The organism is Mucilaginibacter pankratovii (genome assembly GCF_014773265.1).
In the GTDB taxonomy this organism is placed as follows: domain Bacteria; phylum Bacteroidota; class Bacteroidia; order Sphingobacteriales; family Sphingobacteriaceae; genus Mucilaginibacter; species Mucilaginibacter pankratovii.
This window is the reverse complement of the sequence record NZ_JACWMY010000014.1, coordinates 57,672-114,125: the sequence shown is the minus strand read 5'-3', so window position 1 is coordinate 114,125 and position 56,454 is coordinate 57,672. Positions and strand designations below refer to the sequence as shown.

The 56,454-nt window shown below is 45.5% G+C and carries 56 protein-coding genes, 3 tRNA genes and 1 riboswitch (2 of these 60 running past the window's edge); of the genes, 24 read left to right on the top strand and 35 right to left on the bottom strand.

The genetic code is table 11. The features are described from left to right. Positions 1-227 carry the 5' portion of a glycosyl hydrolase gene (locus IDJ77_RS23550; protein ID WP_191191437.1) on the bottom strand. It extends 3,028 nt beyond the left edge of the window, so the window shows 227 of its 3,255 coding nt (coding positions 1-227); it begins with the start codon at positions 225-227; the stop codon falls past the left edge of the window. 163 nt (positions 228-390) lie between these two features. Next, a tRNA-Gln gene (locus tag IDJ77_RS23545) sits at positions 391-461 on the bottom strand. A gap of 128 nt (positions 462-589) precedes the next feature. On the opposite strand from IDJ77_RS23545, the gene IDJ77_RS23540 reads away from it, so the two are divergent. The 4 genes from IDJ77_RS23540 to IDJ77_RS23525 are packed head-to-tail and all read left to right on the top strand — an operon-like array spanning position 590 to position 3,378. After that, a complete protein-coding gene (locus IDJ77_RS23540; protein WP_191191436.1) occupies positions 590-1,555 on the top strand; it encodes a hypothetical protein in 966 nt (321 codons plus the stop codon). Next, complete coding sequence (locus IDJ77_RS23535) at positions 1,552-2,127, top strand: nucleotidyltransferase domain-containing protein (RefSeq protein WP_191191435.1); 576 nt, start codon at positions 1,552-1,554, stop codon at positions 2,125-2,127. The genes IDJ77_RS23540 and IDJ77_RS23535 overlap by 4 nt, the downstream gene beginning before the upstream one ends. Then, positions 2,102-2,308, top strand: coding sequence for a hypothetical protein (locus tag IDJ77_RS23530; RefSeq protein WP_191191434.1), 207 nt, complete (start codon positions 2,102-2,104; stop codon positions 2,306-2,308). The genes IDJ77_RS23535 and IDJ77_RS23530 overlap by 26 nt, the downstream gene beginning before the upstream one ends. Further along, entirely contained in the window at positions 2,305-3,378 is a 1,074-nt protein-coding gene (locus IDJ77_RS23525) for a DNA polymerase beta superfamily protein (protein ID WP_191191433.1), read from the top strand. Before IDJ77_RS23530 ends, IDJ77_RS23525 begins: the two co-directional genes overlap by 4 nt. A gap of 7 nt (positions 3,379-3,385) precedes the next feature. Here the strand turns inward: IDJ77_RS23525 and IDJ77_RS23520 are convergent, their stop codons facing one another. Continuing rightward, on the bottom strand, positions 3,386-3,871 hold the full coding sequence (locus IDJ77_RS23520) for a hypothetical protein (protein WP_191191432.1): 486 nt from the start codon (positions 3,869-3,871) through the stop codon (positions 3,386-3,388). A 166-nt stretch (positions 3,872-4,037) separates the two neighbouring features. Further along, a complete protein-coding gene (locus IDJ77_RS23515; RefSeq protein WP_224751211.1) occupies positions 4,038-6,212 on the bottom strand; it encodes a carbohydrate binding family 9 domain-containing protein in 2,175 nt (724 codons plus the stop codon). 205 nt (positions 6,213-6,417) lie between these two features. Between IDJ77_RS23515 and IDJ77_RS23510 the strand changes: the two genes are divergently transcribed. Then, positions 6,418-7,029, top strand: a complete 612-nt coding sequence (locus IDJ77_RS23510) for a class I SAM-dependent methyltransferase (protein WP_191191431.1) — start codon at positions 6,418-6,420, stop codon at positions 7,027-7,029. A 14-nt stretch (positions 7,030-7,043) separates the two neighbouring features. Here IDJ77_RS23510 and IDJ77_RS23505 read toward each other — a convergent pair whose 3' ends face one another. The 6 genes from IDJ77_RS23505 to IDJ77_RS23480 form a co-directional block, all read right to left on the bottom strand. Next, on the bottom strand, positions 7,044-7,526 hold the full coding sequence (locus IDJ77_RS23505) for a GNAT family N-acetyltransferase (protein WP_191191430.1): 483 nt from the start codon (positions 7,524-7,526) through the stop codon (positions 7,044-7,046). Between the two features lie 151 nt (positions 7,527-7,677). Next, the gene (locus IDJ77_RS23500; protein WP_191191429.1) at positions 7,678-8,271 is read right to left on the bottom strand and encodes a GIN domain-containing protein; all 594 of its coding nucleotides are present in this window, start codon (positions 8,269-8,271) and stop codon (positions 7,678-7,680) included. Between the two features lie 528 nt (positions 8,272-8,799). Next, positions 8,800-8,870 (bottom strand) — tRNA-Cys (locus tag IDJ77_RS23495). An 8-nt stretch (positions 8,871-8,878) separates the two neighbouring features. Continuing rightward, a complete protein-coding gene (locus tag IDJ77_RS23490; protein WP_191191428.1) occupies positions 8,879-9,514 on the bottom strand; it encodes a peroxiredoxin in 636 nt (211 codons plus the stop codon). 151 nt (positions 9,515-9,665) lie between these two features. Then, positions 9,666-9,780, bottom strand: a riboswitch (SAM riboswitch). A 254-nt stretch (positions 9,781-10,034) separates the two neighbouring features. Further along, a complete protein-coding gene (locus IDJ77_RS23485) occupies positions 10,035-10,763 on the bottom strand; it encodes a hypothetical protein (RefSeq protein ID WP_191191427.1) in 729 nt (242 codons plus the stop codon). A gap of 7 nt (positions 10,764-10,770) precedes the next feature. Then, positions 10,771-11,844, bottom strand: coding sequence for a glycoside hydrolase 5 family protein (locus IDJ77_RS23480; protein ID WP_191191426.1), 1,074 nt, complete (start codon positions 11,842-11,844; stop codon positions 10,771-10,773). A 485-nt stretch (positions 11,845-12,329) separates the two neighbouring features. Here IDJ77_RS23480 and IDJ77_RS23475 point away from each other — a divergent pair, with 485 nt between their 5' ends. Together IDJ77_RS23475 and IDJ77_RS23470 are read left to right on the top strand one after the other, a co-directional pair. Beyond that, positions 12,330-13,811 (top strand): PAS domain-containing sensor histidine kinase, encoded by a 1,482-nt coding sequence (locus IDJ77_RS23475; protein ID WP_191191425.1) that lies wholly within the window; start codon positions 12,330-12,332, stop codon positions 13,809-13,811. A gap of 14 nt (positions 13,812-13,825) precedes the next feature. Further along, the gene (locus IDJ77_RS23470) at positions 13,826-14,260 is read left to right on the top strand and encodes a response regulator (RefSeq protein WP_191191424.1); all 435 of its coding nucleotides are present in this window, start codon (positions 13,826-13,828) and stop codon (positions 14,258-14,260) included. A 93-nt stretch (positions 14,261-14,353) separates the two neighbouring features. On the opposite strand, the gene IDJ77_RS23465 is transcribed toward IDJ77_RS23470, so the two are convergent. Continuing rightward, positions 14,354-15,334 carry a type I phosphomannose isomerase catalytic subunit gene (locus IDJ77_RS23465; RefSeq protein ID WP_191191423.1) on the bottom strand — a complete coding sequence of 327 codons (981 nt, stop codon included), beginning with the start codon at positions 15,332-15,334 and terminating at the stop codon, positions 14,354-14,356. Positions 15,335-15,487: 153 nt separating this feature from the next. Between IDJ77_RS23465 and IDJ77_RS23460 the strand changes: the two genes are divergently transcribed. Continuing rightward, positions 15,488-16,027: a hypothetical protein gene (locus tag IDJ77_RS23460; protein WP_191191422.1), complete on the top strand. Its 540-nt coding sequence runs from the start codon at positions 15,488-15,490 to the stop codon at positions 16,025-16,027. Positions 16,028-16,106: 79 nt separating this feature from the next. On the opposite strand, the gene IDJ77_RS23455 is transcribed toward IDJ77_RS23460, so the two are convergent. Then, on the bottom strand, positions 16,107-17,336 hold the full coding sequence (locus tag IDJ77_RS23455) for an NADP-dependent isocitrate dehydrogenase (protein ID WP_191191421.1): 1,230 nt from the start codon (positions 17,334-17,336) through the stop codon (positions 16,107-16,109). 297 nt (positions 17,337-17,633) lie between these two features. Here IDJ77_RS23455 and IDJ77_RS23450 point away from each other — a divergent pair, with 297 nt between their 5' ends. Together IDJ77_RS23450 and IDJ77_RS23445 are read left to right on the top strand one after the other, a co-directional pair. Then, entirely contained in the window at positions 17,634-18,347 is a 714-nt protein-coding gene (locus IDJ77_RS23450) for a hypothetical protein (protein WP_191191420.1), read from the top strand. Between the two features lie 69 nt (positions 18,348-18,416). Beyond that, positions 18,417-18,851: a hypothetical protein gene (locus IDJ77_RS23445; protein WP_191191419.1), complete on the top strand. Its 435-nt coding sequence runs from the start codon at positions 18,417-18,419 to the stop codon at positions 18,849-18,851. Positions 18,852-18,976: 125 nt separating this feature from the next. On the opposite strand, the gene IDJ77_RS23440 is transcribed toward IDJ77_RS23445, so the two are convergent. From IDJ77_RS23440 to IDJ77_RS23430, 3 genes are all read right to left on the bottom strand, one after another. Then, on the bottom strand, positions 18,977-20,797 hold the full coding sequence (locus IDJ77_RS23440) for a DNA polymerase III subunit gamma/tau (RefSeq protein WP_191191418.1): 1,821 nt from the start codon (positions 20,795-20,797) through the stop codon (positions 18,977-18,979). A gap of 72 nt (positions 20,798-20,869) precedes the next feature. Further along, the gene (locus IDJ77_RS23435; RefSeq protein WP_191191417.1) at positions 20,870-21,115 is read right to left on the bottom strand and encodes a hypothetical protein; all 246 of its coding nucleotides are present in this window, start codon (positions 21,113-21,115) and stop codon (positions 20,870-20,872) included. Between the two features lie 79 nt (positions 21,116-21,194). Beyond that, the gene (locus tag IDJ77_RS23430; RefSeq protein WP_191191416.1) at positions 21,195-21,803 is read right to left on the bottom strand and encodes a hypothetical protein; all 609 of its coding nucleotides are present in this window, start codon (positions 21,801-21,803) and stop codon (positions 21,195-21,197) included. A gap of 124 nt (positions 21,804-21,927) precedes the next feature. Between IDJ77_RS23430 and rpsF the strand changes: the two genes are divergently transcribed. The 4 genes from rpsF (at position 21,928) to mtgA (ending at position 23,890) form a co-directional block, all read left to right on the top strand. Then, positions 21,928-22,293, top strand: coding sequence for a 30S ribosomal protein S6 (rpsF, locus tag IDJ77_RS23425; RefSeq protein ID WP_191191415.1), 366 nt, complete (start codon positions 21,928-21,930; stop codon positions 22,291-22,293). Further along, complete coding sequence (gene rpsR, locus IDJ77_RS23420) at positions 22,293-22,556, top strand: 30S ribosomal protein S18 (RefSeq protein WP_067054791.1); 264 nt, start codon at positions 22,293-22,295, stop codon at positions 22,554-22,556. Before rpsF ends, rpsR begins: the two co-directional genes overlap by 1 nt. 16 nt (positions 22,557-22,572) lie before the next feature. Further along, the gene (rplI, locus tag IDJ77_RS23415; RefSeq protein WP_128535914.1) at positions 22,573-23,016 is read left to right on the top strand and encodes a 50S ribosomal protein L9; all 444 of its coding nucleotides are present in this window, start codon (positions 22,573-22,575) and stop codon (positions 23,014-23,016) included. A 118-nt stretch (positions 23,017-23,134) separates the two neighbouring features. After that, the gene (gene mtgA / locus IDJ77_RS23410) at positions 23,135-23,890 is read left to right on the top strand and encodes a monofunctional biosynthetic peptidoglycan transglycosylase (protein ID WP_191191414.1); all 756 of its coding nucleotides are present in this window, start codon (positions 23,135-23,137) and stop codon (positions 23,888-23,890) included. Positions 23,891-24,175: 285 nt separating this feature from the next. Here the strand turns inward: mtgA and IDJ77_RS23405 are convergent, their stop codons facing one another. Together IDJ77_RS23405 and IDJ77_RS23400 are read right to left on the bottom strand one after the other, a co-directional pair. Then, positions 24,176-24,802, bottom strand: a complete 627-nt coding sequence (locus tag IDJ77_RS23405; RefSeq protein ID WP_191191413.1) for a DUF1801 domain-containing protein — start codon at positions 24,800-24,802, stop codon at positions 24,176-24,178. 37 nt (positions 24,803-24,839) lie between these two features. Next, entirely contained in the window at positions 24,840-25,130 is a 291-nt protein-coding gene (locus tag IDJ77_RS23400) for a YciI family protein (protein ID WP_191191412.1), read from the bottom strand. 86 nt (positions 25,131-25,216) lie between these two features. Between IDJ77_RS23400 and IDJ77_RS23395 the strand changes: the two genes are divergently transcribed. Then, a complete protein-coding gene (locus IDJ77_RS23395) occupies positions 25,217-26,665 on the top strand; it encodes an NHL domain-containing protein (protein ID WP_191191411.1) in 1,449 nt (482 codons plus the stop codon). Between the two features lie 9 nt (positions 26,666-26,674). Here the strand turns inward: IDJ77_RS23395 and IDJ77_RS23390 are convergent, their stop codons facing one another. Then, a complete protein-coding gene (locus IDJ77_RS23390) occupies positions 26,675-27,160 on the bottom strand; it encodes an ABC transporter ATPase (protein ID WP_191191410.1) in 486 nt (161 codons plus the stop codon). 71 nt (positions 27,161-27,231) lie between these two features. On the opposite strand from IDJ77_RS23390, the gene IDJ77_RS23385 reads away from it, so the two are divergent. Then, positions 27,232-27,693, top strand: coding sequence for a hypothetical protein (locus tag IDJ77_RS23385; RefSeq protein WP_191191409.1), 462 nt, complete (start codon positions 27,232-27,234; stop codon positions 27,691-27,693). A gap of 248 nt (positions 27,694-27,941) precedes the next feature. Here IDJ77_RS23385 and IDJ77_RS23380 read toward each other — a convergent pair whose 3' ends face one another. The 3 genes from IDJ77_RS23380 to IDJ77_RS23370 are packed head-to-tail and all read right to left on the bottom strand — an operon-like array spanning position 27,942 to position 30,586. Then, positions 27,942-28,775 carry a (Fe-S)-binding protein gene (locus IDJ77_RS23380; protein ID WP_191191408.1) on the bottom strand — a complete coding sequence of 278 codons (834 nt, stop codon included), beginning with the start codon at positions 28,773-28,775 and terminating at the stop codon, positions 27,942-27,944. A 51-nt stretch (positions 28,776-28,826) separates the two neighbouring features. Beyond that, entirely contained in the window at positions 28,827-29,264 is a 438-nt protein-coding gene (locus tag IDJ77_RS23375; protein ID WP_191191407.1) for a DUF2750 domain-containing protein, read from the bottom strand. A gap of 23 nt (positions 29,265-29,287) precedes the next feature. Further along, the gene (locus tag IDJ77_RS23370; RefSeq protein WP_191191406.1) at positions 29,288-30,586 is read right to left on the bottom strand and encodes a (Fe-S)-binding protein; all 1,299 of its coding nucleotides are present in this window, start codon (positions 30,584-30,586) and stop codon (positions 29,288-29,290) included. 360 nt (positions 30,587-30,946) lie between these two features. Here IDJ77_RS23370 and IDJ77_RS23365 point away from each other — a divergent pair, with 360 nt between their 5' ends. Continuing rightward, the gene (locus tag IDJ77_RS23365) at positions 30,947-31,696 is read left to right on the top strand and encodes an SDR family NAD(P)-dependent oxidoreductase (RefSeq protein ID WP_191191405.1); all 750 of its coding nucleotides are present in this window, start codon (positions 30,947-30,949) and stop codon (positions 31,694-31,696) included. A gap of 156 nt (positions 31,697-31,852) precedes the next feature. Beyond that, positions 31,853-32,434, top strand: coding sequence for a TetR/AcrR family transcriptional regulator (locus IDJ77_RS23360; protein ID WP_191191404.1), 582 nt, complete (start codon positions 31,853-31,855; stop codon positions 32,432-32,434). A 55-nt stretch (positions 32,435-32,489) separates the two neighbouring features. Here IDJ77_RS23360 and IDJ77_RS23355 read toward each other — a convergent pair whose 3' ends face one another. Continuing rightward, complete coding sequence (locus IDJ77_RS23355) at positions 32,490-34,874, bottom strand: PAS domain S-box protein (RefSeq protein ID WP_191191403.1); 2,385 nt, start codon at positions 34,872-34,874, stop codon at positions 32,490-32,492. 198 nt (positions 34,875-35,072) lie between these two features. Between IDJ77_RS23355 and IDJ77_RS23350 the strand changes: the two genes are divergently transcribed. Together IDJ77_RS23350 and IDJ77_RS23345 are read left to right on the top strand one after the other, a co-directional pair. Continuing rightward, a complete protein-coding gene (locus tag IDJ77_RS23350) occupies positions 35,073-36,638 on the top strand; it encodes a serine hydrolase domain-containing protein (protein WP_191191402.1) in 1,566 nt (521 codons plus the stop codon). Positions 36,639-36,719: 81 nt separating this feature from the next. Then, the gene (locus IDJ77_RS23345) at positions 36,720-36,962 is read left to right on the top strand and encodes a CHC2 zinc finger domain-containing protein (RefSeq protein ID WP_191191401.1); all 243 of its coding nucleotides are present in this window, start codon (positions 36,720-36,722) and stop codon (positions 36,960-36,962) included. A gap of 282 nt (positions 36,963-37,244) precedes the next feature. Here IDJ77_RS23345 and IDJ77_RS23340 read toward each other — a convergent pair whose 3' ends face one another. Together IDJ77_RS23340 and IDJ77_RS23335 are read right to left on the bottom strand one after the other, a co-directional pair. Continuing rightward, entirely contained in the window at positions 37,245-38,270 is a 1,026-nt protein-coding gene (locus tag IDJ77_RS23340) for an NHL repeat-containing protein (protein ID WP_191191400.1), read from the bottom strand. A gap of 375 nt (positions 38,271-38,645) precedes the next feature. After that, positions 38,646-39,869, bottom strand: coding sequence for an alpha/beta hydrolase (locus IDJ77_RS23335; RefSeq protein ID WP_191191399.1), 1,224 nt, complete (start codon positions 39,867-39,869; stop codon positions 38,646-38,648). Positions 39,870-40,232: 363 nt separating this feature from the next. Between IDJ77_RS23335 and IDJ77_RS23330 the strand changes: the two genes are divergently transcribed. Both IDJ77_RS23330 and IDJ77_RS23325 read left to right on the top strand, forming a co-directional pair. Then, entirely contained in the window at positions 40,233-41,045 is an 813-nt protein-coding gene (locus tag IDJ77_RS23330) for a helix-turn-helix domain-containing protein (RefSeq protein ID WP_191191398.1), read from the top strand. Positions 41,046-41,113: 68 nt separating this feature from the next. Then, the gene (locus IDJ77_RS23325) at positions 41,114-41,662 is read left to right on the top strand and encodes a cupin domain-containing protein (protein WP_191191397.1); all 549 of its coding nucleotides are present in this window, start codon (positions 41,114-41,116) and stop codon (positions 41,660-41,662) included. Positions 41,663-41,742: 80 nt separating this feature from the next. On the opposite strand, the gene IDJ77_RS23320 is transcribed toward IDJ77_RS23325, so the two are convergent. The 3 genes from IDJ77_RS23320 to IDJ77_RS23310 all read right to left on the bottom strand — a co-directional run bounded on the left by IDJ77_RS23320 (position 41,743) and on the right by IDJ77_RS23310 (position 45,066). Continuing rightward, positions 41,743-41,818: transfer RNA gene (locus tag IDJ77_RS23320), tRNA-Phe, on the bottom strand. Positions 41,819-42,021: 203 nt separating this feature from the next. Then, a complete protein-coding gene (locus tag IDJ77_RS23315; RefSeq protein WP_191191396.1) occupies positions 42,022-44,268 on the bottom strand; it encodes a glycoside hydrolase family 95 protein in 2,247 nt (748 codons plus the stop codon). A gap of 18 nt (positions 44,269-44,286) precedes the next feature. Next, the gene (locus IDJ77_RS23310) at positions 44,287-45,066 is read right to left on the bottom strand and encodes an SDR family oxidoreductase (protein ID WP_191191395.1); all 780 of its coding nucleotides are present in this window, start codon (positions 45,064-45,066) and stop codon (positions 44,287-44,289) included. 192 nt (positions 45,067-45,258) lie between these two features. On the opposite strand from IDJ77_RS23310, the gene IDJ77_RS23305 reads away from it, so the two are divergent. Then, positions 45,259-46,128: an AraC family transcriptional regulator gene (locus IDJ77_RS23305; RefSeq protein WP_191191394.1), complete on the top strand. Its 870-nt coding sequence runs from the start codon at positions 45,259-45,261 to the stop codon at positions 46,126-46,128. A 313-nt stretch (positions 46,129-46,441) separates the two neighbouring features. Here the strand turns inward: IDJ77_RS23305 and IDJ77_RS23300 are convergent, their stop codons facing one another. From IDJ77_RS23300 to IDJ77_RS23265, 8 genes are all read right to left on the bottom strand, one after another. Further along, positions 46,442-48,418 carry a sialate O-acetylesterase gene (locus IDJ77_RS23300; RefSeq protein ID WP_191191393.1) on the bottom strand — a complete coding sequence of 659 codons (1,977 nt, stop codon included), beginning with the start codon at positions 48,416-48,418 and terminating at the stop codon, positions 46,442-46,444. Positions 48,419-48,499: 81 nt separating this feature from the next. Further along, the gene (locus IDJ77_RS23295) at positions 48,500-48,931 is read right to left on the bottom strand and encodes a hypothetical protein (protein ID WP_191191392.1); all 432 of its coding nucleotides are present in this window, start codon (positions 48,929-48,931) and stop codon (positions 48,500-48,502) included. 19 nt (positions 48,932-48,950) lie between these two features. Continuing rightward, positions 48,951-49,547: a LutC/YkgG family protein gene (locus tag IDJ77_RS23290; RefSeq protein WP_191191391.1), complete on the bottom strand. Its 597-nt coding sequence runs from the start codon at positions 49,545-49,547 to the stop codon at positions 48,951-48,953. An 85-nt stretch (positions 49,548-49,632) separates the two neighbouring features. Next, positions 49,633-50,994 (bottom strand): LutB/LldF family L-lactate oxidation iron-sulfur protein, encoded by a 1,362-nt coding sequence (locus IDJ77_RS23285; protein ID WP_191191390.1) that lies wholly within the window; start codon positions 50,992-50,994, stop codon positions 49,633-49,635. Then, positions 50,991-51,740 (bottom strand): (Fe-S)-binding protein, encoded by a 750-nt coding sequence (locus IDJ77_RS23280; protein ID WP_191191389.1) that lies wholly within the window; start codon positions 51,738-51,740, stop codon positions 50,991-50,993. Before IDJ77_RS23280 ends, IDJ77_RS23285 begins: the two co-directional genes overlap by 4 nt. Positions 51,741-51,790: 50 nt before the next feature. Next, positions 51,791-52,648, bottom strand: a complete 858-nt coding sequence (locus IDJ77_RS23275; protein ID WP_191191388.1) for a fumarylacetoacetate hydrolase family protein — start codon at positions 52,646-52,648, stop codon at positions 51,791-51,793. A 7-nt stretch (positions 52,649-52,655) separates the two neighbouring features. Next, positions 52,656-53,420 carry an SDR family NAD(P)-dependent oxidoreductase gene (locus tag IDJ77_RS23270; protein ID WP_191191387.1) on the bottom strand — a complete coding sequence of 255 codons (765 nt, stop codon included), beginning with the start codon at positions 53,418-53,420 and terminating at the stop codon, positions 52,656-52,658. 15 nt (positions 53,421-53,435) lie between these two features. Then, positions 53,436-55,100 (bottom strand): UxaA family hydrolase, encoded by a 1,665-nt coding sequence (locus IDJ77_RS23265; protein ID WP_191191386.1) that lies wholly within the window; start codon positions 55,098-55,100, stop codon positions 53,436-53,438. A 528-nt stretch (positions 55,101-55,628) separates the two neighbouring features. Here IDJ77_RS23265 and IDJ77_RS23260 point away from each other — a divergent pair. Then, positions 55,629-56,454 carry the 5' portion of an FAD/NAD(P)-binding protein gene (locus IDJ77_RS23260; protein ID WP_191191385.1) on the top strand. The gene runs 884 nt beyond the window's last position, so 826 of the gene's 1,710 nt are visible here — the first part of the coding sequence; it begins with the start codon at positions 55,629-55,631; its stop codon lies beyond the right edge, outside the window.

Genomic DNA, 56,454 nt, shown 5'->3' with positions numbered 1-56,454 from the left:
GCCTCCAGGTCTTTAACTACACCTTCCTTTGAGATATTACCCGAGATCCAATACCAGTAAACACTGGTTTGTACCGAATCGGGAACGGTTATAAAACCGGTTTCGAGAGCTTTGAAATTTGACGAGTGGTACGGAGCGGCAGCAGGACGAGGCGCATTTTGGGCTTTTGATTGGGTTGTAAGCAAACAAAAGGGCAGCAAGTAAAAGCAGATGTGTTTTAACGACATTTAAGTTTATTATTTAAACCGGGCGAAATGGGGTTAATTGGCAATTAACGTGGCTAAGCTACCTAACGGCAACTTGATAACTGTTATGCACTGTATTGGCAGGTAGGCTTACGGAGGGCAAAAAAAAGGACGGGCAATTTATTCAATCGCCCGTCCGTTAATGTTTTCGTGAATGGATTCGAACCACTACTAGCAGAGTCAGAGTCTGAGGTGCTACCGTTACACTACACGAAAATGCGGTAATAGCTTATAAAGCTATGGGGCAAAAGTAATAAAAATTGCAGACTTGGGAAATTGAACGAAAAAAACGACGTTCAAAAGCTGTTTTACGTTTACCGCCATTGTATTATCTTCGCCATTGTATGATGTACACTTACCTCAAAAACAACAAATTCAGAATCCTTACCATACTTGTATTAACTTTTTTGTTGAGCGCATGCGGCGGCGGCAAAAAAAATAAGATCTATACCAGCATACTGAATGACGAATCTGTAAAGCCATCTTTTATGCAAGTGAAGGGCATCCGTTACACCGAAGTGCGCCGCGCCTTTAAAAATGGGCTCTCTTTTAATAACGATGGCTACCAGCTGGAGCCGGAATGGCACCTCTCTTTCCTGTCAGACGATTCGGTGAACATCTATAATCCCAAACGCAAAATGTTTGTGAACGCGCCGATACTGTTCGATCATGATTCGCTGTTTAATGTGGCATGGTCGTGGATGCGCTTGCGTAAATTAAGCCGCGATAGTATCATCTTCCAGGTAATGACGGTGAAGGGGCGCAAACTGATGCGCGACAGCTCGGTGGTATACATGACCCTCTATGCCGACGATTACATCAAAAACAAGCTGCATACCGATGCTGCTACATTGATGAGGCCCCGCCGTGCGGACACATTGTTTATCCAAAAGAAGGCGGCACTGGCTAATAAGGATACCTCTAAAGCCTTCTCCGCCCGCGAGCAGGCTGTGTTAACAAGCAAAACGCCGCTGCTTACCATAAAACAGATAGACGCCATAGCCGAAGACGACAAGCGCGAAGGCATGATACAGGATTATATGCTGCCCGAGTACAAAATCACCATCAAAAAAGCGTACGACGACTTTAAATACTCATTTTCGGTGCGGATAGACGCCGACGGCTCCCTGCATTTCCTGCGCAGCGTGATCTTCGTGTACGAGGAATTTGTGGCTGCATATAACCGGGCCATGCGCGGCATAACCGATGGCTACCTAAAGGCATACCTCAACGTAAAACCCGGCAGCACATTAGGCATACCACATTCCAGCTTTATTATTGTAAATGTAGTGGGGACCAAGAAGGGATGATGCGGGAAACAATAAATCAAAAACTGCTGGAACTGGAGCAGCAGCAAAATATCAGGATACTTTATGCCTGCGAATCGGGCAGCCGGGCCTGGGGCTTTGCATCGCCCGATAGTGATTTTGATGTGCGCTTTATTTACGCGCGCCAACTGAACGACTATCTGAACATCGCCGATATTAAAGATGTTGTTGAATTGCCGGTGAACGAAATTTTAGATATTGGCGGATGGGATCTCCGTAAAGCACTTAAACTTTTCCTGAAATCAAACTCGCCGCTTTACGAATGGCTGCAATCGCCAATTATATATCAGCAGGACGATAGTTTTGCAACCACCTTGCAGGCGTTGATGTCGGCCTATTATTCCCAAAGATCAGGCGCTAACCATTACTTATCAATGGCGTTTAATACCCTGACAAATGACCTGCAAAGCAGCGAGGTAAAAATGAAGCGGTACTTTTACGCGCTTCGCCCTGCTTTGGCTTGCCAGTGGATAATTGAAAAAGGGACGGTGCCGCCCATGGAGTTTGCGCATTTAAGGGTGCTTATTAATGATAGCATTCCAGTCTGCCATTGATGAGTTAATGGAGCGGAAATTAGTTTCTGATGAGAAAACGATGATAAGCCCGGTTATGTTACTGAACGAATGGCTAAGCGATACACTTAGCGCTTGCAAAGCTGCCGTGCCCGAATTGCCTGCTACTAACAAGGGAACCGATGAGCTAAACGCTATCTTTAGAAAACACGTAACTAAATGACCTTTGAGGGATTAAAACAACAGCCCGAATTTTTACTGCTTGATTGCGTTAGCGGCAGCCACGCTTACAACCTGGCAATCGCTACTTCGGACATCGACAAGAAAGGCATTTTTATTTTACCGCAACGGGAGCTATATGGCTTCGGCAACACAGAGCAGGTTGCAAATGCTACTAATGACGAAGTGTATTTTGAGATAGCCCGGTTTTTAGATCTGCTGACCAAAAACAATCCCAATATATTAGAGCTATTAAGCACACCACCGGCCCATGTGCTGTATCGCCACCCGCTGATGGATCTTGTGCGTGCCGAAGATTTCCTATCAAAATTATGCCTTGATACTTTTGCCGGGTATGCGCAAACCCAGATTAAAAAAGCTAAGGGCTTAAATAAAAAGATCAATAAAACATTTGAGCCGGAACGGAAATCAGTACTTGAGTTTTGCTACGTAATAAGCGGAACGGGGAGCATCCCGGTTAGCGAGTGGCTTGCGGCAAACCAATTCGATCAGCAAAATTGCGGACTAACCAGCGTGCCACATTTTAGGGATGGTTACCAGCTTTACCACCAAACACAGCTAAAGGCCGAGGGGAAACTTTACGGGATCATTTCAGGCCCGTCGGCCGAAGATGTGCAATTAAGCCATGTACCAAAAGGTATCGAACCGTTGGCTGTGATGAATTTTAATAAAGACGGCTATTCCGTTTATTGCAAAGAGTACCGCGAATACAAAGAATGGGAAGAAAAGCGCAACGACGCACGGTATAAAAGCACTTTAGTGCACGGGCAAAATTATGATGCTAAAAACATGATGCACACCTTCCGCCTGCTAAACATGGCCAATGAAATAGCATTGTATCGGGAGGTTAATGTGCACAGGCACGATCGCGATTTTCTGCTAAAAATAAGAAACGGTGAGTACACGTTTGAAAGGTTAATGCAAATGGTGGAAGAAAAGACGGAAGAGATAAAAGCGGACTACGCTAAATCATCGCTGCCGGATAGGCCGGATATCAAAAAAGCGGAAAATATTTTGGTGGAGATAAGAGAGACGTTTTATTCTAAACAATAACTGCCGTCTATTTCTTCTTCACCACTTTTACCTTCAACTCCCTTTTCTTCGGCGATACGGCTTTAGTAATGGTAAAACCTTCCACAAGCTGCTTCGGGTCTTTCACTTTACCTAATGAATTTACATAGGCATCAGTAAGCAACTTCTCCATATACCGTTGCGGGAAATCCTCTTTGCTCTTTACCACGTAATACCGGTATTGCACGCCGTTGCCTATCAATATCTTATCCGGGTCCTCTATCTGGCTGCCCCAGTAAAAGCCAAAATGGATGGCCTTATTGGTACGAATGATGGCGATGGTGCAAAATACATGACCCGCCCGCTCCGTTGGCGACCAGCCGAAAGCCAGCGCGTTGTAGTTATCGTAAATAAGTTCGTTACACATGGGGTACCTGTCCCACACAAATTCGCGCAGCCATAGGGCAAGGTCGATAACTTCTTCGCCAAAAGGCTGGAGAAATTTTAACAGATCGGTGGTTTGCTCTTTGCTCATGTGATTTTTATCTTACCGAACACTACTGTATAACAAAAAATCACCCATAAAAAGGTGGCTTTTATGTTAACCCTGTAAAAATACAAATAATTGATTATTAATACTTTATAAAAGTTAACCTTGAATTGTGTTAAGTTGTGTTAACCCTAATTGCCCTCTCATTAAGTTAAATATTCCACCAGTAGGTCCACTTTACGGTCAGCTGCCTGTTTTTAACCATAAACGGCGATGGGATGGAATTATCGCCATAAACAATAAACACGTCCGACGCAGGGCGGTAGCGCCATTGCAGGCGGGTGTTGATATTCATATTGCGGGCCTGCTCGTTGTACTGCACAAAGGTGGTAAAGTACAGGTTATTGGTAAAGGTAACATCGGTACGCGGGCCTATCAGCCAAAAAGAATTACGGCCATAGGGCTGCGGCAGGCGCAGATCGTTATAGGAGGCGTTTACCGCTATATTTACATAAGGCTGAAAGCGGTAGCCCAGCTGGCCGGTAAGGGTGAGCTTTGTGCCGTCGTCATAATATCCCCCGTAGGAAGCTTCTGCAACATAAGTGAATACGCTTTGCGGCTTGGAGATATACTGTACATCGGCCGTGTTCCAATGGCTCTCGAAACCGATGGGCAGGTTGCCTTTGCCAATGTTTGTAGGGTCGTATGGGCGCAGCAGCTTTACATAAGTGTCGCCTCCCGAAAACCATAGCTGGCTGCGGTTGCGGAAGGTAATGATATAGCTGAGGATGCTTTCGTTATCCGTGCGTTTAAAATGTTCATCAAAAAAGTAGTTGGATGATAGCTGTAGCGTATGGATGAGTACCGAACCTGTTTTTGGGAAAAAGTTGTGCAGCAACAGGGGGCTAAGCTTGTTGTAACCACGGCGGGGTACATAGCCTACCTCGGCATTGTAGTTACTGCCCACATATTGCTGCTGCAGGTACAGCGTCCAATATTTACTGAGGTATTGCAGGTGCGCCGCCTGCACATAATCGTGCCCGGTAACGCCGGGGCTGAACGATTTTAAGCCGAGAAATTTACCCGTCCATAAGTTATTGGAGGAGGCCAGGTTGTACTCTACTCCTATGTTGCGGTTATAGCCCGGTGTCGTATTGCCCGGGCTTGGCGCGCTGCCGGTAGCATCCTTGTTAATAAACATGATGCCGATGTTGGAGCGGGAGAACACACGCCTTTGCAGCGTTACCACGCCAAAGTTTTGGCCCGGCAGGTTATTGATGCCCGTTTGCCCGGTTTGTACATCCATTACCCCTACGCGCCAGTCCTTATTGATCTTACCCGTTAAGCGTGTGCCAAAACGAATGGGGGCATTGAGCCCTATCCTGCGCGAAAAGAAGGGGCGGATATCGGCATAACCAAAATTGGCAAACAGGTCGCCGTTCTCTAAAAAGAACTGTCGCTTTTCCGGGAAGAAGAGTTCGAAACGGTTTAGGTTGATCACCTGCTGATCTACATCCACCTGCGAAAAATCGGGGTTAACGGTCAGATCCAGGTTAAGGGATGAAGTGAGCCCTATCTTTACATCCCCGCCGATATCCTTGCGCCAGTCGGTTGGTGTTTTAGTTTGATAGTCTTTAGTAAGTCCTGCCAATGCATAAGGTATAACCGATACGTTACTGCTGGCTACGGGTGGTTCCTCGTCCCAAACCAGCGTACCTGTGTAGGCAAGGGATGCGGTAGGGAACTGCCTTGGCACCGGGGCCCAGCTCGATTTCTCGGTAGATTTAAGATCGTTACGGCTAAAGTTGATGCCCCACTCGCGGATACCTTTTTTATAGCGGATACTCTTAAAGGGAATAGATGCTTCCCACACCCAGCGATCGGGATAGTTTTTTACTTCAGAGGTCCATTTGTTGTCCCAGCTCAGGTCTACTTTGCCGCCCTCATACATGGTGCCATCCCATTGCGCGCCCGCCGCGTTAGCGCCAAAACTAAAGCCATCGGTACGGGCATCAAAGGGATCCATAAAAAGTAAAAAGTTATCGTTCTTTCCAAAGTTAAAGTCGCGCTTTAACGATTCCACCATGTTTTGGCCCGGCAGCCCGCCGTAGCAAATGGCTACCACATATAGGTTGTTATTGTCGTAGGTCATTTTCACCGTGGTTTTCACCTTAGCAAAGCTGGTATCCATGGGTAAAACCAAAAAGAAGTTGGCGGCGGAGTCGGCATGTTCCCAATCAGCTTCATCAACAACGCCATCTATTTTAATAGCGGCCGCGGCACGTTTTATATGGTACTGGTAAGCGGCGTTCTTTTTTTGGGCGAAAGCTGTTAAGCCGGGCAGGCAAAAGCAAAGCAGCAGTAAGGTGAGTTTTCCTGTTGACAATGGGTAAAAAATAATGGTTTTGAATACTTGGCTACGAGAAACAAGTATATAGATATTATTCGGATAAAAATATTCAATGTGTGTTTTGAACACAATTGTTACGCTGGGCTCATCTTCTTCCAATTATAGCGACGGGTTTGAAACCCATCGCTATGGTGTAAATTAACAAACAACAAATTCCACACACAAACCCTACATTTACTTTATGAAAAACAACCTACAGCAGCTTTACGGCAATATTGATATCTACCTTTTCGACCAGTTGTTGAAAGGGCGTTTTGATGGCTGTAAAAAGGTGCTGGATGTGGGCTGCGGCGGCGGGCGCAACATCGTTTATTTCCTCCAAAACTGTCATGATGTTTACGGTATCGACCCAAACCCAAACGCCGTGGCCGAAGTACAGGCCCTGTCCAAAATGCTGGCACCGGCCAACCCGCTAAAAAACTTTGTGAATTGCACCGCCGAAAACATGCCCTTTGAGGATGCGGCCTTCGACCTGGTAATTTGCAGCGCAGTGCTGCATTTTGCCGAAGACAGCAACCACTTTGATGCTATGCTCCGCTCCGCATGGCGCGTACTAAAACCCGGCGGCTACCTATTTACCCGGCTGGCATCAGACATCGGCATAGAGAGCCTGGTTACCCCCTTAGGCAACAGCCGCTACGCCCTGCCCGATGGCAGCGAACGCTTTTTGGTGAACGAGCAGATATTGATAGAATACACCCGCGAACTCAACGGCCAATTGTTCGAACCGATAAAAACCACCAACGTGCAAAATTTAAGATGCATGACCACCTGGTGCCTGCGGAAGAGATAAGGTGCGGCCCGCTTTTATAATGCCCGGTACATGATATAAGTATCTACCAAACCCAGTTGCTGATGCCTGAAACCATTTGGCGTTGTACCGATGACGAAGAAGCCATGCTTTTGCCAAAGTTTAACTGCGGTTGCATTGCTCGATACCACAAAATTAAACTGGATGCCTTTGAAGCCCATTGCTGTTGCCATTTTTATAGAGTGCTGGCATAACAAACTGCCAATGCCTTTTCCCCTAAAGCCAGGGTGCACTATGTAACCGCAATTGCCTATGTGGTTACCCAACCCAATCTGGTTCGGTTTCAAAAAATAGGTTCCTGCCACCTCGGCGTTATCTATTGCTACAAACGTTTCCATTCCGGCGCCCAGCCAGTAGGTCATCATGTCGCTTCTGGTGCTATCGGGCGCAAAGGCATAGGTATCGCCGGGCTTTACCACAGCAGAGAATATTTCCCAAATGGCGTCGTAATGCTCAGGGGCGGCTTTTATTATTTCCATTGCAATACAAAGTTGCTGCATTAACCGGGTTATTCAAATACGCCCTCTTAATTTTTTATTTAATTGCCCTATGGTATCCCACAAAACCGATCGAACAAAAAAAGCCGACTGTAAGCAGCCGGCTTTAAAAAACTTATTTGTTGTATGCTTATTATAAAGCAGTTATTTGTTTGCCTGTTACAGCAATGTTTTTGTTTTCGTAAAGGCGTATTACCGCAAGGTTGTTGCGTGTAACGTTTTGCTCCACTTCCCTGTTCAGGTTAAATTCATCAGCAGTACCTTTAACATCGGCCTTAGCATTGTTAGTTACAAGCAGGGTTAATTTAAAAGCATTTAAGTTCAATTTTGCCTGGGCATTATCGTGCAGATCTACGCTGAACTCAATTTTCGACAGGGTGCCGAACGAATTGATCTGTGCATTATCAAACGCCGATACCGAACGCAGGTCCTTAGCTTTTACCCATATCACCAATTTGTCGGATGTGTAAGACGAGATGCGTAACACACCACCTTTGTTTTGGATAAGTGCGCTTTCTGCATAGTACTTGTTGTAAACTTTTATCACATCAGTTGGTGCATCAGTAACGTAAAGTTCTACGTTGCCATGAACTTCAATTTTGTTGATAGCGCCTACATCCTCTAAGATGGTAAAAGCGTCGTCTTTTATTGTATTTGCGTAAGTTGACTGGAATGATGCTGAAGCAAGGATAACCATTGCGATCAGGATTAGATTTTTAATTTTCATTGTCATATTATTTTAAGGTTGTTTTGCATCAATTGTATTTACCTCTTCAAATACAATTAAATTACAAGGCTTTTGCTCTTTCCTCGGGCAGTGTATATATCCCCTTGTAATTCTCCGCAAAGGTGAGGTTTATTTAAGATAGAAAAATCATCTTAGTGTAAAATGTACACTATTTAAAAATAACGCAAAAATTAGTCCCTTTATTGATTTTTATACTCATTTACAGCTATTTACTACCTGTTAAATTAAGGATTTAGCATTTTTGGGGCGGCAACCAATTTCGACGATGGCCATCACCCCGAATTTTGGCGGCGTAAAATCGCCCGGAGGCAAATATTTTTTTCCGGAAATTTTGGGAAAAACGAGTGGAAAAAACGAAAAGAGAAAAGCGCTTTTGTTTGGTGCTAATTAAGGCAAGATTGCCAACTATCCACATTCATTGCCGCCGGTTTCAACCGACGCCGGACACAAAAAAAGCGACAAGCCCCTCTGCTTGCCGCTTCTGAAAACTAAAATCACCTAAATGAGACGTCGTGGGTAGATTCGAACTACCGTTGAAGGTTTTGCAGACCCATACCTATCCTCTCGGCCACACGACTTTATTTGCCTATTTGTTAGGCTGCGGTGTTAAGCGCAGGTATGGTTTTACCTCTACAAAGCCTTTGGGAAATTTAGCAGGGATGTCTTCCGTTTTAATGGATGGCAACACCACTACCTGTTCGCCGTCTTTCCAGTCGGCCGGGGTGGCTACGCTGTGGTAGGCGGTTAGCTGTAATGAATCTATCACCCTTAATATTTCCTGGAAATTTCTGCCTGTTGACGCCGGGTAGCTGATGATCAGTTTTATTTTCTTATCCGGGCCGATGATGAACAGCGAACGTACAGTAGCCGTAAGCGAGGCGTTGGGGTGAATCATATCATAAGCCTGCGAGATCTCGCGGCTTTCATCGCCGATGATCGGGAACGTAACTTCTACACCCTGGGTTTCGTTAATATCGTTTATCCAGCCCTTGTGCGATTCTACATTATCCGTGCTTAGCGCAACTACCTTTACGTTGCGTTTTTCAAACTCATCTTTTAAAGATGCGGTTTTGCCCAGTTCGGTAGTACATACCGGTGTGTAATCTGCCGGGTGAGAGAAAAGTACGCCCCAGCTGTCGCCCAGGTATTCGTAAAAATCAATTTCTCCCAGTGATGTATTTGCTTTAAAGTTTGGGGCGTCATCGCCAATTCGTAAGCTCATAATTTTTAAAGTTTTGTTTTAATATTTTTTTGAATAGCAATAAATGCCAACGGTTAATTATCATCAAACTTATCCATTAAAAATTCAGAAAAAAGGCGGGCCGGGCAGAAGCAAGAAGATGTTTTGGCAAACATCCATTGTCTTTTAAATCAGCTTATCTGTCCTCGTTAAAACGAAGCAGGAATTAGCACCTTACACCATGCTTAAAGCCGGTACAGGTTGCTAAGACATCATAGGGCCTTTCCCTCTGTCTTTCTGGATAAGTATTTTTAAAGAACGATTACATCACAAAAGTAGATATAAAAACTATAGTTCCTATAGACTTTATTATTTTATTGAAAATTGGCGTTAACAAATTGAAAATCAACTATAAAAAATCACGGAGTTGTTCGTTATCGCGTCATTGCAAGGCACAAAGCAATCTCTAAATTGGACAAGCGGACTTGCACGGCGGCTCTGCTTATCGGGAGATTGCTTCGTACCTCGCAATGACGATAGCATGAGGGTTTTCCCGGAAAATTTACTCAGTAAAATCAACCGTTAAATTGGCAAACTCCCCGTCGGAAGTATTGCCAACCCACAAGCCTATTTTGCCATGGGTAGTGCTGTTTAGCCTTTTAACTGCAAGGCTCGGATTGCTGTGTCCATCTACAAATACAAGTACGTGGGGGCTCTTTACCACTATCTTTACGTGGAACCAGCCGTCAGCCATAGGAGGCAGCCTTATGTCTTTTTCGTATTGTCCGTTGTATTTCTCGCGGAGTATCTCCCAATCAAACTGTGGCAACGATACATATTGCACCGCATGTATCCGCCTTACCGAATCCGGCGCCCTAAAGTTGAAGGGCCTGAAATATACCACATCCATTGTATTTGGCGAGCCAGTGCCGTGAAAAGCAATGCCTACAAAACTGTGCTGCAGTACATCCTTACCTTTTATATCCAGCTCAATTACGCCGTTGGTAAAGTCTACATTTTTTAGCCAGGCTACGCCGTCATTTTCGCGGGCCGATAGTTTAATGCCTTTTTTATCAGCGGCCTCAAACGCGGTGGCTTCCCGGTTCACTACTTCCAGTTCCCCTGCTTTTAGCATCTCCGCAAGGGGATACAGCACCTTTTTTATTGAAGCCTCCCGGGTGGTAAATGTTATGGGCCGTGTCCGCGCCCTCTTCACAGCCTGTGCATAACCGCCATGCGCGCTCAGGATGGCCACCCATAAACCCGCAATAAACAAAAGATTTTTTTTCATCGTGATGTTATTTACCGTTTAATTTTTTGATCAGGTCCACCTCTTCTTGCCTATAAGGTGTGCCGTCCTTACGGAAGATATCATGAAACCATTCCTTCGGCTCGCTGCCATCGGGCATCGGGTTATCCCAGGCGTAAATGGTATTGGTTTTCCCCATTACAAAACCCCAGTTAAGTGCGCCTACGTTTTCTTTCTTCAGCATAGGCATTACGTTGGCAAACTTACTGCCACGGGTACGTGCCATATATTCGGTACAAATAAGCGGCTTGCCGTGCGTTTTCAGTAGTTGGATCGATTTCAGGTGCGAGTTTTCGTCGGTATAATCGTGATAGGTAATTACATCCGAGTTTAGCGCCTGGCAGGCGTTGAGTTTCTCAAAACTCCAGTCCCACAAACCAACAGACACAGGCTGATCTGGGTTTACTTCCCTTGCCCAGCCAAATACTTTGGTAAGCAGGCCCATGGAGGCTTCCTTTTTACCCGAATTACCCGGCTCGTTAAACAGATCCCAAAGCAAAATGCGTTTATCATGTTTAAAGGCGCTCATCACGTCTTTTACGTAAGCTTCCAGTTCGGGGTAAATGCCGGCATCCTTTATCCTGTTCCCGGGGTCCTGCAACCAGCCGGAATTATGGATGCCCACTTTTGGTATAGGCTGCAGGCCAATTTTAGCGTCGGCGTTCCAGCAATCATCAAAAAACACAAACATCGTTTTGATATGGTGTTTATCTGCTATCTTAAGATATCGCTCAACGCGTTGCTTAAACCCTGCTTTATCCTGTTTCCAAGCAAGGCTGTATAAAAACACCCGCATGGTGTTAAAACCAATGCTTTCGGCGTAGCCAAGCTCCCTGTCTATCGTTGCGGCATCAAAGGTGGCGGCCTGCCACATTTCTAACTGGTTAATAGCTGTGCTGGGGATAAAATCACTCCCGCTTATCCATTTATGCTGTGCATACCAGGCATTGGCCTTTGCAGGCGACCAGATTTTACCGGCAGGCGCTTTTTGGGCAAATACATTGGTAGATATAATAACTGCAACTAAAGCAGCTGCAAAAATTTTGTAGTGTATGTTTTTCATGAAAAAATAATTGGCGGGAGTAAATATATAAAATTTGTTTGCGTTGAATACGTTTAGATGACGCAAGGGTGTTAGGTACCGGGCGGTATTACAAATTTCACGGTGCGTTTAATAATTTTAGTTTGTCTATCAACTACATCCAACTTATTAAACCTCTAAAATAATAAGCCCGGATTAGATTTTGTAATAGCACCAATATCCGCTATATAATATTCATAACTATAATTACATTTTACCGTATAAGAGCCTTACATACTTTTTGAAGTTTGGCATTGCAAATGCTATATAGCTTATAATAAGGATAATAAAATTGAAATACTTTAATACTTTCGCATTAAAATAATACATCAATTACAAACCGGGCAAACCCCCGGATGCCAAATATAATTCAACAACTCAAAGTTGTATGAGCTGCAAAATTTATTTTTTGGCATGTTTATTAGCAATGATGTGGTGATAAAAAAGAAGGGGAACAAACGCAGGAAATGAGTTTTTTTGAAGGTCATAACTTTTTTGGCGAAAGCACAGCTCATCTTGCGCGTTTAATAAACAATATTAATACGGGTATTTGGGAATACAATACCACTACCAAAAAGGCTAAGTGGTCTGACGGCTTTTACGCTATTTTAGGTTACCAACCCGGCGAAATAGAATGTTCCTATCACAACTTCTTCGAAAACATCCTCTATTACCACGATAAGCAGACCTTTTTAAAGGCAACACATTACGCCGGCACGGGCCCTGTCCCTATCGCTCAAATAAGACTGCTCACCAAAAAACATGGTTACCAGTGGTTTGAAAGCTCGGCGCTAAAGCACGACGATGATGACGGCCAGTTTATATATGGTGTTTTAAACAACATTAATAAATATAAGCTTGCTGAATTTACGGCGGCCAAAACCGATTTCCTGAGTGCGGAAACCGGCAGAATGGCCCGGATTGGCGGCTGGGAAATTGATGTAGCGTCCATGTCGCTTAATCTGTCGCGCGAGATCTACAATATTTACGAGTTGTACGGCGATATTAAGCTTACCTTAGATGAAGCCCGCAGTTTTTTTGAGCCTGCATACCGGCCAATGCTAACTAAAGCTATTGAAGACGCTATAAAGTATTGCAAGCCCTACGATTTAGAAGTACTTTTTAAAACCGCCAAAAACAATATTATTTGGGTAAGAGTTAAAGGCATTCCTATTATTGATGATTTTGGAAAGTGCATCACTATCCGCGGTGTTTTCCAAGATATTGATGTCATCAAAAGAAATGGCATAAGCATGCAGTCGTCGATAAATTTACTCGACGATCAGAACAAGCGGCTGCAAAACTTCGCCTATATCGTATCGCATAACCTCCGCTCGCATGCGGGTAACCTTAAATTTATGGTTAACCTGTTTGAAGAGACCAAAGCAGAAAATGACAAGGAAGAGATCTTTTCGCACATTAAAACCATCAGCGAAAGCCTTAGCGCAACCATGGGTCACCTGGATGAGATCGTAAAGATCCAATCGGAGATAAGCAAAGAGCGCAAATCCGTTTCGTTTGAAACTATATTTAACAATGTAATAGCTACTTTAAGGGCTAACATTAAGGCCAGTAACGCGCAGATAAATGCCAATTTTAGCGAAGTGCCCGAGATAAGCTATATCCCAGCCTATCTGGAGAGCATTTTTCAAAACCTGCTTACCAATGCTATTAAGTATAAGCATCCCGATCGCGAGCCGGTTATCAATTGCTACACCAAAACTGACGAAAAGCATATATACCTGGTATTTGAGGACAACGGTATGGGTATAGATATGAAACGATTTGGCGACCAGCTTTTTGGCATGTACCGTACCTTCCACCAAAATAAAGATGCCAAAGGAATTGGCCTTTTTATCACCCGCAACCAGGTAGAAGCCCTGGGCGGAAACATTGCTGTTGACAGCACCGTAAATATTGGCACAAAATTTACAGTAAGGTTAGTATAATAATTAATGTATAGATGAGTGTAGAACGACAAAATGTAACGGCCTGTATTATTGATGATGATGACATCTTTATCTATGGCTTCAAAAAATTTATTGAAATTAGGGGCGTTTTCGCTGAGATACTCCATTTCAGTAACGGACAGGAAGCTATCGACTATTTAAAAAACCCTTTTTACGCCGACAACTTGCCCGATATTATTTTTGTTGACATTAATATGCCGGTTATGGATGGATGGGAGTTTACCCGCAAGTTTGAGGAAATAAAATCCCGGATGGGGAAAAAAATCTGCGTTTACGCCATCAGTTCGTCTGTAGATATCAATGATATTAACCGCGCGAAAAATAATCCCGTAATAGAAGATTATATCCTCAAACCAATAAGCGAAACTTATATAGCGGATATTATTAATTCCTGCCAGATCAGTCCAGGGTTCAGTAATATGAACTAAGAATTCAATAGAACCAAAAGAGACGCGAATGTATCGCGTCTCTTTTGGTTTTACTATTTTTGGGGTGGCGATGAGTTCATCCTCCCTCCCATACTATTCAATATAGCTTTCCAGTATTTTAAAGCCCGAGGCAGTTTCGAGGGTAACCTTATCTATTGTTTTTGGCAATAAGATACACTCACCCATTTTAACCGGGTAAGCCAAATCGTTATGCTTAATGGTATACTCGCCTGCTACGCATACGTGTATCACAAACGAATCTAAACCCGAGTAATCCTTTTCGGTGCCCTCAGTAAAATCCATAATGTTAGTGGTGAAATACGGACAGCTTACTACATGCACAGTTTCATCTTTTTGCGGGGTGTAAAGCGTTTTGTATTCGTCGTAGTGTTTGTAATCTATGGCAGCCAGGGCTTCCTGGGTATGCAATTCGCGTTTGTTGCCCTTATCATCTACCCGGTCGAAATCATAAATGCGGTAGGTGATATCAGATGTTTGCTGTATCTCGGCAATCAGCAAGCCTTTGCCAATGGTGTGCACACGGCCGGCCGGCAAAAAGTAAACATCGCCCGCGGTAACATCCTCCTTGTTCAGGATATCCATAATATGCCCGCTGTTTAAGGCATCCACATATTGTTGTTCGTTCATTTCGCGGTTAAAGCCGGTGATGAGGGTGCTGCCCGGGTCGGCCTCTATTACGTACCACATTTCGGTTTTACCGAAAGAATTGTGGCGCTCTTTAGCCAGTTTATCATCGGGGTGCACCTGTACGCTCAGGTCATCGTTAGCATCAATAAATTTGATCAGCAGCGGGAAGATATTGCCAAAATGAGCGTATACCTTATCGCCCACCAGTTCGCCCTGAAATTTCTCCAGCAGATCTGCTAAGGACTGGCCCGCAAGTTCGCCGCTATCTACAACCGATACATCGCTTTTAACGCCCGAGATCTCCCAGGTTTCGCCGCAATTTGGCAGATCGCCAATATCTTTGTGCAGGTAGGTTTCTATTTTGTGGCCACCCCAGATTTTATCTTTATAGATGGTTTTGAATTTTAGCGGATATAATGCTGACATAGGTATTCGTTTTGACGGCTAAGTTAGGGATTTTGCAGACGCGTGGAATAAGGTTTTTCTAAAAAGCAATAACAAAACAGCCATTAACAATCGTATTGCTTACGCATTACTGTTTTATATTACCTTAGGCAAAAATTACCGTTGCTTATTTCGATGAAGAAAGCCTTATTAATTATCTCTTGTTTCACCTTGCTGCATGCCTGTAAACCGGCGGTAAAGGGTAACGTATGGACAGAAGCATACGAGCAAAACTGGCGCTATCAATTTGATAGAGATATGAAAGCGCGGCTACCCGATGATGCAAAAAGAGCAGACTTAATAAACTTTATGCTTATACGATTGAAGGCCGAATTGCCTAACGGCATGGAGTCGGTACCGGCAGATAGCTTAAACCGCCTGTCAATTAAAATTGGGGCGGAATATGGGTTCGCACACGAAAAAGAAGCAGTAGCAAGGGCTACCGGTATGGTTCCTACCCTTAGACCCTGGACCAAAGAAATAGAACGGGGGTTCCGTGAAGCTGTTTTATCAGGCTCTAAACCGGATGAACTAAAAGAGAATACGGTTTTATGCGATTGCTATATTACCGAATTAAAAAAAGCCTATACCGATTCTGTAATGCTGCCAGTTCCTTATGATACACTTCAAAAGATATCTAAAAATTGTTACGTAAAATTAAACCCGAAGAAATAGCAAACCCCGGCTGCATACAATTACAAATAAAAAAGCCCATCCTTTTTCAAGAATGGGCTCTATATAAAAAGTGGGCTAATTACTTACCCAACTTAGCTTTCAAGTTCTCGTCGATAGCTTCCAAAAACTCTTCGGTGTACAGGTAATCGGTACCGTGTTCTACCTTTGGTTTTATGGTGATGGCCAAATCTTTGGTCATTTTGCCGCTTTCTACGGTTTCAATACAAACCTGCTCTAAAGTTTTGCAGAAATCGATCAGCTCCTGGTTACCATCCAGTATACCACGGAACTCTAAACCACGGGTCCATGCAAAAATAGATGCGATAGGGTTGGTTGAGGTGGGGCGGCCGGCCTGGTGCTCGCGGTAGTGGCGGGTTACCGTCCCGTGTGCTGCTTCGGCTTCCATCACGGTACCATCAGGTGTAACCAGTGTAGAGGTCATTAAACCTAATGAGCCAAAACCTTGCGCTACGGTGTCGCTCTGTACGTCGCCATCGTAGTTTTTACAGGCCCATACAAAGTTACCGTTCCATTTAAGGGCCGATGCAACCATGTCGTCAATCAGGCGGTGCTCGTAAGTAATACCGGCTTCTACAAACTTAGCTTTGTAATCTGCCTGGTATATCTCTTCAAAAATATCTTTAAAACGGCCATCGTATTTTTTTAGGATGGTGTTTTTGGTTGATAAATATAAAGGCCAGCCTTTCATCAGCGCCTGGTTAAAACAAGCGTGTGCAAAGCCTATGATAGATTCATCGGTGTTGTACATAGTTAAAGCAACGCCATCACCTTTAAAGTTAAATACTTCAAATGATTGCTCCGGGCTGCCATCTTCAGGCGTAAACTTTACGGTAAGCTTGCCTTTACCTTTAGTAAGGAAATCCGTAGCGCGGTACTGATCGCCAAAAGCATGGCGGCCAATGCATATTGGGGCCGTCCAGTTTGGTACCAAACGCGGAACGTTTGCCATAACAATTGGTTCGCGGAAAACCGTACCATCTAATATATTACGGATAGTACCGTTTGGCGAACGCCACATTTGTTTCAAACCAAATTCTTTTACACGGTCTTCATCTGGTGTGATGGTTGCGCATTTGATACCTACACCGTATTGCTTAATAGCGTTGGCCGCATCAATGGTAACCTGGTCATCTGTTTCATCGCGATACTCGATACCAAGGTCATAATACTTTATGTCCACATCAAGATAAGGGATGATCAATTTATCTTTTATAAATTTCCAGATGATGCGTGTCATTTCGTCGCCATCCAGTTCAACTACCGGGTTTTCTACTTTAATTTTTGACATACCTTATTATGGGTTATTTTTTGATTTAACGGTTTCAAACTTACATAAAATTTTATTTGTAAATTTTCACAAAACACACATAATTTTAAAAAAACAGCGTTAATTACGTGCGTTAGTTATATTATTTACAATTGCCACACATAAAAATTCGCTTACCTAATAATTAAACAATAAAATATTTAGCGTATTTTAACCCCGGCAATTAATTTTAGGGCAGCATTGCTTTTTAAACTTGAGGTGCTATTTTTATAAAAATTTAATCATCCGCTATTTTTCCCGTAGCATTGCTGTTATATTATGATAAAGTTGCTTTTAAAAACAACATTCTTCGTCCTGCTGTTAACCTCGGTTGCTTCGATATCAAAAGCACAAATTGGCTACGATTACGCACAATATGATTTTGGTTTGGGTGGAAACATCAACGGGGTTTACGGTGACGCCGAAACAGTCACAAAAACCGGGTCTGCCTCTATCAGCTTTACCTATAACCACACCCCATTTGTTAATTATGTGGTGGAAGTACAGGCAGGTATTTTAAAAGGCGGGGACATACACTCCAAATCGGGCAGGTATTTTAAAAATAATTATACTGCCTTTGTATTTAAAGGACAACTGCAGGCCGGCGAATTGATCGACTATTCGCGCAGTGGCGCTGCCAATGTGCTTAAAAACCTGTACATTTCTGCTGGTTTAGGTTATTTAATGAACGATATACGGGATGGCAATATCAACCGCGTATCGGAGATAACTCCCGGCTTTGTTACCACCGGGCTCGATAAAAGCAACGAGCTTTTTTTACCCATAAGATTAGGTTACGAGTTTAAAATATTTAACCAGTACAACGAGCCATCTTTTAAAGTAGACATAGGCGCGCAGTACAATATGGATTTTAACGATAATATGGACGGTTTCGACGCGGGTAAAAGCAAGGATAAACTGATACAATACAGCATCGGGCTAAAATTTGCTATTGGCGGCGTTACCTCATACCGCAAACAAATACATTACTAAGCCCGTTTTTGCCGCCTGGCGTTTTTGGCAGGGTTTTTAATGTATATAACGTGTACAAAACAAAGACCTATGATAACCAATAACGAAAGACCAGAAGGAAAGATCGACCCTGAATACAGGGATACCGACCTGGACAACAACGCCGAGGATACTGTAGACAGCGAAGACCTTAATTTTAACGAGGCTGAAGGCAGTTTTGAGTATGATGTAAAAGGCGACGACCCCGACTATGATCACCCCGACCCTTACGACACTACCGTAAAAAACGGCGAGGATATCAGTTCAACCTATGATGAGGCCAACCCTTACGATACCAAAGGCGAATATGATGCGGCACGCTCTATAGAGACCGATGCCGATTCGCTGGGGATGCACATTGATAGCGGCAAAATTGTAGAGCTCGACCCGTTGGACGCCAGGCTGGCCCATACCCCGGAAGACGACCGCGACGATCTTGACGAAGAAGGTTATCCAAAAAACGATACGCCGGAAGGATTTAAATAAGTTGGAAATGTTTTAGAAGTTGAGAAAGTCGCTAATCTAAAAACGACAAATAGGAAAAGGGATAGTTCTGATGAGCTATCCCTTTTATTTTGCAAACTGCAAACCGGCAACTGCAAACTGTATTGTTAATCAAAATCCAGGTTAAACTTATTCTTCAGATCTATCAGCTGCGGGTTTTTGGCTGCCATATGCTGAAATTTCTCCAGCGAAGTATAAGGCTTGCGTACCACGGTAGATTCTTCCACCTTCGCGTTCACTTCTATGCTGAAGTTTTTTAAGGTGGTGCGCAAAAAGTTGAGCACGTTTGGCCGCTCGTCTCTAAAATCCTTCTCCTGTACCTTATTAGATACAGTGATTTCAAAATTACCGGGCGAAAGCACCCTTGGTGTAACCGACGTAAAAATGTTATATAAACTGGCAGATTTACCTTCGGCCTTTAGCTTTGCGCCATGGTTTGTCCACAATTGCAAAAACTCATCCATGGTAAAAGGCTCCTTATCATCGCCTTTTAGGTAAGGGTCTTCTTCTACCGCTAAGGCCTCTTCAACCTGCTTGCCCAGGTCTTTCCTGTTTGGTATTTTAATAGATGTTACCCCGGAATGCACATTAGCTACAAACACATTCTTTGGTTTTTCCGCTTCGGCTGGGGCCAATGATGGCGTAACCGGCCTGGGCGCCTCGGGTTGTGCTGCGGTTCTGTTAAAAACCGGCGGCGAATCGCGCAAAACGGGTACCTCGTCGGCTACTACAGGCGCTGCCGGCGGCACAGATGCTACTGTATCAGGTTTTTTTTTTAACTCCCCTTGCGGGACAGCTACTGCCTGAGGCATTGGCGCGGTTGCCAGGTTAAATACCGACTGTAGGTGACACATCTTCAGCAGGGCAAGTTCTACCTGCAAACGCTGGTTCTTACTTTGTTTATAACTGATGTCGCACTGGTTGGCAATATTCATGGCCGAGAGCAGGAACGAGGTAGAGGCCGCCTGCGATTGCTGCAGGTAGCGCTGTTTTATGGTTTCGCTCACTTCCAGCAGTTTAATGGTAGCTGCATCCTTACCTACCAGCAGGTTACGAAAGTGCTCGGACAGGCCGGATATAAAATGCGCGCCATCAAACCCTTTGGATAATATCTCATCAAAAAGCAGTAACGATTGCGCGTTATCCTCGCCCAACAGTTTATCTGTTATGCTGAAGTAATAATCGTAATCAAGTATGTTAAGGTTGTCAATAACCGAGCGGTAGGTAACGTTTCCGCCGCTAAAGCTCACGATCTGGTCGAACATCGAGAGCGCGTCCCTTAAACCGCCATCTGCCTTTTGGGCGATGATGTGCAGGCCGTCGTTTTCATAGCTAATGCTTTCCTTTTGAGCGATATTAGCCAGGTGACCGGCCATATCCTCTACCCTGATGCGGTTAAAATCAAAGATCTGGCATCGCGAGAGGATGGTGGGCAGTATTTTGTGCTTCTCGGTAGTGGCTAATATAAATATGGCGTAGTTGGGTGGTTCTTCCAGCGTTTTCAGGAAAGCGTTGAACGCCGCCTGCGAAAGCATGTGTACCTCATCTATTATATAAACTTTATAACGGGCAGCCTGCGGCGGTATGCGCACCTGCTCTATCAAACTGCGGATATCATCAACCGAATTGTTTGATGCCGCATCCAGCTCATGTACATTAAAGGAGTTACCATTCTGGAAAGCACGGCAGCTATCGCAGGTACCGCAAGCCTCGCCATTGGGCAGTAAATTGGTACAGTTGATGGTTTTTGCCAGGATACGCGCGCAGGTAGTTTTGCCCACGCCCCTTGGCCCGCAGAACAAAAATGCCTGCGCCAGCTGGTTATTTTTAATGGCGTTTTTTAACGTGTTGGTGATATGTTGCTGACCAACAACGGTTTCAAAGGTAGCCGGGCGGTATTTGCGTGCCGAAACAATAAAATTATCCACAGGTATAAAGGTAGCAAGAAATTGCTTTACCTGAAAGCTTCAGAGATGGATTGTGAATAAATTGCCGGCGGGTTACTGCAGATCATCATCCGGTAAATGGTCGTCCTCATCCGGGTCGGGCTCGCGCACATCGTCGCCTACGCGTATCTCGTGCTCATCATTGGTGCTTTCCATCTGGTCGTCAAAGTCTTCATCCTCTTCATCATCCCAATCGCCCTCAAAAACTTCGTCTTCCTCAATTGGCCCCTGCAAAAAAAGGGTATCATACATAAACCCTGATACACCAGCCTCCTGGTACCTGCTTTCAGAAAATTGCATAACGGTTTGTTTTATTTAGGAAACGACCACCAGTGGCAATATGTTTTAAAAAACACCTTATAAAAGCTTTAACAATTGTTTATAAGAATTCAACTGCAGTAATTTCCTTCACCTTATAATATCCTTTAGCCTGCGGCAGATAAACTTCCATCTCCTGCCAGGTAATTTTCATTTTTTTTCCCGTAAGCTGTGCCGCTGGTGTCTGCAGTTTCTCCGAGCCCGGAAACTGCCGCAACCACAAAAATGATTTTTCGCTTCCTGTTCTATCGCTTATTACGATGTAGTTAAACCCTCTCGAATCAATCCGTTTAAATGTTCCGTCGCTGAAGTTGCCTGCATCTTCAGCTTCTTTTTGAACCATAGCAGTAGACAGTTTCATAAAAGCATCGCATTTTTGTTTCATAAGATTTTTCCCCAGATCGATACCTATAGCGCGCATAGCAACCTGGTCTGTCATATCTACTTTTTTCTCGTCGGCCAGGTCCGGCAGCAGATTGGCATTTTGTTGCACGCAACCCGTGTAGGCGGAAACCGCCTGCTGTTTAGTTGTAATTTTCGAAACATCGAGTCTTACCAGGCATTTACAAAGGCTGTCTGTCATCCGTTGTTCTATGGGCCCAATGGCCGTTTGAGCCTTCGCCGTGAAGAAAATACCCCAAAGGATGCAAAGCAATAAATATTTTTTCATGTATAAATATTAAGGCAACAAAATACGTTTTTAATTGGATAGTACGCTTGTATAAGTATATTATTCTTACTACATTTGCAGCCCCGTAATAGCGGGGTATTTAATTAAAAATCAAAGTATAACAATGCAACAGTACGAAATCGTGATCGTTCTAACCCCGTTGTTGTCAACAGAAACAGCTGCCGAGGCTATCGCCAAATACAGCAAAGTTTTAACAGACAACGGAGCCGAAATTGTCCAGGAGGATAATTGGGGTTTGAAAAAACTTGCGTACCCTATTCAAAAAAAGACTACAGGGTACTATCACTTAACTGAATTCAGGGCTCCCGGTGAAGTAATTAACAAAGTGGAAGTTGAATTAAGGCGCGATGAGCGTGTTTTACGCTTCCTTACCATTGCGCTGGATAAACATGCAGTAGCATACAACGAGAAAAAACGCAGCGGTGCTTTCAACAAAAAGCCTGTAGCTAAAGCGGAGGAAAGCAAATAATGGCAAACGACCAAATTAAATACGTTACCGCCCCTAAAGTAGAGGATAACCGTAAAAAATACTGCCGTTTTAAAAAGAATGGTATTAAGTATATCGATTATAAAGACGCTAACTTTTTGTTGAAGTTTATTAACGATCAGGGTAAAGTATTACCACGCCGTTTAACCGGTACTTCATTAAAATTTCAGCGTAAAGTGGCCCAAGCTGTTAAACGTGCACGCCACATTGGTTTATTACCTTACGTTACAGATTCATTAAAATAATCAGGAGGTTTACAAAATGGAAGTTATTTTAAAACAAGATGTAAAAAACCTGGGCGATAAAGACGATGTAGTAAGCGTTAAACCAGGTTATGGCCGTAATTTCCTTATCCCTAAGGGTTATGCCATATTAGCCACAGAATCTGCACGTAAAGTATTAGCAGAGAACCTGAAACAGGCTCAATTTAAACAAGATAAAATACGCAAAGATGCTGATGCTATTGCTGCCCGTTTGGAAGGTGTTAAACTTACCATCGGCGCTAAAGCTGGCGAAAGCGGCAAGATCTTCGGTGCTATCAATACCATACAGGTTGCTGATGCATTGAAAAAAGAAGGTTTTGAAGTTGACCGTCGCCGCATCACTTTTGATCAGGAGCCAAAATTTGTTGGCGAGTACGTTGCAAACGTAAACCTGCATAAAGAAGTAAAAGTTCAGGTACCTTTTGAAGTAGTAGCTGAGTAATTTAGGCTGATTTCGAATTTCGGATGTTCAATTTCGGATTTTGAAAAACGTTTAGAACCATAAAAAAGGAGTTTTGCTTAGCAGAACTCCTTTTTTGTTTTATAGATTAGCATCACAAATGGCACGCACTCAATCTTCCAAAAAATCAAACTCCAAATCAAGGTATCGCGGCTCTAATTCAAAAATCGGGGGTGTGTTAAGGCTCATTTTCCGCATCTTAAAACTCGCCTTCATCACCTTTGTAGGGCTAAGTATTTTAGGGGTGCTGCTTTTCCGCTTTGTAAATCCGCCTTTTACCTGGCTGATGATACAGCGTGGTTTTGAGCAAAAAGCTGCCGGCAAAGAGTGGAAGGTAGACAAGGAATGGGTTGACTTTGAAGATATTGCCGACCCCATGAAACGCGCCGCCGTTGCCGCCGAGGACCAAACTTTTTTAGAGAACCACGGCTTCGATTTTAAGGCCATACAGCGTGCCATTCAAAAGAACGCCAAAAGTAAAAAGCTGATTGGCGGCAGCACCATCACCCAGCAAACCGCCAAAAACATTTTCCTTTACCAGGGGCGTTCATTTATCCGCAAGGGTTTAGAGGCTTGGTTCACCGTATTGATAGAGATCTGCTGGAGCAAAAAACGCGTAATGGAGGTGTACCTTAATGTGATAGAAATGGGCGATGGCATCTACGGCATCGAGGCGGCATCGCAGGCTTACTTTCATAAACCGGCATCAAAGCTTACCAACCGGCAGGCGGCAGCTATTGCAGTGATCTTCCCCAACCCACGCAAATGGTCGGCTACCAATCCTACCCGTTATTTAAAACACCGGCAGTATCTCATCAGGGCTAATATGCGCAGGTTAGGCCCGCTGGAGTTTTAGGCGAAGCCCCTGGCGGCTACCGGGTACCACATCTTCTGCAAAAAAATTCTTTGTCCCGCTAGGGACAATCGCTTTGTAGCAAAACAAACAATTAATAAGAATTGCCCTGTAAGGGCTACCCTATCGCTTGCTTGTTCGATTAACCTGCAAATTTAAGGCTGCACCTATGGCGCACAAAAGCTTTTTTTCATAAATACTACAAAGCGTTAGCCCCGAATGGGGCAGGGAAACAGGTGGGTACACAATAGCCCTTAAGGGGGAGCTTTGATCAGCGAAATGGAGAAATCAGCAGTTTTTATACTTCCAATGCCTCGTCTTCCCCTCGCTTATCCATTCCAACCCTTCCTTTAAACGCTTTTCGCGGGTGGCTTCGCTTTTCGCATCTTCAAACCAGGTGATATATTCCTTTTTTTGAGAGGGGCTAAATTTTTCGAAGTACGTTTTCGCCCCATGATTTTTATCAAGCAGTTCGGCCAAATAGTCGGGTGTATCCGGCGCGGCGGCGGCAGGTTTGGCCACAGCCTTTTTTGCGGCGGGCTTTGCCCCTTTTAGAGCACCTTTTTGCGCTATGGCCTGGCGGATGTACCATATCAGGATATCATCCTCCGGGATATCGGCAACAGTGGTAAGTTTGCCAATACTCCCTGCAGATTCGCCGCCTTCGGTATGCAGTATCCCGTGCGGATCGGGCAGCTGGTCGGCTTTCCAAAAACCAAAACCCGCATGTTGCTTAAAAGCCATCATAAAGCAAAGCACACCGTTGTATTCAAAAAAGGGAGCGCTCCATTTCATGGTTTCGGTTATCTCGGGCGAGGCACGGTGCACCAGTTGGCGCAGGTGTTTTAAAATGGGTTTCGCAAAATCTGCCGCCTTCTCAATATAGGCGTCAACGCGGTTATCATACTGTTCCATAATGCAATATAGCGCAAAATAGAGAATTGCAAAAAAATCAATCGCGCAGCAAAGCTTTGAGACCCGGGTGCGCCTGCGATGCCAAAAACTCGGTAATGGTAAATTCCGCCAGTTTATGCTGGAAGAAGGGGTCTTCGGCAATTATCGTTTCCAGTATCTCCTTAGAATCTGCCTGGGCAATGATAATCCCTCCTGTGCGCGGCACTTTCCTTCCCGACATTAAAAACACATCAGCCTCGTAATACTTTTTAAGGTATTTTACGTGGGCATCCATGTGGGCATCCAGTTCTTCCAGCGGAACAATGTAGTGGAGGTTGATGATGAACATGCGATTATTAATAAAGAAATAAATTTAAGTGATGATTAATCATAAGCAGAAAATCAGTACTTTAGTTTTATTCAATTACTTATACCGTGATAAAAAAAATATACCCATTATTTTACATCTGCTGCTTGTTAATATACTTAACGGCGTGTAAGATCGATGCACCTGTTTTCCCGGAAAAGCCCGACGTCCCTACCGATACAACCAAAACACCCACTACTACTATAGATAAAGCACTACTTACCGGCTGGTGGAAACCAACGGTGAATACTAAGGCGACAGTTTATTTTGGTACCGATAATTTCTTTTTCCAGGATACGCTGAACAAGGATATTGCGCCAATCGCCGGCTTTTGGCGCACAGGTGGTGATACTATAAAATATAGCATAAACCTTGGCGGGCCTGCAACAGGCAACTATATAGTGAGCAAATTAACTGCCGATAGCCTGGTGGTAACACTGGCAGGCACCAAAACAGCTTATCATAAAATTAGCCTGCCTGCCATAACTTCAACAGCTATCAGCACTATTGCCGGCACCGGTATCGATGGTTATACTGGCGATGGCGGCCCTGCCACTGCAGCACTTGTATCGGCCAAAGCCGGTATACTGGTTAACAAAACAGGGGATATTTATTTTTGCGACCGTGGTAATAATCTTGTCCGTAAGATCTCAGCTGCCGACGGTAAGATAAGCACGATAGCAGGCTCGTATGGCAAATCGGGAGGGTTATATACAAACAATTCTGCCGCCACTGATGCCGTCCTCTCCTTTCCGGTATTTATCGCGATGGACGCGGCTAACAATATTTACGTAACCGAATCGCTGGCTAACCGGATAAGCAAAATATCGCCGGACGGTAAAATAAACTGTGTTGCAGGCTGCTCTATGTTCCCGATGCAAGGCTTCAGCGGCGATGGCGGCCCTGCTACAACCGCAGAGCTTCGGGAGCCACAGGGAATAACTGTAGACAGTGTAGGCAATATTTACTTTGCAGACCTAAGTAACTATCGAATTAGAAAAATAAATGCTTCAGACGGTAAAATAAATACGATTGCGGGTAACGGCATAAGTGGCGTTAGCGGAGATGGGGGGCCTGCAATTTCCGCAACGCTCTCTGCACTTGATCTTTCTTTTTCAAAAGGCAATATTTACTTTACAGATTTTGTAGGAAATCGCATCAGAAAAATAGCTTTGTCCACCGGGGTAATTAGCACCATAGCGGGCACCGGCGCAAGAGGAAGCACCGGCAACGGTGGGCTTGCCACAGCTGCTCAACTTTATCTTCCCTTCGGCATTTCTATTGATAATAAGGGGGATATTTACTTTGCCGAAACAAATGGGGGTATTATCAGAAAAATAACTAATTCTACCGGCATTATCACTAAAATAGGCGGTACCGGGTTCGATAATTTTTCGGGCGATGGCATCCATGCAACCGCTTACTCGATGGTTGGCCCATATGATGTTGCTACAGACGCAGCAGGCAATGTGTACATTGGAGAACAGGCAAGAATAAGAAAGATAGCGGCAAATTAGTAGCTCATTTTACCCCACTACCAAATCTCTAAACAACTGAATATGCCAGCTGTCTTTAAACGGCACTTCCCACTTGGTTTGCAGTTCGGTTACGTTTTGGGCGAGGTTGTTAAAAACGATGGTTTCGGTATTGATCTTGCCTTGTTTCAACAGTTCTTCAAACTGCTGGCGGGGAACGGATAGTACTTCTTCGCCATCGCGGTAGGCCAGGTTAAATCTATCAAACAGGTTAATGCCGAACTGCTGCTCTAGCTGTTTCATAAAGTTTACCGATTTATCTATCGAGCAGCCGCTGGCGCCTGCCTGGCTTTCGTCAACTATCAAAATCAAAAAGCGGTTGTAGCGGATCTCGGCTTTGGCTTTCAACTGGTTGTTGTGGGCCGTCCAACCGGTGGTAAAATTATCCAGCTGCACCTGTATCTGCAGGGCTTCGGCAGGGCTTAATTTACGGTCGGATTGGTATACCCAAACTCTTGAGTGTGAAGAAAATTCCATAAGGCAAATTTATTCAATTTATTAACTTGAGTATATTATTTGTTGTCATACAAAAATCACGTCTACCAGCGGTGAAAAAAGTATTCCTTATTCTTGTATTATTGGCAATAATGCCCCTGGCATATGGCTTTGCGGCTTTTATGGATGAGCAGCAATGGGTAAACTGGGGCAACAAGGCTCTCGTGGAAAGCTACGACCCATCCGGCGAGCCCAACATCATCAAATGGGAGATCATGCTCACAACAGATCATTTTATCCGCCTGCGAAAAACTTATCAACAGGGTAACCAAGAGTATTATTCCTTTAATATCAAACGCCTCAATAGCCTGAATTACCTGCCCGGGAACGACCTTACCGATACCCTACAGGTACAAACCAAAACAGACGATATCATCATCCAAACTTACAATGACCCTGCCGGCGATCTCGATTCCATGGCCACCACGCTTAACATCCCCGTAAAAAAATTAGTTCCCGGCAGGTTGGATAGTTTAAAACAGGGGTTGAGTTTTTTGAGGATGAAGGGGATGTGAGGCCTACAACCTATTGTTTTCCAATTTTTTTCACCCCATTCGGGGTGAGCGCTTTGTAGCAATTGCAGTGAAATTTTTGTGCGCCGTAGGTGCAACCCTTACCTTGATCGGGCAACCATTTGAAGGGGTAATTGCGTAGCCCCTACAGCGCAATTTTACCATTTACCTGGTTTGCTACAAAGCGATAGTCCCCAAAGGGACAAAGGGGTTTTCTCCGTTACAAAAAATGTTGGTACGCGGTATCCCCCTTACAACCCATTCGCCCGTACCGTTATCTCCGCAATATCCAGCACTTTTATATCCTGCTCTTTGTTAATGTGTTTAACACCATCACTGAGCATCGTCATGCAGAAGGGGCAGCCGGAAGCTATAACATCGGCTTTGGCTTCCAGTACATCGGTCATACGCTCGGCGTTGATGTCTTTTTTGCCGGGCTCGGGTTCTTTAAACATTTGGGCACCGCCGGCGCCGCAGCACAGGCCGTTGCTTTTGCAGCGTTTCATTTCTACCAGTTCGGTGTCCAGGATCTCGAGAGCGGCGCGTGGCGCTTCATAAACGCCGTTGCCGCGGCCGAGGTAACATGGGTCGTGAAAGGTGATACGGCGCCCCTTAAAGCTTTCGCCGCCTTCGGCTTTAAGCTTGCCCTCGTTGATAAGGCCCTGGATGAGCTGCGTATGGTGGATCACCTCGTACTTGCCGCCCAGGCCCGGGTATTCGTTGGCTATGGTGTTGAAGCAATGCGGGCAGCCGGTCACTATCTTTTTAACCTCGTAGGCGTTCAATAGCTCAATATTAGTCATGGCCTGCATCTGGAACAGGAATTCATTACCAGCCCGTTTGGCCGGGTCGCCGGTGCAGCTTTCTTCGGTACCCAATACGGCATAGCTGATGCCTACATGCTGCAATATCTTGCAGATATCTCGGGTTATTTTTTGCGCGCGCTCATCAAAACTGCCGGCACAGCCTACCCAGAAAAGTATTTCGGGTGTGTTGCCTTCGGCAACCATCTGCGCCATGGTAGGCACGGTTAGGGTTTCGGATTTCGAATGTCCGATTTCGGAATTATTTAGAATTTCTTCCATCTTCTATTTTAAAAACTGCCGCTGCAAACCGGCAACTGATAACTTACCTGGTTATTCATCTTCACTTATTTCGGCAATAAATTCGTCTATGCTGGCATAGCCGGTAAATTTAATAGCCGAATTGATCACTTTTAACTGGGTCGCCACATCAAGCGCTATGCCTAAAGCGTCTTCCTCCTCGCCAAGCATTTTGGGGTCCCAGTTGATGCCGATGAGCGTATCATCTTCGGCCATGCCAACGCACCAGTTCTCTAAAAACTGGCCCAGCGGAATTTCGGTAGGTGTAAAGTCTTTCCAATCATCCCGTGCACAAGCCTTAGCGTACGCCCGTTCCGACCAAAATGGCACCACATCCGTATCCTCGCTATCTGCCGAATGGGAGTTGGCCCACCCGTTCTTACTTTTTAATCCCCACACCAATTTTGATGCGGCCACCCGTTCGATGAATAATTGATAATTTCTTTCTGTTGTTGCGCTGTCGTTTGCCATTCCTGTTCTTTCTATACTATCTATTATTCTTTCTCTGCCCAATTAAAACGGTCGGCCTGGCTGTATTTCCAGGGGGCGCCATTATTTTCCATATTGCCAAACATATTATTGAGGCTGGCCGGCGCCTGCGATTCTTCCATCACCACGTAACGGCGCATCTCCGTAATAATTTCCAGCGGATTGATGTTCACCGGGCAGGCCTCCACGCAGGCGTTACAGGTGGTACAGGCCCATAATTCCTCGCGGGTGATGTAGTTATCCAGTAACGTCTTATCGTCGGTATAATCCTTGCCGTGCTTATCTATGTTATTGCCCACCTCGGTTAGCCTGTCGCGGGTATCCATCATAATTTTACGGGGCGATAATAACTTACCCGTAATATTGGCCGGGCAAACGGAGGTGCATCTGCCGCATTCGGTACAGGTGTAAGCCTCCATCAGGTTTTTCCAGGTGAGGTCGGTTACATCCTTTACGCCAAAGCGGCTTATCTCGGTAGTTTCGGGCACAAAGGATGGATCGAGCATGGCCTTCACCTCGTTGGTAACGGATGCCATATTACTAAATTCGCCTTTAGGCTTTAAGTTAGAATAGTACACATTGGGGAAAGCCAGTAAAATATGGAAGTGCTTGGAATACGGCAGGTAATTTAAAAAGGCCAGTATGCCAATAATGTGGAACCACCAGCAGCCCCGCTCTATGGTGGCCAGCGCATCGGCACCGGCCGGCAACAAAGGCGCTATTAAAGCGCTCACCGGGAAACTCCCAGCGGTAACATAATGCCCAAAATGCAGGGCCTGTAGTTTATAATCAGCGGCGTTCATAGTTAGGAAGGCCATCATCAACAAAATTTCGATGGTAAGGATATAATTCGCGTCGGATTTTGGCCAGGCGGTCATCTCGGTACCGCTAAAACGCCTTAACTTTAAAATATTGCGCCTCGCGAGGAACACCACGCAGGATACCAGCACCAGCAGCGCCAGCACCTCAAAACCGCCTATCAGCAAGCCATACAGGCTGCCCAGTGGTTTGGAAAACACCCGGTGCGAACCGAAGATACCGTCGATCATGATCTCGAGCACCTCGAGGTTGATGATCACAAAGCCCACATAAATAAAAAAGTGCATTACCGCGGCGGTGGGGCGTTTCACCATTTTGGTTTGGCCGAGAGCCACTTTTGCCATAATGCGCCAGCGGGCGGTGGGGTTATCGCTGCGGTCGGTATCCTTCCCTAACAAAATATTGCGCCTTACTTTTGCCACGTTTTTACCGAACAGGTAAACGGCAGCTAATAGAATGATGATGAAAATAACCTGTCCTATCATTATGCGTGCATAGTAATTTAAAGCTAAAGTATAAATTACTTTTAATGTTTGTGAAGATTGTTTAAATGTAGAGGAATTGTTTCATTTACGTCCTCGTAGTGAGTTAACTCACCCCCAACCCCTCTCTCCTTCGGAAAGAGGGGAGTTATTTTCTTTTCTCTTCTTCACCCTCTTTGCGGAGCAGAGAGGGTCGACGCACGAAGTGCCGTCGGGGTGAGTAAATTGCCCCAACGAAAATTCCTCCCCTGCTCCTTTTGTCACCCCAAAATAATAATTCAAAATAACAGAACGCTCGTTCCAAATACGCTGTATATTTGCGGAACGATTATTCCAATAAACAAAACTAATCGAAAACTCAAAATGAAAAAGTTAGAAAATAAAGTAGCAGTAGTAACAGGCGCCTCTAAAGGTATTGGTGCCGGTATAGCCAAAAGCCTTGCAGCAGCAGGTGCTTCGGTAGTAGTAAATTATTCATCATCAAAAGCAGGTGCCGATAAAGTGGTAGATGAAATTGTAGCCGCCGGTGGCAAAGCCATCGCCGTACAAGGCAGCGTATCAAGCAAAGCCGATGTAACCCGCTTGTTTGACGAAACCACGAAAGCCTTTGGCCCTACCGATATCCTGGTGAACAATGCAGGCGTGTACGAATTTGGCCAGATAGAGCAAATAACCGAAGAACATTTCCACAACCAGTTTGATACCAACGTACTTGGTTTGCTGTTAGCCACACAGGGTGCAGTGGCCAGCTTTAACCCTAATGGTGGCAGCATTATCAACATTGGTTCGGTAGTGAGTAATATTACCCCTGCGGGCAGTGCTGTTTACAGTGCTACCAAAGGCGCTGTTGATGCCATTACTCACGTACTGGCAAAAGAGCTTGGCCCAAAAAACATCAGGGTAAACTCGATTAACCCGGGTATGGTAGAAACCGAAGGCACGCATACAGCAGGTTTTATTGGCAGCGATTTCCATCACGAAGCGGTTAAAACTACACCGCTGGGCCGTATCGGTCAGCCGGAAGATATTGCGCTGATAGCGGTATTCCTGGCTTCAGAAGATTCGCGTTGGTTAACCAACGAAACCCTGCTTGCAGGTGGTGGTGTAAGGTAATAAGATCGTTTGCCTCATCCGCCCTTTGGGCACCTTCTCCAAAGGAGAAGGAAATATTTTAAAGTCCTCTCCTTTGGAGAGGATTAGGTGAGGCTTCTAATAAACATGTTAAAAATCAATAGCTTTGCTTAATATTAAGCAAAGCTATTTTAGGTTATGGCAAGAACGAAAGATTTTGATGAAGCAGAGGTACTGAACAAGGCCGTAAACATATTCTGGCTTAAGGGATATAATGGCACTTCTATGCAGGACCTGGTAGACGGCCTGGGCATCAGCCGCTCCAGCCTGTATGATACCTATGGGGATAAGCACACCTTGTTTTTGAAGGCGCTGGAAAGCTACCAATGCGCAAACTCCGGAAATTTCTGCCAGATAACCAACAGCGATAGGCCCGCAAAAGAGATCATCAGAACCCTTTTAGAGTACGTTATAGCTAATCTTTTGAACGATAAAAGCCAGAAAGGCTGCTTTATGGTGAATGCCGAGGTAGAGGTAGCGCTGCACGATAAGCAGGTAAGCGAAATGATCCAAAAGAACGACCAGCAGATTGAAGACGCATTTTTTACGGTGATTAAAAGAGGGCAGGAAAAGGGCGAGATAGCCGGTCACCAGGACGCGCGCGCGCTGGCCAGGTTTATGTTCAATACCATAAAAGGCGTACAGGTAACCGCAAAATCTACCAACGAGCGGGCCGTTTTTGATGATATTATTAATTTGGCGGTATCTGTGCTGGGGTAAGTGGCAGCATAGCAATAAGTACACGCCAGCCTATATTGGCGCAGCTTTACCAAGATCAAAGCGGCAAACTAAAATAAAACGTCGACCCTACTCCGCTTTGGCTTTCTGCCCATACCCGGCCGCCATGGCGCTGGATGATCTCGGAGCTTAAATACAAGCCAATACCAAAGCCGGAGATATGGCGGGTATGAGTGGTTTCCACGCGATAGTAGCGATCAAAGATCTTTTCCAGGTCGCCGGGCTTTATACCCATACCCTCGTCTTTTACACTTACAATAAGTTCGGTATCCGTTGCACTGCATGCAACTGCTATATTATTTCCTTTTGGCGAGTATTTGACCGCGTTACTGATAAAATTTGAGATCACAGACCCTATCTTATCCCTATCGGCGCGCACTGTGATTGGCGGGCATTGTACAAAATGTATCAGGTGGGTAGTAACCGTAAGGTTGGCTTCTTCAATCACATCAGAGATCAGGGTTTCCATATCAAAGTCTTGCTTCTCTATATGGATCTTTCCTGATTCAAGGCGGGAGATATTGAGGAAACCATTGATCATGGCTGTCATGCGTTTGATGTGGTGGTTTGCTTTTTGCATCGCGCCGGATAAAAAAGTATCTTCACTGTTCTTCAGTTTAGCATTAGCTACCTGGATGATGGCTCCCAACGAAGTTAGCGGGGTTTTCAGCTCGTGGCTCACCATCCCTATAAAATCGCCCTTACGGGTTTCGTCCAGTTTCTTTTCGGTGATATCACGGGCTATTTTGGATAGGCCGATGATATTGCCCAAATTATCCTTAACCGGCGATACCGTTACCGAAACATCTATCAGCCGCCCGTCTTTAGTTAATCGTTGGGTTTCAAAATGGTCTACGCGTTCGCCCGTTCTTATGGTTGCCAGGATTCGCGGCTCTTCTTCATACCGGTCTGGCGGGATGAGTTTGTAGATAGACTCGCCTATCATCTCCTCGGCGGTATAGCCAAATACGCGCTCGGCCGAATCATTCCAGCTCGTAATAACACTTTCGAAGGTTTTGCTGATGATGGCATCATCCGACGACTGGATAATGGCGGCCAGTTTGGCACTCTGCTCCTCAGCGACTTTCATATCTGTGATATCCAGCACCGTTCCTATAAAACGGGTGGCTACGCCTTCTTCAAAATAAACCTTCCCATGCACCTTTATCCAGCGGGTTTCGCCGTTATCAAAACGATTGATGCGGAAATTAAGCTCGTAACGGCCTCCCTTTTCGGGATGGATGGCCTGCGCTATTGCCGCCTGTACCCAATCATGGTCATCGGGATGAATATGATCAGAAAAAGTAGCAAAAGTAGCGGGCTGGTTAGGCGGGATCCCATAAATGTCGCGGCATTCCTGCGACCAATACAGCGCTCCCGTTTGCGGGTCATAGTCCCAGGTGCCCAATTTGGTAGATTCGATAGCCATACGCAGGCGCGATGTGCTGGTGGCCAGTTCCTGGTTGGCATCTTCCAGGCGCTGCTGCATGGCGTTTAACTCATCGTTAGTGGCGGCCAGTTCTTCGTTGGTGGTAGCCAGTTCTTCGTTAGTGGCGGCCAGTTCTTCGTTAAAAGCGGCTTGCTCTTCGTTGGTGGCCGTTAGTTGCTTGTTCTTGTCCAACTGGTTTAGTCGCGCACTCATTATGGAAGTAACATCATACACAAAAGCTATTATACCGTCCACCTCGTTGTTTTGGTTGCGGCGTGGCAGGTAATTAAAGCTAAAATAACGGTCCCGCACCGGGCCCCCTTCCTCGTCCGCTAAGGGCACCAATAGTTCATTCACTTCGTAAGGCTTTCCTGTATGGTAAACATTCCATACTATTTCCTGTAAAGGTGTGCCCACAAGCTCGGGTAATGCCTCAAAAATAGGGCGATTTAATAATTCCCTGCCGGGAAGCAGTTGCTCATAACCGGGGTTCACCAGTTCGTAAACTAAATTTGGGCCGCTTAAGATACAGATGCCCGCGGGTGCCTGCATAAAAAACGCATGGAGCAGGTCGCGTTCCTTTTGAAAGGCCGCCCCGGCCGCCTGGCGCTCGTTTACTTGTTTGGTATTTTCGAGCACCCAAACGGCTACTTTGTTTAGCTTACCTGCCTCATCTTTTACCGGTGCGTAAACAAAAGTAACAAAGATGGTTTCCTCGCGGCCGTGCCGAACGAGCATCAGTTTAACCTCGTCTGCATGGTACGGCTCGCCGCTTGCTACAACACCGGCTACTGCCGCTTCGTAGTAAGGCCGGGCCTCTGCAAATGTATCCCAATAAAAATGCCCGTGAATGGCCTCGTAAGGTTTGCCCGCTACCTCCAGAAATTTATCGTTAACTATTTCGGCAACGAGCGTATCGGCATTTAAAATACAGATGCCGATAGGCGCATAAAGCACTGCGTTGTGTAGATCCGCTCCGTCGGTTATTTGCATGGGCTGCAGGCTGGCATTAGTGGTAAAGCAAAATAACTAAAAAAACGCGGTTTTGTTTGAATTGTATTAATACCATGTGAAAAAGACCTGGCTGGCGGTCAATGAAATCCCAACACCAGCAACAACGTCTCCCGCGCAATTTTTTTCCAATTAAAAATCCCTATTTTCACTCCAATTATCAGCCTAACAATTACCGGAATGCAAATCTATACTTCACCATTTTTGCGCGTTGCCAAGCGGCTCGCAGTTATTTGTTTTTTACTATCTAACGCCGCGCTTTATGCCCAAACAAAAAGCAGTTTCCCTGCAAGCACACCCGAAGCAGAGGGTGTTTCTGCCGCCGCTATAGATAGCTTTTTAAATGCCGTAGAAGGCAAACACGAGTTTCATAGCTTTATGATGCTTAGGCATGGCAAAGTAGTAGCGCAGGGCTGGTGGAGCCCCTATGCTCCTAAGCTACGGCACAGCCTTTACAGCTGCAGTAAAAGTTTCACTTCCACGGCCATTGGCTTCGCGGTGAGCGAAAAGCGGATCTCGGTAAATGATAAAGTGGTATCGTTTTTTCCAGGTAGTTTGCCCGATACCATAAGCCCGTATCTTGCAGCGTTAACGGTTAAGGATCTGCTGACCATGTCGGTAGGGCAATCTGCCGATCCAACGGGCCCTGTTGTATCCACAAAAGATGATTGGGTAAAAGCTTTCCTGGCACTGCCCATCGCCTATAAACCGGGAAGCCAGTTCTTATACAACTCGCTGGCAACATTTATGCTATCGGCCATTGTGCAAAAGGTAACAGGGCAAAAAGAAGTGGACTATCTTAAGCCGCGCCTCTTTGAGCCGCTGGGCATCAGCGATATGGACTGGGAAATTAACAAACAAGGCATTAACACCGGCGGCTGGGGCCTGCGGGTAGAAACCGAAGCGTTGGCAAAAATGGGGCAGCTGTACCTGCAAAAAGGAAAATGGCAGGGCAAGCAGGTAATACCGGAAGCATGGGTTACAGAGGCCACAACGTTTAAGATAGACCAGGCACCGGGCGTGCCCCAAAGTAAAAAAGATTCGAGCGATTGGATGCAGGGTTATTGTTACCAGTTTTGGCGCTGCCGTAATAACGCGTTCCGTGCAGACGGTGCCTTCGGCCAGTACATCATTGTAATGCCCGATCAGGATGCCGTTATCGCCATCACTTCCGAAACAAGTGATATGCAGGGAGAACTAAACCTGGTATGGAAATACCTGCTGCCGGCCATGCAGCCCAAAGCGTTGCCCGCTAATCCAGCCGCAGATGATAAACTGGTTAAACACTTAGCGGCCTTAAGCCTGCCGCCCGCAACCGGGGCAAGCAATAGCACAAATGGCACATTCAACAAAACTTACACCCTTAAGCCTAACGTTTTAAATATCCGTTCGATAGCCTTTAGCTCCACCAATGGCGTGTACCGCGTTACATTGAAAAAGGACGCAGCAACGTATACGCTCAATTTCGCAAACGGAAAATGGCTAGCGGGCCAAACGGATATGCAGGGCCCTGGCTTAGTTACCGCCGCAAGGGAAGATTTCTCCATACTTGTGCCCTATAAAGTATTTGGCAGCTACGGATGGAGCGCCAGTCAGGATTTGCAATTGAAACTACGCTATATCGAAAGCCCGCACACAGAAACTATTACCTGCCATTTCAACGGGAAGGAATTAATTGCCGACGTGGACTATAGTTTTAACTATGGCAAAAACAAAGTGGTGTTGCATGGGGAAGTAGCGGAGTAAAGCAAAACTGCAATTAATAATTGCAGTCAACTTTTCCACAGGCATTGCAGGGAAAAACTGCAGTGTTTAAGTTTGTGGAGTATGAACCTCGTAGAGATCGCTTCCAAACATATCCTGTTACAACAAAGCCGCAAAGCACTTAAGGGCCGATGCCCCTTTCATAAAGATGACACTACATCGCTGATGATCATAGCGCAAAGCAATTATTTTAAATGTATGGGGTGTGGCGCAGAAGGCGGCCCGGTTGAATTCCTGATGCTTATTGACGGCAAAACCCGCAATGAGGCAGTAAGTAAGCTGGCTAAGCAGGAGTTTTCGGTATAAGGTTGCTTACACAATAAGCTTCATCCCTAATTAAAAATTGCTTAATTTCTTACAAACATTGGTTGAACGTCTAACGGACGAGAATTGTATAAAAGATATTATTTTTACCGAATTCGCCCTTTAACTATTTTTTTCCAATTCGTGGAAATTAATAAATAGCTTTTATATGAGTGCCGCAAGGTAACCTTTCTCCAACAAAAAAGCCTTTCAGATTTCTCTAAAAGGCTTTTTTGTTATGGTATATGCGGGATGGTACCAGCTGGCGAGAGTTTTAACTACAAACTATTTCTTATATATTTTCCTAATAGCATTATCAGATCCGCCTATCAGTAAAACATTATTACGGTAAGATAAAGCATCTATGCCATTAGTTTTAGCAGTAGCAACAGGGCCATCAACATAGCCAAACGATGGGTTTTTAAATATGGGCACTTCTGCGTTCCGTTGCGTATTAAACTGGGTTATTCTTTGCCTGTTGTAAACAACAAATACATTACCGTAAGTTGTTGTGTTTAAACGCTCATCAACCTTTGCAGGCTGTATTTCATTAATGCGCACACCCGTACCTGTAGCGTCAATTACGGTTTTTACTGCTCCCTGTGTAGTTACCCTTCTTAAAGTTAAGCCGGTTCCACCACTTTTGTCTCCATCTACAACCCACAAATAGCCGTCTGCTCCTAATTTTATACGCGTAGGATAATTAAAATTGGCAGCAGCTCCTGTGCCATCTGCGGACTCCCCCGTGCTACCTATTCTGCCGGCAAGTACCGTAGCCACACCTGATGGGCTAACTTTAACAATTCTTTTGTGGAAAGCATCAGTGATGTACAAAGTGAGGTCATCTGCTATAGCAACATCAATAGGGCGGCTCAAAGTGAGATTAAGTCTTAGCGTATCCACTACACCGGAGGGCGTAATCCTGATTATTTTGTTATCAAAGGACAAGGCGACATATACATTTCCATTCTTTGCAACTTTTAATCCCGACGGGCCGTTAACGTTTTGAGCTAATACCGTTACAACACTGTCTGTGGTAATTTTATAGACTTTGTCTTCCGGGGTACTTGACACGTACATTGTACCGTCTGATCCTGTAGCAATGCATGCAGTAAGTGGAATGGTAGGTGTTTTGTACACCGTACCAAAAAACAGCTCGCCGGTGGAGGCCGAAAGGGCATCTACGTTAGCTTTAGCAAGTTTATCTGCTATTTCACTGTTTGCAACATAATCTTTTTTACAGCTTTGGATGCCCAAGCCCAAAAGTAAGATCAAAAACAAACAAGCATTGTTAAGGTTAATTTTTTTCATAAAAAGAAATTATTTATTTATTAAAGAAACCGATAAAATTGATTAATGTTCTGATTCGGAGCGAAAAAACTAGTGAGTTATTCTAAGCGTTTAATTGCTTATAAAGTTTTCACCGTTCGATTGTAGTAAATAAGGCAATTTTGGCTTGAGCTTGCTTAATTAACGCGTGGATTAGTTTAGCACCTTAACGCAAGAAAGCCTTTCAGAGAGATCTGAAAGGCTTTTCTTTTTTCGTGGTGGCGATTATACAAATTTGAACCATTTTCTGCGTGATTTGTGTTCATTAACCAAATTAGACTTATAAACTTATTGGGTTCAAATCGTAATGTGGCAGATTCATAACACTACTTTTCGTAACTGGAAGGCGTTTGCTTTTTATTTCTGCAACTCCAACAAACGCAATTTAATTTCATTTGATTTGGGATTCAACTCGTTGGCTTTTTTGTACGAAGCCATAGCTTTTTGCTTTTCTCCTTTCATAGCATAAGCGGCGCCCAAAGCGGCAAAGGCTCGTGAAGAAGACGGGTAATTAATTGTATTCATTTCCAGTAGCTTAATGCCATTGCTGAGGGTTGCCGGGCTTTTTAATAACCATTGCGCCAGGTCGTTAAAATATGCTTCGTCAGGCAAAATCGGATACCCAAACTTTTGCGATAATCCTTTATAATGTCTCATAATAATTTCCGGATTAATCTTTTCATCACTTACCGGAGGAAGCTGCCATTGCTGGTAGATAAATCGAAGTCCGTCATAGTATGACTTAATAGGAACAGTCATATGACTCTCATTCGGATAAGGGATATATTCGAAATCTAATCCTTTGATGTTCCGCTTCTTGAGCAGGGAATCAAACTTTAAAACATTGGTATGAAACGGTGATCCGGGTGAAGAAGAATCTTCATTGCCATCGCTAAAAAAAAGGGTCTTCGATAAAGTTGATCCTGCTTTTAATCTTTTATCCGCGAGCTTCAGAAGGAATTTCTGATCCCACCAGAAGGATGGGCTCACGGCAATGTATGCGTCGAACATATCCGGATAATTAAACAAGCAATTGATGGTTGTCAGAGCTCCGAATGAGTGTCCCGCAAAAATGCGGTAAGGTTGAGTATTGTAATTCGAATTGACATAGGGCATGAGCTCTTTCTGAATGAATTGCAAAAAAAGCTCATTTCCACCGCTGTGCTTATACGGGGAGTTAGCTGTAGTATCCGATTTTCCCGAATAATCAATATTGCTGTGAGATGGGGTCAGGTCACGGTTACGGTCCGTATTCGTTATTCCTACAACGATCAGTGGGGGAATAACGGACACGTCTTGCCGGCTGAGGTATTTAGAATATTCTACCATTTGGGCGAAATGATTGTCGGCATCCAGAACATAGATCACCGGATATTTTTTCTCTGAATTGGCAGAATCTTTCGGTGTGTAGATCAGTATCCTTCGATCTTCTTTAAGAATGTCGGAATGCATCGTTACAACTTTTCCCTGATCAGACTTAATTGGCTCTACCTTTTGACCATTTGCTTTAAATGAAAAAAGTAGCGGTATAATAAAACACACAAATGCAAAAAGCTTTTTTTTGGGGGAACCGGGTTTCATGTTTTGGAATGGGTTAATTGCAAGGATACGGCTTTTCTCGGTCACTTAATTTAGAACCCCTCAATTCAAAATCCTTGAAAAAATTACTTTCGGCAGCAAATTTTTCGGTTTGTGGATGATTGCGTGGAATGCGCCATCTTCAAAGACAACAACTTCCATCGATGATGAATTTTGAGGTTAAAACAAATATAAAAAATGGAACTGAATTAAAAAGAGCACGATTTTGCGGGAGGGGTACAAAATGGATTTGCGCCTGATAGCAGATTTAGATCTATAAATTTTTCGGTTCAAATTTTAATTTGGATATCTGAATCCGTTAAACTTTGGCTAATTTTAAAGATTGTCAATAACAATTGTATGCATTTGCGTGAAATTAAACCCGGCCCCGCTTTAGCCCAAATTGTGAGGCTTTATCGGATCATTGATTTCGAATTTACGCACAATAATCCAATCCCGCCGAAAGCCTACACACCGCGCCCCGAGCAATGCCTCCAGTTTTTCCCAACGCCAACTATCATTGAATATGCCAATAAAAGCAAAAGCATCAAGCCAAAAAATGCTTTACTTATCGGCCAGCACACCATTGTTAATAACCGAACGGTTTATAAAAAGTTCCTTTCGTTACAAATTGTGTTTCAGCCTGGAGCATTATACCGCCTGTTTGGATTTTCGCTTAATGAAATAACTGATCAGTTGATTGATGCTGCAGACATTTTTGGAGGCGCAATTGAACATATAAATGATCAGCTTTACCATGCCCAAGACCATCTTGAGATGATAAGGATAGCAGAACGATTTGTAGCAAAATTGGCGAACGGTATCACTAACAAAGCATTACCAATAGATTTGGTAGCACAACAAATGCTTGATGCTTCACAGCCGTTGGATCGATACGTATCAAGCGCATTTCTTTCGCATCGGCAGTTCGACCGTCAATTTATAGAAAGAATGGGGATTGCCCCTAAAGAATATTTACGGGTAGTGCGGTTTGATCAGGCCTACCGAATGAAAAGCCGCTATCCCGAAATGAACTGGTTCAACATTGCCATCGCCTGCGGTTATTACGATTATCAACATTTGAGCAAAGAGTACAAGGCCTTTACCGGTTACACCCCCTCAGTATTTTTTGCAATGGATTCGCCCGAGCGGTTGCTGGGTACAGAGGAAGTATATTAAGAATGTCCATTTTTTACCACTAAAGCAAAGCTGTAGTAATTGATCTTTGGCTATCAAATCATAACACGATGCAAAGAAAGAAATTTTTACAAACCGGTTTAGGTGCAGCAGCTTTACTGGCATTAGGAAAAACAGCCGCGGCTAATGCACCGGCCAAAAAACCCTTTAAAATAGCGGCAGGTAAGGGCCGTTTCAACGAATCGTTTTTATATAAAGGAAAAAACCCGAACGATATCAAAATATCAGGGAAAGATACCGATAGCCAGATAGCCATGTTTGAATACATCGGCTATGAAAAAACCGGGCCATCGCTTCATGTTCATTTTCACCAGGACGAAGTTTTTTATGTAATAGAAGGCAACTATCGTTTTGTAGTAGGTTATGAAACGATGATGATGAACCCTGGAGATACGATTTTTTTGCCCCGAAACATCCCTCATACTTGGATACAACTAACAGATAAAGGTAAATTGGTCTATTTTGTACAGCCGGCCGGCAAAGCAGAGGATTTTTTCAGAACGATGAATAATCTGAAAGTTGCCCCTACCAAAGAGGAAGTAGATAAAATTCATGAAGCTTGTGGAATGAAGGTAATGGGGCCACCATTGTCCTTATAACAAATAAAGCATAAATCCCTAATCAGTGATTAAGGATTTATGCTTTAAAAAAACAGTGAACTTCGTTATTAACGAGGTTTTGGTGGTATCAGCTGGGATCGAACCAGCGACACAAGGATTTTCAGTCCTTTGCTCTACCGACTGAGCTATGATACCGCTCCGTTTAAGGTTTGCAAATGTAGCGTTTTTTTTATTTCTGTAAAGTTTTTTTTCAATTTAGTTTAGCTGAAAGGGCATTTTTAGCTGTGTACGTCTGAAATTCAGAGATTTATACTGCAATATTTTTTTTTAAGAACCAATCAAACTACACAAAAAGAGGCCGCGGAAACACGACACTCTTCTTGCTTTTATAATTGATACTATATCCCCGTGGTAAAAGTATAAGTTTTGCCTTTTGCCGTTTTTAAATTGAATACGGTATTACCTTTGGTTGTAGCCGCCAGTTTCATGGCATTCGGCACCCGTATCCGGCAATCCCCGCCTGATAATGACTTGATAGATAGCTTGGTTATTTTACCCGCCTTCCATTCCATATTGCTGATCTCGAAATTGCCGCGGGCACGCAGGCCCTGCACACTGCCATTTGCCCAGGCTTTTGGTAAGGCAGGCAGCAGTTGTATTTCGCCGGCCTGGCTTTGCAGCAGCATTTCGGCAACGCCGGCAGTGTAGCCAAAATTACCATCTATTTGGAAAGGCGGGTGCGCGCAAAACAGGTTGGCATAAATACCGCCTCCCTGGTTATAATCAACACCGGCGCCACCAACCAGTGTTATAAAATTCTTAAGAATGGTATGCGCATGGTCGCCATCCTGCAGACGGGCCCAAAAATTCATCTTCCAGGCCATCGACCATCCCGTTGATTCATCGCCACGGGCAAGCAAGCTTACCTTGGCTGCCTTGGCCAGTTCGGGCGTATTGATGATACTGATCTGCCTGCCCGGGTGCAGGGCAAACAGGTGCGATGCGTGGCGGTGGGTATCTTTGGGATCGTCGCGGTCGGTTTCCCATTCCTGCAACTGGCCCCACTTGCCAATTTTTGGTTTCAGCAAATGCTCTTTTAACGATGCGATATGTGAGCGGTACGGTTTATCCAGGCCCAATATATCCGCTGCTTCAATATAATTGGTAAACAGGTCGTACACAATTTCCTGATCGTACGTTACGCCATCCTCGGTTGGCCCATGCTCGGGCGACCAGCCCATGGGCGATACCAGCGTACCATCCGCGCGGCGCTTTAAATGGTCATCCCAAAATTCCGAGATCTCTTTGAGTATCGGGTAAGCGAAGCTTTTAAGGTATTCCTTGTCCTTTGTAAAAGCGTAATGCTCCCAAAGCGCCTGCGCGTACCAGGCGCTGCCCGGCGTGTTCCATAAAAAGCTGGAGCCTCCGTAAATATTGTTCTCCGTTTTCACCGTCCAGCCGCGGGTATTTGGGTATTCTTTGGCGGTACTTTCGGTTTTTACGGCACGCATGCTGTTGATATAATAGAGATATGGGAAATGGCATTCCGAGAGATTGGTAGACTCGGCCAGCCAGTAGTTCATCTGGATGTTGATATTGGAGTGGTAATCGCTGCGCCATGGCGGGTTATTGCTGTTGTTCCAAAGCCCCTGCAGGTTTGCCGGCAAGCCCCCTTTACGCGATGAGCTGATGAGCAGGTACCGCCCATATTGAAAAAGCAGCGCCTCCAGCTGCGTATCGCCCGATTTTTTATAATTCAGGATTTGCTGATAGGTAGGAACGGTGCTTGCCGCAGTTGTTTTACTGCCGAGGTTTAAGGAAACCCTGCCGAATAGCGACTGGTAATCAGCAATGTGCCTTGCCAGTAATTGCGGGTAGGTTTTGGTGGATGCTGTTGTAATGATGCCCTTAACTTTTACAGTAGGGTCCTCTCCTTTCCATTTATTTTCGCGTTTATTGCTGTAATCGGTAGCAGCCGAAAGTAGTATGGTAAAGCCGTTTGCCTTGCTGATATTCAGCTGCGAACCGCCTTTACTATCCGTACCGATGCTAAGCTTGCCGCCATCCAAAATAATTTTGGCAGTGGCGCTGTAAGCTTCGCCGTTATCCAGCTTGCCGTTTATTTGTAGAGTGGCACCATCTGCTGTAACCGTGCCTTTATGCGCGCCTTTCAACAGAATACCTGCTGAATACGCACCGGGCTTATTCGCGGTATAATGCAGCACCATCACTTTATCGGGGAAGCTGCAGAAATACTCGCGCTTGTAATTTGCAACCGTAGCGTATCCGATCTGCATAACCGATCTGCTGATATCCAGCTCGCGGCGATAATTAGTGGTGATGGTATCGGGGATATTAAATTTAATGTAAAGATCGCCGAAGGCCTGGTAGGCACCCGTTTCTTGCTCGTCGCCGGTCCAAAGGCTTATCTCGTTAAACTGGATATGTTCCTGCGCCACGCCGCCAAAAACCATTGCGCCTATGCGGCCGTTGCCAATGGGATAAGCGTCGGTCATCCAGTCTTTAGCGGGCTTATTATCCCAAAGTTTTAAGTTTTGAGCGGAGGCCTTACCCGCAATAAGCAAGCTTCCGATAGCTATTACCAAGGCGGCAAACTTCAGGTTCAGGGTAGAGATGGTTTTCATCAGGATTATCGTGAGGTTTTAAATTGATCTGTCTAAATGTGTGTAACCGCCGTCTACATAAACTATTTGCCCCGTAGTATGGCTGGAAACCGGCGAGAGCAGGAAGGCCGCGGTATTGGCAATCTCTTCCACGGTGGTCATACGGTTGCCAAGGGGGATGTTTTTTACAATGGATGCCAGTTTTTCTTCGGGGTTTTGCAGGGTGCTTAACCAGCGCTCATAAAGCGGAGTGTAGCATTCGGCCACCACAAGCGCATTTACGCGAATGTTGTGGGGCAACAGTTCTACCGCCCATTCCCTTGTTAGGGCGTTGCGCCCGCCGTTGGCAGCCGCATAGGCCGATGTACCGCCCTGCCCGGTATCAGCAACTTTAGAAGTTATATTGAGGATGCTGCCTTCAGATTTTATCAGTTCCGGCAAAGCATAATGTGCTATTAAATAATAATGCACCAGGTTTTTATGCAGCGACGCCATAAACTTATCGTAACCGCCGTTTTGCAGCCCCACGCCGTCATTCTCCCCGGCGTTATTCACCAGGCCATCTATCCGGCCCAATTCGGTTACTACGTTTTCAACCGCCTGGCGGCAGGCATCCGGGTTTGATAGTTCTGCCACAAAATGGAAAGCTTTGCCACCAGCGGCAGCAATTTCGTTCACCGTCTTCAAATTTTCTGCTTCGGTACGGCTGATAATAGCGGGTATAGCGCCCTCTTTTGCCAGCAGCACCGCTATGCCTTTGCCTATACCACGGGCACCCCCGGTTACAATAATTACTTTGTCCTTTAGTTGTAGATCCATAATAGAAAAAAAGATGCCGGTACGGCAGGAATAATTGGTTTTGTACTATACAAGTATAGGCTTTGTTGCAGGCCCAACATTTTATTCTTTGATCAAAGCATTAAGCGATATTGTATTTCAATAAAAACATATGCAGGTTTTGTAACTTTAATGTTGAATTTTTTATACTTTCACCATGCCAATTACCAGTCAATGAAGCCTCAATTATTAAAAGTATCTACAAACCTGGTGCAGTCGTTCAATGCGCGGCGCGATACCAGGCCCAATGTAAACAACCATTGGCACTACCACCCCGAAGTTGAGCTGGTTTTTTTTAAAAAAGGCAGCGGTACTCAATTTATAGGCGATTGCATTACGCAGTTTAACACAGGCGATGTGGTGCTGGTGGGCTCTAACCTGCCGCATTACTGGCAGTTTGATGAGGTGTATTTTCATGGCAATGCCGACGCTACCGCGGATGTAAGCGTGGTGCATTTTAACGAGAATTTTTGGGGCGACCAGTTCCTGGAGCTTCCGGAAAATAAGGAGATCAAAAACATCCTCCATAAATCTAAACGGGGCATACAAATAACAGGCGCCAACCTTAATAAGGTGGGCAGCCTGGTAGAACAGGTGGTTTTTGCCGAGGGTCCGCGTAAAATTATATTGCTGATGGAGGTGCTGCTTGCCATTGCCGGCGGCGAAGAAAACAATATACTGGCATCGCTGGGTTTTGCGCACAACTTCCAGGAATCGGAGAAGGACCGCATTAACGCCATTTACAATTACTCTATCGTAAATTTTAAAAAGAAGATCACCCTGGATGAGATTGCCGCGGTTGCCAACATCAGCCCAAATTCGTTTTGCAAATTCTTTAAATCGCGCAGCAAAAAAACCTACTCGCGTTTTATTAACGAGATAAGAGTAGGCAGCGCCTGTAAGTTACTCATCAACAACCAGATGAACGTAAAGGAGATTTGTTACGAAAGCGGCTTTTATAATTTTGCCAGCTTTCATAAATATTTTAAAGAAATCACCGGGAAAAGCCCGCTCAGCTATCAAAAGTGCTACGTTAAAAAGTAGCAGGAGATATCTCAGTTTATGATGATATCCGTTCCCGCAAGGTCCCTTATCATGTTTAAGTTAACTTACAAAAAACTTTACTCTTAGGCACACCGCCTATCATAAAACGTTCCGATGGAACGTAAAAATGGATGTTGTCTTATTTCCTACCCATGAGCCGTCCCGAAGGGACGAAGAATATGAACCAGTATCCCTTCGGGATACATTATGGGTAGAAAAAACAAATCAATACCGCGGCGTTCCATCGGAACGCTTTATGGGTTTTATAGATTTTTGAATTGAGTCAAATTAAAAGCGATCCCCTGCATAGCGACTACTTCTTCCCAAAAGTGCTGTACTGCCACTTATCCGTACGGAAGGGCGATGCAGGCAAGCCTGCCCCGTTAACTAAATTACAAACCGGGTTATTACTCCAGGCATACCTTACCGCCACCGGGTTTTTCACATTGGGGCTACTTACCGTTACTTTATCGCCATTTATAACGGCATCCGCCCAGTAAAACTTTTGATCGCTGCCTGCTATCGCGAAGCCTGTAACAGCACCGCCGCCTTTGGCGCTTAATCCTTCGGCATTTTTTAATTTTATGCTGATAGTATTACCATCGATTTTAGAGGAGCTGTACACCGGCCCCGAATAAACACCACCCTGCCCGTAATTTTTTGCCAGGGCGATAAGTGCCAGGCGGCGGCCAACTTCTTGTTTATTCCTCGGGTGGATATCCGCGCCTTCGCCAATATCTATTGCCACGGCCATACCTGTGTTTGGCACAGCTAAAGTAGCCAGTTGCACATCGCGCAGTTCGGCCCAGGCAGAGGGTACAGGTTGCGGACTAACCGGCATAAAATTAGCCAGCTGAACAAAGTAAAAAGCCATTTTGGGGTTGTTCCAATCGCGGCGCCAATCGTTTATTAAAGCCGGGAACAGTTCATTGTATTGCTGGGCACGGTTTACGTTTGCCTCGCCCTGGTACCAAATAGCGCCCTTTACGGCATACTGGGTAAATGGGTTGAGCATCGCATTAAACAATACCGACGGCCGGTTTGGCCCATCATTAAACACAGGCGACGGAAAGCCTTTAAAATCTACCGCCATTTTATACTGCCACGCGCCATCCAACGGGATAGTCTCGCCGGAGACGCTTTGCATAAACATTACTCCTTTTTTACCCGTAAAGCCCCCGTCGCCGCCGGTATCAAAAGCCCGTACAGTTATAACGAACTCGCCCGCCTTTACTTTATCTGCGGGGATGGTATAATTGCGCGGTGCCGCGTAAAAGTTGGTTTCGCCTATTTTGTCCCCGTTAAAAAAGGTGATGTCGGCATCATCTATCGCGCCGAGGCTCAGCTTAATATCCTTACCCGCCCAGCTTTCGGGGATGCTGATCTTTTTACGGAACCAAACAATGCCATCAAAATCGGGCAACACCGAGGTTTCCCATGCGCCGGGTAGCTGTACGGTTTTCCAACCGCTGGTATCGATTTTGGGTGCCGCCCATACGGGTGCGCCGTTTTGATACCCTCCATCCTTTGCAACTACGTTGGCTTGCCAGGCAGTGGCTTCGGTATTGTATAGGGCCAGGCTTTGCTCTTTGGTTAGGGTTTTCATCTTTTCGTAAGCCTTGGCCAGGTCGGGCAATTGTTTTACGGTGTTCTCGCTGGTCCATGCCTCTACGATGGTGCCACCCCACGAAGAATGGATCAACCCTATCGGAATGCCCGTTTTTTTATAAATATCACGTGCGAAGAAATAGGCCACTGCTGAAAATTGCGCCACCGTTTGCGGGGTACATTGCTGCCAGCCGCCGCCGGTTATTTTGGCATCATCCAAAGGTACCGTGCTGGTGATATGCTCTACCTGTAACAGGCGGATATTAGGGTATTGTGCATCGGCCAGTTCCTGCTGGTAATTTACCACCTGCGACCAGCCCGATACCGGGAACTCCATATTAGATTGCCCCGAGCAGATCCATACCTCGCCTATCAGCACATTTTTAAGCGTAATGGCATCACCATCGGAAACCGTGATATCATAAGGCCCGCCATATGATGGCGTGGATAACATCACCTTCCATTTCCCATCGGCACCGGCCACGGCGGTATATTTTTTTGAGTTCCAGGTGGTGCTAATCGTAACGGCTTTACCCGGATCAGCCTTTCCCCAAATGGCAGCTTTTGTTTTTTGCTGCAGCACCATATTATCGCTAAAGGCAGAAGACAGGATAACTTTGGCATTGGCACAAAAGCCGGTAGCCACAAACGCGGCAAGGAAGAGGACACGAAGTGTTTTCATAATTTTAAGGTTAGGCAAATATTGGTTTTTATTTAGTTAAATAAAAGAGCAAAATCATCATTTTTGGTGTTGCTAAAAGGGTTAAGCAAGCTGCCCAACCAAAGTCATAATGGCATAAATACTAACCATGGATGCCCGCCCGGTTTCGATAAAGACTTCAAAATCCGACCCACCATTACGGTGTAGTTCACCAAGCGTGTAAGACGTTTTATCATATCCTTTAAAATCATTCCAGTGCCAGCTTTTTACTTCTGTTGCTTGTATGCTTTCTTGAATCCCTTGCTTACTGGTTATAATTTGTCTCGTGGTAACCAGTGTCCAGTTATTTTCGTCGATAAATGTCTGGGAAATTGGCAGTTCTTCTTTATTCACCCTCGTAATCCTGAAAGCATCTTCAATGTCGTCAAAAGTTGTCGATTCAAATATTTTAGTCAATTGAAAATCAAACGGCCTACTCGAGCGCCGTTTAATTGCTGCCAAACAAATATTCCTTATCGACTTATCGCTTTTCATCGATCTAAAATACAGGAAATTAGCTCGTCAAAACAAATATCACCAAACTCCTCGGCCCATGTGCACCAAGTACCAATGATTGTTCAATATCTGCGGTTTTAGAGGGGCCGGCAATGAAGGCGGCGAAGCCATGGTCGCTGCCCTGGGTACGCAGGTAGGCGGCGTGCATATCGGGCACAATATCTGCCGACTTAACCACCAGCGCCAAATGCTGGCAAATAAAGGGCAGCACGCGGGTACCCATTTGTTTTTCGGTAACCCAAAGGGCGCTGTTTTCGGCAACGCCAAACTCGGCCTGCAGAATGGCCAGCTCTACATTCTCCATTTCGTGCGGAGCGTTGTTGGCAAATAAAGCGGCATCCTTGGCAATATCCAGCAATTGGGGTAGGGACGTTAATACCCGTGAATCCGGGGGAATAATCAGATGCGATTTCAGATCTGCAATGCTATCAACCAGCACCACCCTGCTGCCTACATTGCCGGCAACAGTTGCAAAAGTTTCCAGCAAAGAGGCTTTCGCCTGCGCCTTAGCTTCCCACACAGCAAGATCCGGTGCAGCCACCAAAGGCGGCTGGTTACGGCGTACATCTGCTAATATTTTATCGCGGGTTGTCATTTTATTTCAAATGTCGAATGTTCAATTTCTAATTTATCTTCGTCTTATTTCTTGCTTCTTGTATCTTGATTCTAACCTCTATTCTCTAACCTCTATTCTTCGCGTACCACTCCCCAAACGATTCCTTCGGTGCCTCCGGCATATCGCGTTGCTTGTACCAGGGGTTCAGCGGGTTGTTTACGGCGAATGGTGTATGTTTCATCACCCAGCGCCCGGCTTTACCTGCCAGGCGGTAAACCTTTGGCGAGGACAGCGTATAAGCCATCGCCTGCATGGCGGCGGCTTTCTTTTTATCGCCGTAACCTTCTTTAACAATTACCTGCCGCCATTTATATAGCTGCTCGTGGATATCTATCTTCACCGGGCAAACATTACTGCACGACCCGCAAAGCGTGGACGCAAAGGGCAGATCAGCATATTGCTTCATATCCAGGTTTGGGGCAAGGATAGAGCCTATCGGCCCTGCAACTGCCGTGTGGTAACTATGCCCGCCGCTGCGGCGGTAAACCGGGCAGGTGTTCATACAAGCCCCGCAACGAATGCATTTGAGCGAATTGCGAAAATCTTCGCGACCCAATTGTACACTGCGTCCGTTATCAACTAAAATGATATGCATCTCCTGCCCCGGCCGTGGTCGTTTAAAATGACTACTGTAGGTGGTAATGGGTTGCCCCGTAGCGCTCCGCGTAAGCAGGCGCAGAAACACGCCGAGGTCTTTACGCTTTGGGATCAGTTTCTCGATCCCCATACTGGCGATGTGTACATCAGAAAGGTGCGCGCCCATATCGGCATTGCCCTCGTTGGTGCATACTACAAACTCGCCGGTTTCTGCTACCGCGAAATTAACACCGGTAAGCGCCGCCCTGCGGGAGAGGAATGTGTTGCGTAAATGGATGCGCGCGGTTTCCGTCAGTATCTGCGGGTCGGCTTCGCCTTTGGCGCTGCCTAAATGCTCGTGGAATATATCCCCTATTTCTTCTTTCTTTTTGTGGATACAGGGGAGGACGATATGGCTTGGCGGTTCTTTAGCCAGCTGTACAATGAGCTCACCCAAATCAGAATCTACCACGTTAATGCCCTTGTCTTCGAGATAATGATTGAGGTGGCATTCCTCCGTCAGCATGGATTTACTTTTCACCATCTGACTGATGCCGTGCCGCTTTAAAATACTATGGACGATCTTGTTATGCTCTTGGGCATCAACCGCCCAATGTACACGAATACCATTATTAACGGCATTCTTTTCAAACTGCTCCAGGTAATTGCCTAAGTCGGATAGTACGTTATGCTTTATTTGCGAGGCGGCTTCGCGCAGCTCCTCCCAATCGGGGATCTGGTGCGTGGCCTTATCGCGTTTCTGGCGCACAAACCAAAGGGTTTCGTCGTGCCAGTTTACGCGCTGCTCGTCTTTATTAAATACTTCGGAAAGTTCGGCGTGGTTCTTCATGCTACCGGTTCCTTTACGCCATTCAATATCTCGGCAATGTGGATCACCTTCACCCCGCTTTTTTGCCGCTTGAGGATGCCTTCCATGTGCATCAGGCAACTCAGATCGGCAGCAGTGATGTACTCCGCACCGTTTTGGATATGATCGGCAACCCTGTCTTTCCCCATCTTGGCCGATACCGCTTCCTCGGCAACACAAAAAGTACCACCAAAGCCGCAACATTCGTCGCTACGGGTTAGGGGGATCAGCTCTACCCCTTCTACCATATTTAATAAGCCGCCGGGTTTGGAGTAGGGCGAAGCGGTAAGCTCCGTCATCTGCGCCAGTTTAAGTCCGCGCTGTCCGTGGCAGCTTTGGTGCAGGCCCACCCGGTGCGGAAACTTGGCATCGAGTTTTTCAACCTTTAAAACATCGGTTAAAAACTCGGTCAACTCGTATATTTTTTTGCGGATGCCGGTTGCAGCCTGTTCATTATCATGCGAGTGCAGGTGCTCCTTAATATGCAAAGCGCAACTGCCCGATGGCGAAACGATGTAATCAAAACCTGCAAAGTTGTCTACAAACAGGTCGTTGCAGCCGCCGGTTAAATGTTCGTAACCCGAATTGGCCATCGGCTGCCCGCAGCAGGTTTGCTGCGCCGGGTAGCCAACCTCTACGCCAAGCTTCTCCAGCAACTCCAAAGTGGCAATAGCCGCATTGGGGTAAAACTGGTCGACGTAACAAGGGATGAACAGGCCTACTTTCATGTTACAAATCTGCAGTATTCATATATTTTAATTGTACTGTACTGTATGGTTTAAGCCTTGCTGTAAGCCACCACTTCCTGCCTCGAAGTTCCTAATCCATCTATACCTAATTCTACCACGTCGCCGGGTTTTAGGTAAACCGGTGGCTTAAAGCCCAGGCCAACACCTGCTGGTGTGCCTGTAGAGATCACATCGCCCGGAAGCAAGGTCATGAACTGACTGATATAAGAGATTACAAAAGGCACTTTAAAGATAAAGTTGGAGGTGTTGCCATCCTGCATTTTGGTACCGTTAACGGTTAGCCACAGGCGCATAGCATCTACATCGCCTGCCTCATCAGGTGTTACCAAATACGGGCCCATCGGCGCGAAAGTGTCGCAGCCTTTGCCTTTATCCCAGGTTCCGTTACGCTCCAGTTGAAACTCGCGTTCGGATACATCGTTGTGCAGTACGTAGCCCGCAATGTAATCCGCCGCTTCGGCTTCGTCCACATAAGATGCTTTTTTGCCGATAACTACGGCCAGTTCCACTTCCCAATCGGTTTTTACCGAGTTTTTAGGGATCATAATATCATCATTCGGCCCAACCAGCGAGGTGGTGCTTTTCATAAAGATGATCGGCTCGGATGGTGTTGCCGCGTTGGTTTCTTTAGCGTGATCGGCATAGTTGAGGCCGATGCAAACGATCTTTGACGGCCTGGCGATAGGACTGCCTAAACGACTGCCTTCCGGTATCGGCGTCAACTCGCTTTGATGAGCCTTTACATAGGCTTCCAGTTCGGCAAGGCCGCCGCGCGCAAAAAATTGCTCATCATAATCACTCTGCAAAAAAGATGCGTCGTAGTTAACACCATCTATATGTACGCCTGCTTTTTCTTCTCCGGCGTTGCCAAATCTTATTAGTTTCATCTCGTAATTAGTTGTTTAATGTAATAAAGCCGCCATCGATAGGGTAATCGGTACCGGTGATAAAGCCCGATTCATCCGAACATAGGTACAGCGCCAGCGAAGCGATCTCCTCCGGCTTGCCCATACGCCCGATAGGCTGGCTTTTTGATAGTTTTTCGAAGATCTCCGTTTCCTTACCCGCGTAGTTTTTGGCGATAAAGCCGTCCACAAAAGGCGTATGCACCCTTGCCGGCGAAATGCTGTTACAGCGGATATTATCGGCCATATAATCGCGCGCTACGGATAAGGTCATCGCGAAGATAGCTCCTTTGCTCATGGAGTAGGCAAACCTATCGGTAATACCCACATGCGCCGCTATGGACGCCATATTAAGGATAACGCCGCCGCCTGCTTGTTTCATGGTCGGCACGGCAGCAAAAAGGCAGTTGTATGCGCCTTTTACATTTACGTTGTAAATACGGTCGAGGTCGGTCTCGCTGGTATTCTCCAAGTTACCCACATGGGCTATACCCGCGTTATTCACCAGGATATCTACCCTGCCTATCTCAGCAAAAACAGCCAATACAGCCTGCTGGTCGGCAACATTGGCGGCGTAGGCTTTTACCTGTCCCCCGGTTGCTGCTATTTCTTCCACCACACCTGTTGCGGCGTCGGCATTCAGTTCTATAATGTGTACGGTTGCGCCTTGCCTTGCAAACAACAGTGCAATGGCTCTGCCAATCCCGCTGCCGCCGCCGGTAATAACGGCCGTTTTATTTGTTAAGCTAAACATGCTCTGTTTTTTATTTTATAATGACACCCCGCGTTTCCATGGGATAAAGTCGTCCTGCCCTAATTGTACCGCTTTTGGTTTGATATCGCCATTGGCCACATCAATAACATAATTCAACAGCCTGTGTGCCGATTGCTGAATGCTTTCGTCGCCTTCTATAACGGCGCCGCAGTTAAAATCAATAATATCGGGCATCCGGTTAAATAGTTTTGTATTGGTAGATAGCTTTACCACCGGCGCTATGGGGTTGCCGGTTGGCGTACCCAAGCCGGTTGTAAAAAGCACCACGTTTGTGCCCGATCCTACTACCGCTGTAGTGCTTTCCACATCGCTGCCCGGCGTGCAAAGCAGGTTAAGCCCCGGTTTGGTTACCTTTTCGGGATAATCTAAAACCGCGGTTACCGGCGATGAGCCGCCCTTTTTTGCCGCCCCTGCCGATTTAATGGCATCGGTAATTAATCCATCTCGGATATTTCCCGGCGATGGATTGGCGTAAAAGCCCGATCCGTCTGCCTCTGCCCTGGCGGCGTAAGTGCTCATCAGGTTCATAAACTTTAAGGCGGTAGGCTCGTCTACGCAACGGTCGCTTAGTTCCTGCTCCACGCCGCAAAGCTCCGGGAACTCTGCCAGTACAACGCTCCCACCCAATGTTACCAAAATATCCGACAAATACCCCAAAACCGGATTTGCCGAGATCCCCGAAAACCCATCCGAGCCTCCGCATTCCAAACCGATATTCAGTTTGTTTATCGGGGCGGGTTCGCGCTGTTGTTTATTTACTTCTATCAGCCCGGCAAAAGTTTGCTTTAAGGCTTCGTGCAGCAAGCGGCTTTCGGTGCCGAGTTTTTGCTGCTCCAATATCATTAAAGGCTTGGAGAAATTCGGGTCGCGTTTTTTTATCTCATCCTGCAAAATGCTGGCCTGCGCGTGCTGGCAACCCAGGCTTAGCACCGTAGCACCAGCCACATTAGGGTGAGTTATATAACCCGCCAGCAGCCCGCAAAGTGCGTCAGAGTCGGTACGGGTACCGCCGCAGCCCATATCATGGTTAAGGAATTTTATGCCGTCCACATTGGCGAAGATCTTTTTAGAAGCGTTGCCCTCGGGAGTCATCTGCAGGTCGGCCTGCAGTATTTCCTCTACCGACTTGCCGGTTTGCAGCATGCTCACCAACTGGTCCACCTCGCTCTCATAACCCCTCGGTTTAGCGAAGCCCAGTTTATCCAGCATGGCCTCCTTCAGCACATTAATATTTCGGTTCTCGCAAAAAACCAGCGGAATCACCAGCCAGTAATTGGCCGTACCTACCGTGCCGTCCGACCTGTGGTAGCCCATAAATGTGCGGTCTTTAAAATCGCTAACGTCTGGCCGCTTCCATTCGGTTTTGCGGCTGCCCAGCTTAAAGCCATCTGCCGCGTGGTGAACGTTTTTGGTAGAGATGAGGCCGCCCTGTGCAATGGGTTCGCTGGCTTTGCCAACCAGCACACCGTACATGTAAATCTCATCACCCTCGGCAAGGGCGTTTATAGTGAATTTGTGCTTGCCAGCTATATCATCCGCCAATACAAGGCTGGTGCCTTCATGCTCAATAACGGTGCCTTTGGGCAAGTCGGTAAGTGCTACCAGCACGTTATCGGAATGGTGTATTTGTAAAAAAATACGTTTATCTTCTTCTACCATCGTTTCAAATTGGTCGCTCTGCTTATGATCTCAGTCCGTTTTTATAGGCTATCCGTTTTAACGGGAACAAGCGGTAAAATTAATCGCCGGGCCTCTGTTTAAAATGGATTAATCGCAAAAAAAGATGGACTATTTGGTTATCTCATCAAAAGCAAAAGCCGGTTTATTTTATTAATTACTATTGTACTACCTGCTTCATTATAATTTGGCATCGCTTTTCCACGGGGGTAAAAGCAATTGCAAAGTACGCAATTTAGGATGCTTAATCCATCCTGCACTGTGGACTTTGCCCAACATATTGTATTTCACCGAATACCCGGCGCAGCTTTGTTATAATTCAGGTTACACTACAAAGGAAAAACATGCGTACTAACTATTTCTATTCGTTATTGGCTAATCATTAAGCGATATTGTAATAAGTGTTTAAATAACAATTAAAAGATACGACTGTAATTCTAAAACAATTTTAGTCCGTTTTAATTTACCTATATCAAAGTTATTTCTTACTCATTAAATATTTCTTTAATAATGCAACACATTGCAATTCTGGGCGGCGGCCCAAGCGGGCTATTTATGTTTAAGCGACTGGTGGATACCGGCAATGCCAACATCACCATAACCATATTTGAGCGTAAGAAACAATTGGGCGTGGGGATGCCCTATAGTACCGAGGGCGCCAATGATGAGCATATCACCAATGTATCGGGCAACGAGATCCCCGAGCTGGTTACTTCCATTGCCGATTGGATAGCAAGCGCGCCAAAACACCTGTTGGACCATTACCAGATATCCTCCCAAAGCTATAACGATTATAAAGTGCTGCCGCGCCTGTTGTTTGGCCAATACCTGTCGGCGCAGTTCGAGCTGTTGCAAAAGCAGGCGGAGAGGGCTGGCATTAAGGTGATCATCCACTTTGAAAGCAGTGTAACCGATATTACCGACCAGCCCGAAAAGGGCACCGTCTCCGTAGAAGTGAATGCCGAAAGTATGCACGAATTTGACCGGGTGATCATCTGCACCGGGCACAACTGGCCAAAGAAATATGAAGGGAAAATACCGGGCTATTTCGATTCGCCTTATCCGCCGGCTAAACTGCAAATCAAAACCAACCACCCGGTTGCCATCAAAGGCTCATCGCTTACCGCTGTGGACGCCATCCGAACGCTGGCGAGAGGAAACGGAGAGTTCTCGATAGAGAAAGATGGTCGGCGCGTTTATCATTTAGCGGCCGATAGCCCCGATTTTAAGATCATCCTGCATTCGCGCAATGGTTTATTGCCCGCGGTGCGGTTCCATTTGGATGATTCGCATCTCGAAAATGATTCTTTATTAACCGATGAAGAAATAGCGGAGC

Excerpts from the sequence above, each read along its gene's own strand:
- IDJ77_RS23355 (WP_191191403.1), bottom strand. The coding sequence starts at position 34,874 with ATGCAAATAACCGACGGAGCGGATCTACACAACGCAGTGCTTTATGCG.
- IDJ77_RS23370 (WP_191191406.1), bottom strand. The coding sequence starts at position 30,586 with ATGATAGGACAGGTTATTTTCATCATCATTCTATTAGCTGCCGTTTAC.
- IDJ77_RS23490 (WP_191191428.1), bottom strand. The coding sequence starts at position 9,514 with ATGAGCTTACGAATTGGCGATGACGCCCCAAACTTTAAAGCAAATACA.
- IDJ77_RS23305 (WP_191191394.1), top strand. The coding sequence starts at position 45,259 with ATGAAGCCTCAATTATTAAAAGTATCTACAAACCTGGTGCAGTCGTTC.
- IDJ77_RS23270 (WP_191191387.1), bottom strand. The coding sequence starts at position 53,420 with ATGTTTAGCTTAACAAATAAAACGGCCGTTATTACCGGCGGCGGCAGC.
- IDJ77_RS23315 (WP_191191396.1), bottom strand. The coding sequence starts at position 44,268 with ATGAAAACCATCTCTACCCTGAACCTGAAGTTTGCCGCCTTGGTAATA.
- mtgA (WP_191191414.1), top strand. The coding sequence starts at position 23,135 with ATGGCACGCACTCAATCTTCCAAAAAATCAAACTCCAAATCAAGGTAT.
- IDJ77_RS23285 (WP_191191390.1), bottom strand. The coding sequence starts at position 50,994 with ATGAAGAACCACGCCGAACTTTCCGAAGTATTTAATAAAGACGAGCAG.
- IDJ77_RS23365 (WP_191191405.1), top strand. The coding sequence starts at position 30,947 with ATGAAAAAGTTAGAAAATAAAGTAGCAGTAGTAACAGGCGCCTCTAAA.
- IDJ77_RS23405 (WP_191191413.1), bottom strand. The coding sequence starts at position 24,802 with ATGGAACAGTATGATAACCGCGTTGACGCCTATATTGAGAAGGCGGCA.
- IDJ77_RS23510 (WP_191191431.1), top strand. The coding sequence starts at position 6,418 with ATGAAAAACAACCTACAGCAGCTTTACGGCAATATTGATATCTACCTT.
- IDJ77_RS23465 (WP_191191423.1), bottom strand. The coding sequence starts at position 15,334 with ATGTCAGCATTATATCCGCTAAAATTCAAAACCATCTATAAAGATAAA.
- IDJ77_RS23505 (WP_191191430.1), bottom strand. The coding sequence starts at position 7,526 with ATGGAAATAATAAAAGCCGCCCCTGAGCATTACGACGCCATTTGGGAA.
- IDJ77_RS23535 (WP_191191435.1), top strand. The coding sequence starts at position 1,552 with ATGATGCGGGAAACAATAAATCAAAAACTGCTGGAACTGGAGCAGCAG.
- IDJ77_RS23435 (WP_191191417.1), bottom strand. The coding sequence starts at position 21,115 with ATGCAATTTTCTGAAAGCAGGTACCAGGAGGCTGGTGTATCAGGGTTT.
- rpsF (WP_191191415.1), top strand. The coding sequence starts at position 21,928 with ATGCAACAGTACGAAATCGTGATCGTTCTAACCCCGTTGTTGTCAACA.
- IDJ77_RS23480 (WP_191191426.1), bottom strand. The coding sequence starts at position 11,844 with ATGAAAAACATACACTACAAAATTTTTGCAGCTGCTTTAGTTGCAGTT.
- IDJ77_RS23295 (WP_191191392.1), bottom strand. The coding sequence starts at position 48,931 with ATGAAAAGCGATAAGTCGATAAGGAATATTTGTTTGGCAGCAATTAAA.
- IDJ77_RS23450 (WP_191191420.1), top strand. The coding sequence starts at position 17,634 with ATGATAAAGTTGCTTTTAAAAACAACATTCTTCGTCCTGCTGTTAACC.
- IDJ77_RS23340 (WP_191191400.1), bottom strand. The coding sequence starts at position 38,270 with ATGAAAAAAATTAACCTTAACAATGCTTGTTTGTTTTTGATCTTACTT.
- IDJ77_RS23455 (WP_191191421.1), bottom strand. The coding sequence starts at position 17,336 with ATGTCAAAAATTAAAGTAGAAAACCCGGTAGTTGAACTGGATGGCGAC.
- IDJ77_RS23470 (WP_191191424.1), top strand. The coding sequence starts at position 13,826 with ATGAGTGTAGAACGACAAAATGTAACGGCCTGTATTATTGATGATGAT.
- IDJ77_RS23400 (WP_191191412.1), bottom strand. The coding sequence starts at position 25,130 with ATGTTCATCATCAACCTCCACTACATTGTTCCGCTGGAAGAACTGGAT.
- IDJ77_RS23265 (WP_191191386.1), bottom strand. The coding sequence starts at position 55,100 with ATGGTAGAAGAAGATAAACGTATTTTTTTACAAATACACCATTCCGAT.
- IDJ77_RS23380 (WP_191191408.1), bottom strand. The coding sequence starts at position 28,775 with ATGGAAGAAATTCTAAATAATTCCGAAATCGGACATTCGAAATCCGAA.
- IDJ77_RS23530 (WP_191191434.1), top strand. The coding sequence starts at position 2,102 with ATGATAGCATTCCAGTCTGCCATTGATGAGTTAATGGAGCGGAAATTA.
- IDJ77_RS23390 (WP_191191410.1), bottom strand. The coding sequence starts at position 27,160 with ATGGAATTTTCTTCACACTCAAGAGTTTGGGTATACCAATCCGACCGT.
- IDJ77_RS23290 (WP_191191391.1), bottom strand. The coding sequence starts at position 49,547 with ATGACAACCCGCGATAAAATATTAGCAGATGTACGCCGTAACCAGCCG.
- IDJ77_RS23280 (WP_191191389.1), bottom strand. The coding sequence starts at position 51,740 with ATGAAAGTAGGCCTGTTCATCCCTTGTTACGTCGACCAGTTTTACCCC.
- rplI (WP_128535914.1), top strand. The coding sequence starts at position 22,573 with ATGGAAGTTATTTTAAAACAAGATGTAAAAAACCTGGGCGATAAAGAC.
- IDJ77_RS23345 (WP_191191401.1), top strand. The coding sequence starts at position 36,720 with ATGAACCTCGTAGAGATCGCTTCCAAACATATCCTGTTACAACAAAGC.
- IDJ77_RS23430 (WP_191191416.1), bottom strand. The coding sequence starts at position 21,803 with ATGAAAAAATATTTATTGCTTTGCATCCTTTGGGGTATTTTCTTCACG.
- IDJ77_RS23325 (WP_191191397.1), top strand. The coding sequence starts at position 41,114 with ATGCAAAGAAAGAAATTTTTACAAACCGGTTTAGGTGCAGCAGCTTTA.
- IDJ77_RS23350 (WP_191191402.1), top strand. The coding sequence starts at position 35,073 with ATGCAAATCTATACTTCACCATTTTTGCGCGTTGCCAAGCGGCTCGCA.
- rpsR (WP_067054791.1), top strand. The coding sequence starts at position 22,293 with ATGGCAAACGACCAAATTAAATACGTTACCGCCCCTAAAGTAGAGGAT.
- IDJ77_RS23485 (WP_191191427.1), bottom strand. The coding sequence starts at position 10,763 with ATGAAAAAAAATCTTTTGTTTATTGCGGGTTTATGGGTGGCCATCCTG.
- IDJ77_RS23300 (WP_191191393.1), bottom strand. The coding sequence starts at position 48,418 with ATGAAAACACTTCGTGTCCTCTTCCTTGCCGCGTTTGTGGCTACCGGC.
- IDJ77_RS23520 (WP_191191432.1), bottom strand. The coding sequence starts at position 3,871 with ATGAGCAAAGAGCAAACCACCGATCTGTTAAAATTTCTCCAGCCTTTT.
- IDJ77_RS23540 (WP_191191436.1), top strand. The coding sequence starts at position 590 with ATGATGTACACTTACCTCAAAAACAACAAATTCAGAATCCTTACCATA.
- IDJ77_RS23460 (WP_191191422.1), top strand. The coding sequence starts at position 15,488 with ATGAAGAAAGCCTTATTAATTATCTCTTGTTTCACCTTGCTGCATGCC.
- IDJ77_RS23475 (WP_191191425.1), top strand. The coding sequence starts at position 12,330 with ATGAGTTTTTTTGAAGGTCATAACTTTTTTGGCGAAAGCACAGCTCAT.
- IDJ77_RS23310 (WP_191191395.1), bottom strand. The coding sequence starts at position 45,066 with ATGGATCTACAACTAAAGGACAAAGTAATTATTGTAACCGGGGGTGCC.
- IDJ77_RS23275 (WP_191191388.1), bottom strand. The coding sequence starts at position 52,648 with ATGAAACTAATAAGATTTGGCAACGCCGGAGAAGAAAAAGCAGGCGTA.
- IDJ77_RS23500 (WP_191191429.1), bottom strand. The coding sequence starts at position 8,271 with ATGAAAATTAAAAATCTAATCCTGATCGCAATGGTTATCCTTGCTTCA.
- IDJ77_RS23335 (WP_191191399.1), bottom strand. The coding sequence starts at position 39,869 with ATGAAACCCGGTTCCCCCAAAAAAAAGCTTTTTGCATTTGTGTGTTTT.
- IDJ77_RS23445 (WP_191191419.1), top strand. The coding sequence starts at position 18,417 with ATGATAACCAATAACGAAAGACCAGAAGGAAAGATCGACCCTGAATAC.
- IDJ77_RS23525 (WP_191191433.1), top strand. The coding sequence starts at position 2,305 with ATGACCTTTGAGGGATTAAAACAACAGCCCGAATTTTTACTGCTTGAT.
- IDJ77_RS23360 (WP_191191404.1), top strand. The coding sequence starts at position 31,853 with ATGGCAAGAACGAAAGATTTTGATGAAGCAGAGGTACTGAACAAGGCC.
- IDJ77_RS23375 (WP_191191407.1), bottom strand. The coding sequence starts at position 29,264 with ATGGCAAACGACAGCGCAACAACAGAAAGAAATTATCAATTATTCATC.